This is a genomic window from Dyadobacter sediminis, assembly GCF_005860765.1.
GTDB classification, from domain to species: domain Bacteria; phylum Bacteroidota; class Bacteroidia; order Cytophagales; family Spirosomataceae; genus Dyadobacter; species Dyadobacter sediminis.
On the sequence record NZ_VCEI01000029.1, the window covers coordinates 57,672 to 115,342 of the forward strand.

Annotated in this window: 39 protein-coding genes, 1 tRNA gene and 1 riboswitch (2 of these 41 cut by a window edge); of the genes, 16 read left to right on the forward strand and 24 right to left on the reverse strand. The window is 44.1% G+C overall.

Annotated features, from left to right (window positions below):
- Together FEM55_RS19745 and FEM55_RS19750 are read left to right on the forward strand one after the other, a co-directional pair.
- Window positions 1-175, forward strand: partial view of an NAD(P)H-dependent oxidoreductase gene (locus FEM55_RS19745; RefSeq protein ID WP_138283128.1) — the final stretch only. The gene continues 428 nt to the left of window position 1, outside the view; only the last 175 of its 603 coding nucleotides appear in the window; its start codon lies off the left edge, out of view; the stop codon is at window positions 173-175.
- Between the two features lie 58 nt (window positions 176-233).
- Complete coding sequence (locus FEM55_RS19750) at window positions 234-2,129, forward strand: monovalent cation:proton antiporter-2 (CPA2) family protein (RefSeq protein ID WP_138283129.1); 1,896 nt, start codon at window positions 234-236, stop codon at window positions 2,127-2,129.
- Here FEM55_RS19750 and FEM55_RS19755 read toward each other — a convergent pair.
- From FEM55_RS19755 to rocD, 6 genes are all read right to left on the reverse strand, one after another.
- Window positions 2,118-3,491, reverse strand: coding sequence for a high affinity choline transporter 1 (locus tag FEM55_RS19755; RefSeq protein ID WP_138283130.1), 1,374 nt, complete (start codon window positions 3,489-3,491; stop codon window positions 2,118-2,120). The two genes, FEM55_RS19750 and FEM55_RS19755, sit on opposite strands and share 12 nt — an antisense overlap.
- Window positions 3,492-3,590: 99 nt before the next feature.
- Complete coding sequence (locus FEM55_RS19760; protein WP_138283131.1) at window positions 3,591-6,689, reverse strand: AAA family ATPase; 3,099 nt, start codon at window positions 6,687-6,689, stop codon at window positions 3,591-3,593.
- Window positions 6,690-6,755: 66 nt separating this feature from the next.
- Window positions 6,756-8,276 (reverse strand): GH3 auxin-responsive promoter family protein, encoded by a 1,521-nt coding sequence (locus tag FEM55_RS19765; RefSeq protein WP_138283132.1) that lies wholly within the window; start codon window positions 8,274-8,276, stop codon window positions 6,756-6,758.
- 112 nt (window positions 8,277-8,388) lie between these two features.
- Window positions 8,389-8,643, reverse strand: a complete 255-nt coding sequence (locus tag FEM55_RS19770; protein WP_138283133.1) for a GlsB/YeaQ/YmgE family stress response membrane protein — start codon at window positions 8,641-8,643, stop codon at window positions 8,389-8,391.
- Between the two features lie 71 nt (window positions 8,644-8,714).
- Complete coding sequence (locus FEM55_RS19775; protein WP_138283134.1) at window positions 8,715-10,109, reverse strand: S41 family peptidase; 1,395 nt, start codon at window positions 10,107-10,109, stop codon at window positions 8,715-8,717.
- A 2-nt stretch (window positions 10,110-10,111) separates the two neighbouring features.
- Window positions 10,112-11,368 (reverse strand): ornithine--oxo-acid transaminase, encoded by a 1,257-nt coding sequence (gene rocD, locus FEM55_RS19780; protein WP_138283135.1) that lies wholly within the window; start codon window positions 11,366-11,368, stop codon window positions 10,112-10,114.
- A gap of 286 nt (window positions 11,369-11,654) precedes the next feature.
- A riboswitch (TPP riboswitch) is annotated at window positions 11,655-11,750 on the forward strand.
- 60 nt (window positions 11,751-11,810) lie between these two features.
- Between rocD and FEM55_RS19785 the strand changes: the two genes are divergently transcribed.
- Genes FEM55_RS19785 through FEM55_RS19795 form a run of 3 tightly spaced genes read left to right on the forward strand, consistent with a single transcriptional unit; the run spans window position 11,811 to window position 15,851 of the window.
- A complete protein-coding gene (locus tag FEM55_RS19785; protein WP_138283136.1) occupies window positions 11,811-14,258 on the forward strand; it encodes a TonB-dependent receptor in 2,448 nt (815 codons plus the stop codon).
- Between the two features lie 27 nt (window positions 14,259-14,285).
- Window positions 14,286-15,311 (forward strand): uroporphyrinogen decarboxylase, encoded by a 1,026-nt coding sequence (gene hemE / locus FEM55_RS19790; RefSeq protein ID WP_138283137.1) that lies wholly within the window; start codon window positions 14,286-14,288, stop codon window positions 15,309-15,311.
- Window positions 15,312-15,326: 15 nt separating this feature from the next.
- The gene (locus FEM55_RS19795) at window positions 15,327-15,851 is read left to right on the forward strand and encodes a D-glycero-alpha-D-manno-heptose-1,7-bisphosphate 7-phosphatase (protein ID WP_138283138.1); all 525 of its coding nucleotides are present in this window, start codon (window positions 15,327-15,329) and stop codon (window positions 15,849-15,851) included.
- A gap of 4 nt (window positions 15,852-15,855) precedes the next feature.
- On the opposite strand, the gene FEM55_RS25310 is transcribed toward FEM55_RS19795, so the two are convergent.
- Together FEM55_RS25310 and FEM55_RS19800 are read right to left on the reverse strand one after the other, a co-directional pair.
- Window positions 15,856-15,984 carry a hypothetical protein gene (locus FEM55_RS25310; protein ID WP_262710600.1) on the reverse strand — a complete coding sequence of 43 codons (129 nt, stop codon included), beginning with the start codon at window positions 15,982-15,984 and terminating at the stop codon, window positions 15,856-15,858.
- 107 nt (window positions 15,985-16,091) lie between these two features.
- A complete protein-coding gene (locus FEM55_RS19800; protein ID WP_138283139.1) occupies window positions 16,092-17,573 on the reverse strand; it encodes a type III PLP-dependent enzyme domain-containing protein in 1,482 nt (493 codons plus the stop codon).
- A 602-nt stretch (window positions 17,574-18,175) separates the two neighbouring features.
- Here FEM55_RS19800 and FEM55_RS19805 point away from each other — a divergent pair.
- The 5 genes from FEM55_RS19805 to FEM55_RS19825 all read left to right on the forward strand — a co-directional run bounded on the left by FEM55_RS19805 (window position 18,176) and on the right by FEM55_RS19825 (window position 25,142).
- A complete protein-coding gene (locus tag FEM55_RS19805; RefSeq protein WP_229209347.1) occupies window positions 18,176-18,802 on the forward strand; it encodes a TetR/AcrR family transcriptional regulator in 627 nt (208 codons plus the stop codon).
- Window positions 18,792-20,159 (forward strand): TolC family protein, encoded by a 1,368-nt coding sequence (locus FEM55_RS19810; protein ID WP_229209348.1) that lies wholly within the window; start codon window positions 18,792-18,794, stop codon window positions 20,157-20,159. Before FEM55_RS19805 ends, FEM55_RS19810 begins: the two co-directional genes overlap by 11 nt.
- 48 nt (window positions 20,160-20,207) lie before the next feature.
- Window positions 20,208-21,338: an efflux RND transporter periplasmic adaptor subunit gene (locus FEM55_RS19815; protein ID WP_138283141.1), complete on the forward strand. Its 1,131-nt coding sequence runs from the start codon at window positions 20,208-20,210 to the stop codon at window positions 21,336-21,338.
- Between the two features lie 100 nt (window positions 21,339-21,438).
- On the forward strand, window positions 21,439-24,876 hold the full coding sequence (locus tag FEM55_RS19820; RefSeq protein ID WP_138283142.1) for an efflux RND transporter permease subunit: 3,438 nt from the start codon (window positions 21,439-21,441) through the stop codon (window positions 24,874-24,876).
- Between the two features lie 192 nt (window positions 24,877-25,068).
- Window positions 25,069-25,142, forward strand: a tRNA-Pro gene (locus FEM55_RS19825).
- 66 nt (window positions 25,143-25,208) lie between these two features.
- Here FEM55_RS19825 and FEM55_RS19830 read toward each other — a convergent pair.
- On the reverse strand, window positions 25,209-26,798 hold the full coding sequence (locus tag FEM55_RS19830) for a hypothetical protein (RefSeq protein WP_138283143.1): 1,590 nt from the start codon (window positions 26,796-26,798) through the stop codon (window positions 25,209-25,211).
- Between the two features lie 104 nt (window positions 26,799-26,902).
- Window positions 26,903-27,763, reverse strand: coding sequence for a hypothetical protein (locus FEM55_RS19835; protein WP_138283144.1), 861 nt, complete (start codon window positions 27,761-27,763; stop codon window positions 26,903-26,905).
- Window positions 27,764-28,462: 699 nt separating this feature from the next.
- Between FEM55_RS19835 and FEM55_RS19840 the strand changes: the two genes are divergently transcribed.
- From FEM55_RS19840 to FEM55_RS19850, 3 genes are all read left to right on the forward strand, one after another.
- The gene (locus tag FEM55_RS19840; RefSeq protein WP_138283145.1) at window positions 28,463-29,212 is read left to right on the forward strand and encodes a LytR/AlgR family response regulator transcription factor; all 750 of its coding nucleotides are present in this window, start codon (window positions 28,463-28,465) and stop codon (window positions 29,210-29,212) included.
- Between the two features lie 225 nt (window positions 29,213-29,437).
- Window positions 29,438-29,905, forward strand: coding sequence for a hypothetical protein (locus FEM55_RS19845; protein WP_138283146.1), 468 nt, complete (start codon window positions 29,438-29,440; stop codon window positions 29,903-29,905).
- A gap of 291 nt (window positions 29,906-30,196) precedes the next feature.
- Window positions 30,197-30,805, forward strand: a complete 609-nt coding sequence (locus FEM55_RS19850) for a hypothetical protein (protein ID WP_138283147.1) — start codon at window positions 30,197-30,199, stop codon at window positions 30,803-30,805.
- A gap of 66 nt (window positions 30,806-30,871) precedes the next feature.
- On the opposite strand, the gene FEM55_RS19855 is transcribed toward FEM55_RS19850, so the two are convergent.
- Together FEM55_RS19855 and FEM55_RS19860 are read right to left on the reverse strand one after the other, a co-directional pair.
- Complete coding sequence (locus tag FEM55_RS19855) at window positions 30,872-31,807, reverse strand: sugar phosphate isomerase/epimerase family protein (protein WP_138283148.1); 936 nt, start codon at window positions 31,805-31,807, stop codon at window positions 30,872-30,874.
- A 25-nt stretch (window positions 31,808-31,832) separates the two neighbouring features.
- Window positions 31,833-34,685, reverse strand: coding sequence for a PQQ-dependent sugar dehydrogenase (locus tag FEM55_RS19860; protein ID WP_138283149.1), 2,853 nt, complete (start codon window positions 34,683-34,685; stop codon window positions 31,833-31,835).
- 263 nt (window positions 34,686-34,948) lie between these two features.
- On the opposite strand from FEM55_RS19860, the gene FEM55_RS19865 reads away from it, so the two are divergent.
- Window positions 34,949-35,380 (forward strand): DUF1810 domain-containing protein, encoded by a 432-nt coding sequence (locus FEM55_RS19865; protein ID WP_138283150.1) that lies wholly within the window; start codon window positions 34,949-34,951, stop codon window positions 35,378-35,380.
- A 42-nt stretch (window positions 35,381-35,422) separates the two neighbouring features.
- Here FEM55_RS19865 and FEM55_RS19870 read toward each other — a convergent pair whose 3' ends face one another.
- The 8 genes from FEM55_RS19870 to FEM55_RS19905 form a co-directional block, all read right to left on the reverse strand.
- Window positions 35,423-36,031: a chemotaxis protein CheB gene (locus tag FEM55_RS19870; RefSeq protein WP_138283151.1), complete on the reverse strand. Its 609-nt coding sequence runs from the start codon at window positions 36,029-36,031 to the stop codon at window positions 35,423-35,425.
- 73 nt (window positions 36,032-36,104) lie between these two features.
- The gene (locus tag FEM55_RS19875; protein WP_138283152.1) at window positions 36,105-36,764 is read right to left on the reverse strand and encodes a Rossmann-fold NAD(P)-binding domain-containing protein; all 660 of its coding nucleotides are present in this window, start codon (window positions 36,762-36,764) and stop codon (window positions 36,105-36,107) included.
- A gap of 255 nt (window positions 36,765-37,019) precedes the next feature.
- A complete protein-coding gene (locus FEM55_RS19880; protein ID WP_229209349.1) occupies window positions 37,020-38,402 on the reverse strand; it encodes an alkaline phosphatase family protein in 1,383 nt (460 codons plus the stop codon).
- Between the two features lies 1 nt (window position 38,403).
- A complete protein-coding gene (locus tag FEM55_RS19885; protein WP_138283153.1) occupies window positions 38,404-41,562 on the reverse strand; it encodes a TonB-dependent receptor in 3,159 nt (1,052 codons plus the stop codon).
- A 433-nt stretch (window positions 41,563-41,995) separates the two neighbouring features.
- Window positions 41,996-42,670 carry a hypothetical protein gene (locus tag FEM55_RS19890; RefSeq protein ID WP_138283154.1) on the reverse strand — a complete coding sequence of 225 codons (675 nt, stop codon included), beginning with the start codon at window positions 42,668-42,670 and terminating at the stop codon, window positions 41,996-41,998.
- Window positions 42,671-42,681: 11 nt separating this feature from the next.
- Window positions 42,682-43,062 (reverse strand): GntR family transcriptional regulator, encoded by a 381-nt coding sequence (locus FEM55_RS19895; RefSeq protein ID WP_138283155.1) that lies wholly within the window; start codon window positions 43,060-43,062, stop codon window positions 42,682-42,684.
- 12 nt (window positions 43,063-43,074) lie between these two features.
- Window positions 43,075-43,881: a hypothetical protein gene (locus tag FEM55_RS19900; RefSeq protein ID WP_138283156.1), complete on the reverse strand. Its 807-nt coding sequence runs from the start codon at window positions 43,879-43,881 to the stop codon at window positions 43,075-43,077.
- Between the two features lie 16 nt (window positions 43,882-43,897).
- Window positions 43,898-44,734: an ABC transporter ATP-binding protein gene (locus FEM55_RS19905; protein ID WP_138283157.1), complete on the reverse strand. Its 837-nt coding sequence runs from the start codon at window positions 44,732-44,734 to the stop codon at window positions 43,898-43,900.
- Window positions 44,735-44,894: 160 nt separating this feature from the next.
- Here FEM55_RS19905 and FEM55_RS25035 point away from each other — a divergent pair, with 160 nt between their 5' ends.
- Window positions 44,895-45,125 (forward strand): hypothetical protein, encoded by a 231-nt coding sequence (locus FEM55_RS25035; protein WP_171036616.1) that lies wholly within the window; start codon window positions 44,895-44,897, stop codon window positions 45,123-45,125.
- 434 nt (window positions 45,126-45,559) lie between these two features.
- Here FEM55_RS25035 and FEM55_RS19910 read toward each other — a convergent pair whose 3' ends face one another.
- From FEM55_RS19910 to FEM55_RS19920, 3 genes are all read right to left on the reverse strand, one after another.
- A complete protein-coding gene (locus FEM55_RS19910) occupies window positions 45,560-45,982 on the reverse strand; it encodes a hypothetical protein (RefSeq protein ID WP_138283158.1) in 423 nt (140 codons plus the stop codon).
- Window positions 45,983-46,078: 96 nt separating this feature from the next.
- The gene (locus tag FEM55_RS19915; RefSeq protein ID WP_138283159.1) at window positions 46,079-47,248 is read right to left on the reverse strand and encodes a T9SS type A sorting domain-containing protein; all 1,170 of its coding nucleotides are present in this window, start codon (window positions 47,246-47,248) and stop codon (window positions 46,079-46,081) included.
- Between the two features lie 31 nt (window positions 47,249-47,279).
- Window positions 47,280-49,718 (reverse strand): hypothetical protein, encoded by a 2,439-nt coding sequence (locus FEM55_RS19920; RefSeq protein WP_138283160.1) that lies wholly within the window; start codon window positions 49,716-49,718, stop codon window positions 47,280-47,282.
- A 443-nt stretch (window positions 49,719-50,161) separates the two neighbouring features.
- Here FEM55_RS19920 and FEM55_RS25515 point away from each other — a divergent pair, with 443 nt between their 5' ends.
- Window positions 50,162-53,719 (forward strand): sensor histidine kinase, encoded by a 3,558-nt coding sequence (locus FEM55_RS25515; RefSeq protein ID WP_138283161.1) that lies wholly within the window; start codon window positions 50,162-50,164, stop codon window positions 53,717-53,719.
- Window positions 53,720-53,964: 245 nt separating this feature from the next.
- Here the strand turns inward: FEM55_RS25515 and FEM55_RS19930 are convergent, their stop codons facing one another.
- A protein-coding gene (locus FEM55_RS19930) for an FG-GAP-like repeat-containing protein (protein ID WP_138283162.1) crosses the window boundary here: on the reverse strand, window positions 53,965-57,671 show its 3' portion. 577 nt of this gene lie beyond the right edge of the window; 3,707 of the gene's 4,284 nt are visible here — the last part of the coding sequence; its start codon lies beyond the right edge, outside the window; its stop codon occupies window positions 53,965-53,967.

Sequence of the window (57,671 nt, forward strand, 5' to 3'; positions counted from 1 at the left end):
TCTTCCTCCGTTTGTCGTTCATGAAACTTACACAATGACGCCCGAAGCGCTGGATTTGCACGGCAGGCAATATGCACACGTGCTGAATGCGCTTGCAAGAAACGAAATCAGCCCGGAACATTACAGAAACATTGAATACCTTAATGAACTGGCCGCTATCCATGCCGAGTCCTGAAAAAAACACACTCCGGACTTTTCAACTTGATTCTACTTCCTAATTTCTGTACGATCCAATGCAGCAGACTGTCTTTTTTCAGGCGATGATTTATCTGGCTTCGGCCGTTATGATGGTTCCGGTTGCCAAGCGTTTTGGCCTGGGTTCCGTACTCGGTTATCTGGTTGCAGGAATTGCCATCGGTCCGGCGGGTTTGAAGTTTATCGGCCTGGAAGGCCAGGATATTATGCATTTTGCCGAGTTCGGCGTGGTTATGATGCTCTTTGTGATCGGACTGGAACTGGAACCTTCACGATTGTGGAGAATGCGCAAGGATATTGCCGGACTGGGCGGTCTGCAGGTCGGGGTAACAAGTCTGGTTATTGCCGGAGGAGCCATGCTTTTTGATGTTAGCTGGAAAGAATCAATTGCCCTTGGCATGATCGTCGCCATGTCGTCTACTGCGATTGTCATGCAGACACTGGATGAAAAAGGCTGGCTGAAAACCGTTGCCGGACAAAGTTCTTTTGCCGTTCTGCTGTTTCAGGACATGGCTATTATTCCCATGCTGACGCTTTTTCCGCTGCTTGCAGAACACGAAACGAGTGATGCGGCGCATGGCGCCGAAAGCAGTTCACTTATAAGTGCTTTTCCGGCATGGCAGCAGGCATTGATTGTACTTACCGCCGTGATCACGATTATTATTGTCGGCAAATATCTGCTGCGTCCCGTATTCCGACTCATGGCAAAAACCGGAATGCGTGAAATGTTCACAGCCACCGCATTGCTGCTTGTCGTGGGTATTGCTGTCCTGATGACTTCCATCGGCCTGAGCCCGGCTCTCGGCGCGTTTATCGCCGGCGTTGTACTGGCAAATAGTGAATACCGCCACGAACTGGAAAGTTCCATTGATCCTTTTAAAGGACTTTTGCTTGGCCTGTTCTTTATCTCCGTGGGTTCTTCCATTGATTTCCAACTCATTTTGCTCAAACCTCTGCTCATATTCGGACTTGTAGCGGCATTGATGATTTCCAAAACGGTTATTCTGCTGGTACTGGGCAGAATCTTCAAAGTAAGAATGGCGCAGAACCTTATTTTCAGTTTCGGGCTGAGCCAGATCGGTGAATTTGCTTTTGTATTACTGAGCTTTTCTGTTCAGCAAGGCGTTTTCACACGCGAAATGTCGGACATTATGATGGCCGTTGTTGCGATCAGCATGGCCTTAACGCCTTTGGTTGTCGTGCTGAATGAAAAACTGATCCTGCCTCGTTTTTGTGCCGTACAGGCCGGACTGGAAGTTCAGAAACCAAGCGATGTGGAAGAGCAGGAAAATCCGGTCATTATCGCCGGCTACGGACATTTCGGGAATACGATCGGACGCTTTTTGCGTGCCAACAATGTGGAAGCTACGGTTCTGGACAACGACAGCGACAATGTGGATTTCCTGCGTCGAATGGGGTTGAAAGTTTACTACGGCGATGCGACCCGCTATGAACTGCTGGATATTGCCGGCGCAAACAAAGCGCAGATGATTATTATCGCCATCAGTGATGAAGAAAAAAGGCTTGAACTGATCGAAACAGTCAAGAAGCATTTCCCTAACCTGCATATTCTGGTCAGGTCTACAAACCGCAATGATGCCTATGATCTGATGAACGCCGGAATGATGCACATTTACCGTGAAACTTTTGATACCAGCCTTCGGCTCGGCGTGGATGCGCTGAAATTGCTCGGCCATCGCGCACACGAAGCGACCCGATCAGCAAAAATGTTTTTTGTACACGATGAAAAAACGTTGAAGCATTTATCCAAAATAAGGAATGACGACGAGTATGTTACTGCTGTACGGCAGCATATAGAAGAGCTAGAACTGCTTATGCAGGCGGATCGCGAAGCCATTAACCTGCCTGCGCTGGCCGGCTGGGACCGCAAGGATGAAGGTCTGGAAAGAAAACCGGCAAGATCAGTTGAATGATCTTTTTCTGATTACAATTCCGGCAGCCATTCCTGCTATGCTGGCGAGCAGACCGTAAATTAAAGGAGGATAATCTGTTTTCAGGTACGCACTTGCAAGCCATACAACCAGCCCGGCGATCATGGATATGACACATCCCGCTTCATTGGAGTTTTTCCAGTAAATGCCTGCCGCCAGCGGAACAAAAAGCGATACAAGACTGAAAGCGGAAGATTCGGCCACCAGATCAAAAATGCTTTCGCGGGTAACTGCCAGCAGTATGCAGACTGCCGTAATGACCACAATTCCGATCCGGATAATTTTGAGCAACTCCTTGTCTGTCAGTTCAGGTTTGAAAAACTTGAAAACGTTTTCTCCCAAAACGGCCGCAGGCGCCATGATGGCACTGCTCGTTGTACTCAGAATAGCCGAAACAAGCGCCCCGAAAAAGATAATCTGAAGCGGCAGCCCCATATGCTGCAAAATCATATTCGGAATGATCATTTGTCCGTCGCCGCGGGAAGCAGGATAAAGGTAATGCCCGCAAAGTGCGATGAACAGCGGCAGCAAGGCAATGGTAAGGTACATCAATGAAGATAACAAAGTTGCTTTCACAGAAACGGACGCGGATTTGGCGGACATTACTCTCTGAAAAACATCCTGCTGCGGAATGGAACCCAGGCCGATTGTAATCCATGCAGCAAAATATTCGACGGATGCCTTAAAAGTGAATTCAGGATAAAAACGGAAAAAACCTTTCGGAGCAGCGTTGATCAACGGCTGAAAACCGCCTACTTTCTCATACAAAACGGAGGAAACGATGATCAGACCTGCAATAATCATGATGGTCTGGAGAAAATCGGTAACCGAAATGGACCACATGCCGCCCCAGATCGTGTAAACAATGACAATCGCCGAACTGAACAAAATACATCCGGGAAGCGGCCAGCCGAGCACGATTTTGAGTACAATTCCCATTGCAAGCAATTGCGCTGCAATCCAGCTGAAATAGGACGGAATGATCAGAATGGCAGAAAGAAGTTCTGCGTAACGGCCGTACCTGATCCTGAAAAAATCGCAGAATGTAATGATGTTCATGCTGTAAAACCGGCGCGCAAAAAAAATCCCGACGAGGAATAAACAAAGCGCGGCGCCAAACGGATCTTCAATAATTCCCAAAACGCCGTTCTCCAGAAACTCCGTCGGAGCGCCCATAATGGTTTCCGAACCAAACCATGTGGCAAATGTAGCCGAAGCAGCCAGTATCAAAGGAAGTCTTCTGCCGGCAAGGACAAAATCGTTGGTCGTCTGAATCTTTCGGGAAGCCCAAAGCCCGATAGCAAGGTTAAGCACCAAATACCCGAGAATCGCAAATGCCAGCATTGATATAGAACAGGAGGTTTGTATGATTTTACAAACAAAAGGCCGGCGAATTTATATTACAAGCATTTTAAAATAAAAAGGCATAAAAGTCCTTTGAACCTACCGCCAGCTGGCCACAATCCGGCTTCCGTCCTCACTTCCCGTAATGCTCAGATAGGTATTGATCTCCTGCTGCAGATCCTCTACATGGCTGATAATGCCGACAATCCGGTTTTCTTTCCGCAGCGATTTCAATGTTTCAAAAACAGTCTGCAGCGCATTTTTATCCAGCGAACCGAAACCTTCATCCAGAAAAAAGAAATTATGCCTCGACTCGTTGCGCACATGAATATGATCCGCAAGCGCAAGTGCGAGCGATAACGCAGCCTGAAATTTCTGACCGCCCGAAAGTGTCTTGAGCAAACGCATATGACCGCCGTTCAGCAGATCCCGAACCCAGAAGCTGTTTCCTTCTCCCAGTTCAAGATGCAGCTGCTGATGCGTCATCTGATGAAAACGACTATTGGCTGCCTGAATCAGGTTCTGAAGATAAATACTGGAAGCATAATCCACAAAACCGCTCGACCTGAAAAGCCGCGCAAGATCATCCAGATGTTCTTTTCGCAGCAGAAGACGGCTTTTTTCTTTTTCCAGCGTCACTTTACGCGACAGATCCGCATCCATTTTACGGATCAGACCGTCAAGGCTGCCTTCTTCTTTCCTTTGATAATGCAGACTTTCTGCAAGCTGTTCTTTCGCATAGGTGACGGCTTTATGCTTTTCTGCATCGTACAGCGAATCCTGATTTTCCGCCATCATATTCTGAAGATCTCTTCCCGTTGTTTCAAGCGAAAACTTGTAGTCCTGAATCACCTTTCTTTCGGTTTCCGTCTGAATGGCCTGCTGCAGAATTTCCCTTACCTTACCTTCCGACTCAAATACATGCAGTTTCAGTTCTCCATCAATGTGCTTCTGAATATCAGTTACTTTAAGCTCGTCCGTTTCCAATGCATTCTTTAGAGTCGTCTGGCTCCCGGACAGCATATTTTTCTCCTTTTCCAGCGTATCGACGTTCTTTTCGGCTTGTTCGTACAGATGGATGATTTCCTTGTAACCGGATTTCAAACCGGAAATCTTTTCAGAAATGGCCGATTTTTCCTGCCCTTCAAAATCAGCAGGATTTACTTTTTTAAGCTGGCTTGTTAATGTTGCAGCTGTATTGTCAAGTTTAAGGATTTCGTTACGCAGGTTTTGCAGCGGCTTTTCAATCTTTTCCTCTTTTTCAATCAACGCCGTTTCAAGCTGGGCTGACAAGCTTTTCAGTTCCGTTTCCGCTTCTCTGATCCTGCTCTGGTTTTTACTTACTTTTTGAAAATAGTTCTGAAAACCATCGCGGTCATTTTTATCAAACCGGCTCCATGTAAATTCCTTGTCATGCAGTTCCATGCGGTTTTTGGCTTCCAGCCAGCGTTGCTTGATAGCCGCTTTCTGTTTTTCAAGATTTTCGATCTGGTTAAACATACGCTCAACCGGCGATTGTACGCGCTGCAGGGATTTCTCCTTTTCATTCCATGCTGCACTGCGTTTCTCAATGTCCTTTATTTCTTCCGAAAGGGAAAAATCAGCGTGCAGAACCGCGGGATGATGGCCGGAACCGCAAAGCGGACAAGGCTCGCCATCCGTCAGGCTGCCTGCAAACTGCTGCAAAGCCAGTTTGGTATTGGCCTGAAGCAACTGATCATGAAGTAATTTCTTTTTGTTTTCAATATCAGCAAGACATTCCTGCACTGCATTTTGAAACGACTCTATCGAAAAATCATTTAAACGATTCAGAGAAAAAGTCTGCGTAATTTCCTCTAACTTAAGTTTCAGTTCTTCCTGCTGCGTACTGATTGCAGCCTGTAATCCTTCGGCTTCTTTCTTGATGGAAATCCGGTCTTCATTAAGTGTGTCCAGCTTGTCAAACCACGATTTTGCAAGGCTTATTTCCTGAATATCTGCATACTGGCTTTTACGCTGTTCGTTTTCTGCTTCCTTTTCCAGCTTTTGATTTCTGAGCAGATCAATGGCAATTTCCTTTTGTTTCAGCTGCTCTTCTCCTCTTGCAAGCGCACCTTTCTTTTTTTCTGCCGATAAAGTGTTTTCAAGAATCAGTATGACCTTTTCCAGCTCCTCAGCCGTATCCAGCAATTCTTCTTTTTTCTCGTATTGCGGCTTTAATCTAAAAAGGACTTCATTTTCTTTTGCTGTAAGAACCGTCAGTTCAGAAATTCTTTGCTGATTTTTATCATACGTTTGCTGCGCTTTTGAAATGGCCGCGTTCAGGTTTGATTTCTGATCCAGAAACGATCTGAAATGCAGTGAGCAGATTTCAAAATCCCTCAGCATTTCCTCCCGCTGCTGCATGGCGGCACGTTTTGCTTCCAGCTGCGACAACTGGTTTTTTAACAACTGAATTTTCTCGCCTGCCAGTTTTTGCTTCTGAAGACTGCTTTCCAGCTCTGTTTGTACCAGAAGCAAATCTTCCAGTTCCCTGATTTTTAATCTTACCCCTTCCCTTTTCTCCTTTTCTGCATCTATCTTTTCCCGCGCTATTTCCTGCAAACCGAGCAACTGGCCTTCAAAATGAGACAAATTCATGTCATTTGCTTTGGAAAGCGACCCGACATTCCGGCTCAGGTCATACTTTTCCAGCTGGAAAAGCTCTTTCATCATCTTTGTGCGTTCGCTGTCTTTCAGCTCAATAAATTCCTGAAAACGGCCTTGCGGAATGATGATCGTGCGCCGGAAATTGTCATAGCTCAGCCCGACGATGTTTTCCGTCGTTTCATTTTCGGAAAGCGGCAGCCAGCTTTCGTCATGCCGGATGTAGGCTTTGCGTTCAAAGGTTTTAACGTCCTTGAAGTTTTTGCTGTTCCGTTTTCCTTTTACGGTAAAGCGGTAATGTCCTGCTTTCTTGCCGGCAATGCATTCAAAATCAATCAACAAATCGTCCGAGCGGAGATTCATCATATTATAGGTACGATCGTCGCCCGACTTGTTCAGCCGCTCGGTATCCCCGTACAATGCAAACGTAATGGCTTCGAGAATGGAAGATTTTCCGCTTCCTACCGAACCGAAAATCCCGAAAAGCGACGCATTGGTCAAAGCATCAAAATGGATTTCCTGCTCGGTCTGGTAAGAATATAAACCTTTTATTTTTAGATATTTGGGTATCATTGATGCGGTTGCTTTTGGCCGCCGGCTGTCAAAAGCATGCGGCTTTAAATGCAGAGAATAAAAAGGTCAGCCGGTGATGTCTTCCAGCAGATCGTCCAGATATTCCCGGCTGTTGCTGAGCCTCGGAACCTTGTTCTGGCCGCCAAGTTTATGCCGTTTTCCCATCCATGCGTAAAAAGTGCCTGCAGGGACAAAATGGACAAGCGGAGGTAAAAGGGCCATGTCTTTGTACCGCTTGGCATCGTAATCGGAATTTACTTTCCTTAATGCCGCATCGAGGATATTTACAAATTCATTCCTGTCTTCAGGTTCTGTTGTAAATTCGATAATCCATTCGTGCCGGCCGCGGGAACCGTCGCCCATATAAATGGGACCGGCGGTGTAATTAACAACCAGCGAACTGGTTTGCTGTGTAGCTGCCTTGATGGCATAATCTGCATTTTCCACGATTACTTCCTCTCCGAATGCATTGATAAAATGCTTTGTACGCCCGCTTACTTTCAGTCTGAACGGATACTTTGACGTAAATTTGACGGTATCACCGATCAGATAACGCCATAACCCTGCATTGGTGGATATGACAAGCGCATAATTTTTCCCGACTTCCACTTCATCCAGCAGCAAAGCCTTCGGATGTTTCTTGCCCACTTCATCCATCGGAATGAATTCATAGAAAATACCATAATCCAGCATCAGCAGCATTTCCCCTACTCTGCTGACATCGTCCTGAATGGCGAAAAATCCTTCCGATGCACTGTAAGTTTCCAGATACATGACCTGATCCGAAGGAAAATACTTGCTCATGAACAAATCCCGGTAAGGCTCAAAGGAAACGGCTCCGTGGATAAAAGCTTCAAAATCCGGCCATACTTCCAGCATGTTCTTTTTGCCTGTCAGTTCCAGAATTTGATCCATCAATACAATGGTCCACGTCGGGACGCCCAGAATACTGGTTACGTTTTCCTGCGAACAAATGGAAGCCATTTTTTCCAGCTTGCTTTCCCAGTGATCCATAAGCGCCACATCCAGTGGCGGCGTGCGCATGAATTCAGCCCAGGACGGAAGATTCTGCATGATAACAGCCGATACGTCACCAACCTGAGTATAATCATCAAACGGGTTGGCATGCAAGGTTCCGCCGATAGACAAACCTTTGCCGTCAAAAACGTTTGTATCCGGACGGTTGTTGATGAGCAGCGTCATCATATCCTTTCCGCCTTCGTAATGACATTCTTCAAGTGCTTCGGGCGAAACGGGCAAAAATTTACTTCTTGCATTCGTCGTTCCGGACGACTTTGAAAACCATTCTATCTGCGAAGGCCACATGACATTCGGTTCGCCTTTCAGCACGCGTTCAATATATGGATAAAGCTCCTCGTAAGTAGAGACCGGCACCTGATCCTGAAATTCCTTTATGGATTTGATCTGGCCGTAATTGTATCGGCTGCCCCATTCTGTATAGCGGGCAGTTTCTATCAACTCGGAAAAAATGCGCTGCTGGGTTTCAATCGGGTATTTCATAAACTGTTCAATCCTTTCAAAGCGGCGCTTTAAAAACCAGACAGTCATATTATTAACCAGCTTCATATCATTTCAGTAGTTAGGAATTCTCAATTGCAACATTGTAAAATTAGCAATAAAAATGGTGAGAGTACAGTTTTGAACTGTTTCCCTCACCATACCTTACAAGTGAAATCCTTTATGACCTGGTACTAAGTTTCCTGTAAACAAAAAGAAGGATGACAGCACCCAGAACTGCAATAAAAAGACTGCTGATGTTGAATCCGTCAACGGTACCGTAACCCAATGCAGAAGATATCCAGCCGCCGATTACAGCACCTACAATACCGATCAGGATCGTTACGATAAAGCCGCCCGGATCTTTTCCCGGGTGAATTGCTTTGGCAATAGCGCCGGCCACAAGACCGACAATAATCCATGTTAAAATTCCCATGATGCTTAGTTTAGATTAATTATTGTGAACGTTTGTCAATAATAATATAAAAACTATGCCGGTACGGTTACTTATTTATCATGGAACATATTACTTCCGCCTGCTTTTTTCTCAATCGTTGATTTAAGTTCTTCTCCGGCATTTTCCTGCACAGTCCTTGTAGTTGCAGCCTGCCGTGCCAGATGCATTCCGGTGATCTGAAACAATGCTTCGCCGAGCAAAGGGTCTTTCGGGTTGCCATAAGGATAAAGCGTAATGCCTTCCTTGACTTCCACATCCGGCTTAAAACCTGTGTAATAATCCGACTGGCGCAGGCTGTTCAGCGATTTGGACACAATGGGCTGCATTCCCCATTTTATACCTTTATCAGCACCGCTGATCGTTATGGAACCTACATTTTTGCCGTACGTTTTGTCCCCGACGAGCGTCACTTTCATAAACGGCTTCAATCCGTTGATCAGCAGTTCGCTGGCCGAGGCAGAACGGGACGAAGTAAGCAAAACAAGATCATTGAGGCTGGATCCGATGTTCTGGCTTTTACTCAGAAATTTGTCGTAAAAGAAAGTTTCCCCGTACTTTTTGCGATTTATCTCTGTAATCTGCGGATTGTATTCTTTATAGTAAAATACATCATTGGAAGTTGCTTTTGCGATCAGGCTCGCCAGGTTTGTGGCCGAAGAAACATAGCCGCCCGGATTGTAACGGAGGTCAACAATAAGCGCATTTACATTTTTTTCCTTGAAAGAACCGAATATTTCATCGAGTTTCTTGTCATACTGCTTGCTGTCTGCATTACTGTTTGGCCCGGGGATAAACTGATGATAAACGACATAGCCTATCCTTTTATCACCGTAAGTAAACAAAGTATCAAAATATACCGGATCTTCCTGAAATACGATCGGCGTTACTTCACGGATTACAGTTCCTTCTTCCAGTGCTCCGTCCTTGCTGATTTTTGCCAGCGTATACGTACGCTTGTCTTCGGTATTCAGTAACTGGCTGTAATTGGAGCCGGTCAATCTCTGGCCGTTTACGCTGCTGAAAATGTCGCCTCTTGCAAATCCTGCCTTTGCAGCAGGAGAACCCGGCAATACATAGAACACAACTCCGATTACATTGGTAGTCCCGGACGGATAATAATTCAGCTTGTATTCCATTCCTGTCGTTTTTGACTCGCCGTTCAGGGAAGCAACCAATTCGTCCGCACTTTCGCGGATGACAGAAAAACGATCTCCCTGCGGACGCAGCGTTGCATCGTATTTGTATAAAAGCGATTCAAAAAGGCTCTTGATATCTTTGGTGTAATCCGGCTGCGCGGTGATCTGGTCATTCCAGTAATACCAGCTTTTCATCTGGTCGTAAACCCATTGCTTGGTCTGGGTATCGGAGGCAGGTTCAACGGTTTTGTCACAGGCAGCGAGCAAGGCGGCAAGCACAACAATCGGCAGGAACAGTTTCAATTTCATAGTTATGTGTTGATTTCCAGAAATGCTTCTTCAATGATATTGCATGCGCTGTTCATTTGTTCTTCACTGATTGTCAGTGGCGGCGCAAAGCGGATTTTGTTTCCGTGTGTAGGCTTGCAAAGCAGCCCTTTGTCCATCATTTTGTAACAAAGCTTCATGGCTGTATCGCTTTCTTCCGAGCCACTGATTACAATGGCATTCAATAGGCCTTTGCCTCTTATTGTTTCAATCAGATCACACCGTTTCTGCAGATCAGCCATTCTGTTTCTGAACAGCCGGCCCATTTCTTCCGCGTTTTCGGCAAGATTTTCATTTTGTACTACTTCCAGCGCAGCAATCGTAACGGCGCAGGCCAGCGGGTTTCCGCCGTAAGTGGAGCCGTGTTCGCCGGGTGCAATCGTCAGCATGATTTCATCGTTTGCAAAGGCAGCGGAAACGGGCATCGTACCGCCAGACAATGCTTTTCCCAGCACCAGAATATCGGGTTTTACATTTTCCCAGTCGCATGCCAATCGTTTTCCGGTGCGTCCGATGCCGGTCTGCACTTCGTCAGCAATAAAAAGCACGTTATATTTTGTACACAATTCCCGTACGCCTTTTAGGTATCCGTCTTCCGGAACCACTACGCCGGCTTCGCCCTGAATCGGTTCCACCATAAAACCGGCAACATTCGGATCCCGGCTCAGAACTTCTTCCAGTGCGTTTAGATCATCGTAAGGAATAATCTGAAAGCCCGGCAGGAACGGGCCGTAATCATTTGTACTCGACGGGTCCGTTGAAGCAGAAATGGCCGCCAGCGTTCTTCCCCAGAAATTGCCGGATGCAAAGAGCATTCTCGCCTTATCCGGTTCAATACCCTTTACTTTATACGCCCATTTTCTGGTCAGCTTCAAAGCCGTTTCACCGCCTTCCACACCGGAATTCATCATCAGAACCTTGTCGTAGCCAAAATACTCACAAAGAAACTTCTCGCATTCGCCAAGCCTGTCGTTATAAAAGGCGCGGGATGTCAAAGTCAGTTTTTGAGCCTGTTCGATCAATGCATTGACAATATGCGGGTGACAGTGGCCCTGGCTTACAGCGCTGTATGCAGATAAAAAATCGAAATACTGCTTTCCTTCCGCATCCCATACATAAACGCCCTGACCTTTCGTCAGCACTACGGGCATCGGTTTGTAATTATGTGCTCCGAACCGGTATTCCAGCTCTATTGCTTGCTGTGTAACACGATGTTCCAGTGTATCTGCGTAGACGTCCATTGCTATTTCGGCGAGTAAACTTGTATAATTCTATTTAGGTAGCTGTCAGCAATCAGCTTTTGGCTTTTGACTTTTGGCTTTTGGCTTTTGGCTTTTGGGCAAACAAATAACTGATATAAAGCAGTTTGTAAAAAAACTTAATCCGAACTGATTTTAATTCATTATTTATGTAAAAATAGTCAAAAGCCTGATATAAAACGGGCTGTTCACCACTTAGTGAACGGTTGTTTTTTATTTAAATCCGGTTTATGTTGAATCATCGGTTGATGTGCATTAGCTTTGCACCGTAATCTCAAAGGGGTGCCCTACCAAACGGGCTGAGATCATACCCATAATACCTGATCCGGGTAATGCCGGCGTAGGAAGAGAAAATTTCATTTAACAATTTATTTACCTTAAGGATAGGTGGCCCCTTGCCTGTTCGTGACTTATTCTTATCGCAATGCGAAACGTTACGACCTGTCTGCTCACGCTGTTGACCAGCTTCTTTTTTATTTCCTCTTTTGCACAAACCACTTTGTCCGGACAAGTAAGCGACGGCGAAGATGGAAAACCATTGCCAGGAGCTACTGTAAAAGCAGGAGAAATCCGCGGCGTTACTACCGACAAAGACGGCAAATTCACACTCAGGAACATTTCCGAAAATATTGCAGTACTGGAAGTTTCCTACATTGGTTATCAGTCTATAAAAATTCCTGTCAGCAATGCCGGCTCTATGGATATCAGGCTGAACAAAAGCACTTATCAGGCCGATGAAGTTATTATCAATGCAACGCGCGTGAACGACAAATCCGGCATGGCTTACACGAACGTGAATGCAGAAGCCATTGACAAGCAGAACCTTGGCCAGGATTTGCCCGTTCTGCTCAACTTTACGCCTTCGCTTGTCAGCACAAGTGATGCTGGTGGCGGCGTGGGATACACGGGAATCCGGATACGCGGTTCGGATGCCACGCGCATTAACGTAACGGTGAATGGCATTCCGTACAACGATGCAGAAAGTCAGGGTGTTTTCTGGGTCAATATGCCGGATTTTGCTTCTTCGGTCAGCAGCATCCAGATCCAGCGCGGCGTAGGAACTTCCACGAACGGCGCGGGTTCTTTCGGAGCAACGGTCAACATCAGTACCAACGCTTTCCGGCAGGAAGCCTATGCAGAACTGAACAATTCCTTTGGCTCTTTCAATACGTTTAAAAATACGCTTAAACTCGGTTCCGGTTTAATCAAAGACAAATTTACTTTTGATGCCCGGCTCTCGCGCGTTTCCTCCGACGGCTACGTGGACCGCGCTTCTTCCGAGCTGCATTCGTATTATTTGTCCGGCGGTTATTTTGGTAAGAAAAGTTTTGTAAGGGTCAATGTATTTTCAGGGAATGAAAAAACGTATCAATCGTGGAACGGCGTTCCCGAGGCAAAATTACGCGGCGACCGGCAGGGAATTCTGGATTACATCAGCCGGAACGGCCTGAGCGAAAAAGATGCAGAAAACCTGCTGACTTCGGATGACCGTACGTACAATTCCTATACGTACAAAAACGAAACGGACAATTACCGTCAGGATCATTATCAAATTGTTTCTTCGCATAACCTCAGCGACAAATGGATTTTTAACCTGAACGCATTTCTGGTACGCGGCCTTGGCTATTACGAACAATACCGCACGCAGGACAAATACAGCAATTACAATTTGCCGAATCCGGTAATCGGCGGCGATACGCTCACGCGAACCGATCTGATTCGGCGTCGCTGGCTGGATAATTACTTTTACGGAAGCACTTTTTCACTCGATTACAACAGCTTCAAGAAACTGACGGCGAGTATTGGCGGCGGCTGGAACAAGTACGACGGCGATCATTACGGCCGCATTATATGGGCGCGCAATGCAGGCTCCATTGAAAATGAACATCTGTATTATTACAGCAAAGGCATCAAAAAGGATTTCAATCTTTACGGAAAATTGTATTATCAGTTTACCGAAAAACTGAATGCATTTGCCGATATGCAGTTCCGGAACGTAAGCCACAACATTAGCGGAATGGACAACGACCTTGTCGGGCTTGCATTTGACGAATCGTATAACTTCCTGAATCCAAAAGCCGGCCTGACGTACAAAATGGCAGAACAAAGCTCGGTTTATGCTTCTTACAGCATCGGAAACCGCGAACCGAACCGGGACGATTTTACATCTTCAACAGCGGGACTTTTTCCGAAAAGTGAACAAATGCAGAATGTAGAAGCAGGTTTCCGGACGCAAAGCGGGAAATGGGCTTTTGCTGCAAATTATTACCTGATGCATTACAAAAACCAGCTTGTACTCACCGGACAAATCAACGACGTCGGCAACTCGATACGCGTGAATGTTCCGAAAAGTTATCGGACAGGCATCGAACTGGAAGGAGCCATAGCTTTCAACCGATTTTTGAAATGGAATGTAAACGCCACGTTCAGCCAGAACAAGATCAACAACTTTACCGAGTACATTGTAAATTATGATACCGGCGGCTACAATACCGTAAATCACGGGAAATCGGATATTTCCTTTTCGCCCAATGTCATTGCCGGAAGCCAGTTTACTTACATGTTCCGTAAAAATGTTGAACTCGCGCTGCTTACAAAGTATGTAGGAAAGCAATATCTGGACAATACTTCCACGGAAACCCGAAAACTGGATGCCTATTTTACCAACGACATTCGTCTTTCGTGGACTGTGAAACCGAGATGGACAAGAGAGATTTCCTTTAATCTGCTGGTGAATAATATCCTGAACGAGCGCTATGAATCAAATGGTTATACGTACGGCTATTTTGCCGGCGGCGCACTGACGCAGGAAAACTTTTACTTTCCGCAGGCAGGAAGAAACTTTCTGGCCGGGGTGAATTTTAGATTTTGATATGCACTTTCTGCCTAACTTTGCCCCATGGAATTGAAAAATGATCTTTTGCTGAGGGCAGCACGCGGAGAAAAAACGGAACGCACGCCGGTTTGGATGATGCGCCAGGCCGGACGGATTCTGGCTGAATACAGAGCAGTACGCGAAAAAGCAGGAAGTTTTATAGCACTGGCGACAACGCCGGAACTGGCCGCAGAGGTTACTCTGCAGCCAGTGAATTTGCTGGGCGTAGATGCCGCCATTATATTCTCGGATATTCTGGTGATTCCCGAAGCCATGGGTTTGCCTTATGAAATGATCGAGCAGCGCGGACCGGTTTTTCCCGCAACGGTACATACCGTTGATGATCTGAAAAAACTGCATGTCGCCGAGCCGGAAACGGATCTGAAATACGTGCTGGATGCCATTAAGCTGACAAAAACCGGTTTGGAAAACAGGGTTCCGCTGATCGGATTTGCGGGAGCGCCTTTTACCATTTTCTGTTATATGACGGAAGGAAAAGGTTCGAAAACATTTTCGGTAGCTAAAAAGCACCTTTATGCCGATCCTGAATTTTCGCATTTGCTGCTTCAGAAAATAACAGACAGTACGATTGCATATCTGAAAGCGCAGATAGAAGCCGGTGCTGATCTTGTACAGATATTTGATTCATGGGCCGGGATTCTTTCCCCGGAACAGTACCGGACATTTTCGCTGCCTTATATCGAGCAGATCTGCAATGCAATTACCGAAGTTCCCGTAACTGTTTTTGCAAAAGGCGCTTTTTTTGCCCGCAAAGAAATCAGTGAATTGCGCTGCTCGGTCGTAGGACTCGACTGGAACATGGACCCGGCGGAATCGCGAGAAATCATTCCGAACAAAACCCTGCAGGGAAATCTGGATCCGTGCGTACTTTATTCTTCTTATGATCAGATCAGAAAAGAAGTTAAAAACATGCTGAATCAGTTCGGGACGCAGCGCTACATTGCCAATTTGGGCCATGGCGTTTATCCGGATACCGATCCCGACAAAGTACGTTGCTTTATTGAATCCGTTAAAGAATATTCCTGCTGATCCGTTCCCGAATTTATGTCTCTTGTCAAAACAAAATGCATTTTTCTGGATCGCGACGGCGTATTAAATGTAGATCGTCCGAATTATGTTTATAACCCGGACGATCTTGTTATTCCCAAAGGCGTTGCCGAAGCACTTCAGTTGCTAAAAAAAGCAGGTTATCTTTTGATTGTCATTACCAATCAGGCCGGAATTGCAAAAGGATTGTACACTGCAGAAAATGTGCTGGAAATTCACAGGCAGATGCAACTCATTTCCGGAAATGCACTTGACGATATTTATTACTGCCCTTTTCATCCTGATTTTACAGGAAATTCACTTTCCAGAAAACCGGATTCGCTGATGCTCGAAAAAGCAATGGCAAAATATGATATTGATCCGGAACAATCCTGGATGATCGGCGACCATCACCGCGACATGCAGGCCGGACAAAAAGCGGGTGTTAAAACAATACAGGTTACTTCCGGAAGCAAAGCTCTGGAAGCAGATTATGCGGCTGCCGATTTACTGCAGGCAGCTCATATCATTCTTGATAACTGAGAAATCAGGCTTTTTCCGAAACGGAAGGCTGAACAATTTTTTGAGTTGATCCGTAAGCGGGGCAGGCATGTTTGGTGCAGGAAGCAGCAGCCAAAGTTCCGCAGACGGCAAGTAGCATAATCACTTTTTTCATTTTTCCTGTTTGTATAGTTTTCGTTGCAAAATTATAAAATAAACTTCTTTGAATAAGCTTTTACTATTGCTAATAACGTACTCACCCAAAGAAGTTTATATCAATTATCATATTTTTGTTTCGGCCAGTTCACTTTCCACTTCCACAGGCTGGCTTTCATGTTCATTTTTAACTTCCGGTGAAGTATAGGATTCATCCTTGAAACCCAGAATCCGGAGCATGGAATCGCTGTTCTGTTCCTGTGCAAAAACGCGTGTCGTCAGCTTTCCGTCTTCATTTCTTTCAACAAGCACGTGCTTCGGAGCGGGAATCAGGCAGTGCTGGATACCGCCGTACCCGCCCAGCGATTCCTGATACGCACCGGTATGGAAAAAGCCGATGTACTGCTTTTCATTTTCTTCTTCAAAAATAGGCATGTACAAGTCTGCGCTGTGCATTTCACTGTTGTAAAAATCCTGTGAATCGCACGTCAGTCCGCCGAGATTTACCTTTTGATAAGGATTGTCCCAGTTGTTGATCGGCAGCATAATGTATTTCTGGTTCATGCCCCACGAATCCGGAAGCTGCGTAATAAATGATCCGTTGATCATGTACCAGAGCTCTTTGTCATTCTGAAGTTTCTTGTCAATGATTTCGTAAATAACCGCTCCGCTTTCGCCGACTGTGTAACTCCCGAATTCTGTAAAAATATGCGGCACAGGAACATTGTTCTTGTTGCAGATCCATTGTATGTTTTCAATGATTTCATCAATCATCTGCTGGTAATCGTATCCCGACTGCAAGGAAGTCTGGATCGGAAGCCCGCCGCCGATGTCGATGGAATCCAGTTCAGGACAGATTTTCTGCATTTCGCAGTATTTGAACATAAACCGGGTCAGTTCACTCCAGTAATAGGCGCTGTCTTTTATACCTGTATTGATGAAGAAATGCAGCATTTTCAGCTTGAACCTCGGATTCGGTTCAATTTTCTCCTTGTATAACTGCTGCACATCGTTGTAACGGATACCCAGCCGGGAAGTATAAAATGCAAAGTTCGGTTCTTCGTCCGTCGCGATCCGCATTCCGAAATTGACCGTATCCGCAGTAACCTGCTGTTCGTACGACTCAATTTCTTTCAGGTTATCCAGAATCGGAACAACGTTAAACCCTTCGTTGATCAGTTCGCTGAGGTACTGCGTATAACGTGGAAGCTTGTAACCGTTTGCAAGGATGTAAGTTGATTTAGTAACTTTTCCCCGGCGGTAAAGCTCACGGATGATCGGGATATCAAAAGACGAAGAAGTTTCAAGGTGTATGTTATGCTTCAATGCCTCTTCCAGCACAAAACTGAAGTGGGAAGATTTTGTACAGTAACAGTATGTGTAGCTTCCTTTGTAATTATGCCTTTTGAACGCATTCCGGAAAAACATATTTGCGTTTTCGATATGCTCACCGATCTTGGGCAGGTAATTTATTTTTAACGGCGTACCATGTTCTTTAATGATATCCATCAGTGGTACATTGTTGAACAGCAACTCATTATTATCAACATTAAATTCCATTGTAGGAAATTCAAAAGTCTGCTGAATCAGGTCAATGTAGCTTTTCATTGATTTGTTTGTAGCGATAGCAATTAGTGAATTGTAAGTTAATAATAGGAACCCGGTATTCGATTCTTCGAACTTCTTAACAGCGCCCGGCTTTCTGCAAAAGCATTGACAGATAACTGAACAAACAAGCTAAAAGGCCCGAAATTTGATCAGAATATGTGTTATTTCCAAACATTGATTCCCACTAAATCATTCCCGTTATTAAACAATTTATCGGGGTATTTACCGGGTTTATACTACAAATAACGACGTCCATAAATTTTAAGTTGACGTACATGCCTATGCGCCGGTATTTTCACATCATCAAATAAACATACAGCCAAATGCCGGTTACTTGACGCTTGTCCGATTCCGGATTCCATCTGTTGTTTCTGACATTATAATTTAACAAATATTTAATTTTCAAGGAAAGCGGCATTCTGAAAGTCCGGCTGTGTTTCACACTGTTTCATGAACATTTTACTATGCAGTCCATTGTCCGAGTCCGGCTATCCAGCCACACCTGAATGTATTTTCCAACAGTAATAACCGTTCATCAGAAAACTTTGAACATTTATAAAGTTTTCTTAGTTTTAATCTGCCGAAAATGACAAATTTGCCTTGTGAAAGAACGAATACTAAAATCAGCCCTCAATCTTTTCTGGCGCTACGGGATCAAGAGCGTGACCATGGATGATATCGCCCGGGATCTCGGCATTTCGAAAAGAACCATTTATCAGCACTTTTCTGATAAGGAAGCTATTCTTGCACAGGTTATTGAAGAAGAAATTACTTCACAGAAATGTGAAATGCAGAAACTGGATGAAATAGCAGCCAACCCGATTGAACAGATTATCTATGCTTCCGGCCAGATGAGAGATACACTTGCCAACATGAACCCGACCTTGCTTTATGACCTTAAAAAATATTATCCGAAAGCATGGGAGCTGTTTCAGACATATAAAAAGGAACATCTGATCAAAAACATTCAGGACAATCTTACGGAAGGAATAAAACAAGGATTTTACCGCCCGGATATTGATGTGGAAATTTTCTCACTGCTCCGCATCGAACAGACCGTCATGGCCTTTGACCCGACGATTTTTCCGGTCCGGAATTTCAACATGATGCACATTCAGATGCAGTTCCTGCTGCATTTTCTAAGGGGAATTTTATCAGAAAAAGGATTTGAATATTACAACACCATAAAAGACAAATCAGCAATTGAAATCAATATCCATGAAAAATAAACAGATTCTGCGCCGCAGCCTGATGTTGTTGGCGATTTTACTCAGCTATGTTCCGCTTCATGCGCAGGAAGCAAATTTCTCGCTTGAAGAGGCTGTGGATTATGCAATCAAGCACAATCTGAACATAAAAAATGCGCAGCTGGATGCCCTTTCTGCCGAAGCACGCATTGGAGAAATCAGAGCGGCCGGTTTGCCGCAGTTGAACGCGGGTGTTTCACTGACCAACAACATTATCATTCCAAGGTTTTTCCTTCCGGGCGGCAGTCTGGACCCGAATACGCCGCCGGATGCACCGCCGGCTGCGCTTGAATTCGGGATTCCGTGGCAGGGCGCGGCATCTGCCAATCTGAATCAGCTCGTTTTCAATGGCTCGTACTTTATCGGCTTGAAAGCAGCCGCAACTTACCGGGAACTGGCACAAAAAAGCACGACGTCGTCAAAGGTATCCGTAGCAGAGGCAGTTACAAAAGCCTACTATTCAGCGCAGGTTGCCGAAGAACGTGCAAAATTGCTCGATCTGAACATAAGCCGCGTCGATTCTCTTATGCGAGAAACAAAAGCAATGAATGAAAGCGGATTTGTGGAACTGCTGGATGTAAACCGGCTGGAAGTCCAGATCAACAATCTGCAGACCGAACGGCAAAAGGTGCAGAACCTCATCGAGTTGAGCTATGCCTTGCTGAAATTTCAGATGGGAATGCCGGCTAACGAGGCGATCAAACTGACGGACGATATCAATGCAGTGAATGTAGATGCGCTCAGAGCTGCTTCTGCAAGCGCCGACCTCAGCTACGATAACCGCATTGAATACTCGCTGCTGAATACGCAGGAAAAACTGGCGGGCCTCGACCTGCGCAATGTCAGAAGCGGTTATCTGCCCAGCGTATCTGCTTCGCTCGGTTACGGGTACAATGCGGGTGCCGACAAGTTTTCCCAGTTATTCACCAACAACTGGTATCCGAACATGGTTTTAACGGTTAATCTCAATATTCCGATCTTCGACGGTTTTTCCAAAAAATACCAGATTAACCAGAAAAAGATTGCGATTGATAAAGTCAAGAACAGCCAGAACTTGCTGAAACAGTCGATTGATCTGGAAAATAATCAGGCAAGCATCAGCATCAAAAATGCATTCGCCACATTGGAAACACAGAAGCGCAACCTGACGCTGGCAGAAGAAATTGTGCGGGTTTCCAAAATCAAATACAAAGAAGGCGTAGGCTCGAACATCGAAGTGATCAATGCGGAATCTTCGCTGAAAGAAGCACAGACCAACTATTTCACAGCACTTTATGACCTGATGATCGCCAAAGTGGATCTGAGCAGGGCAAGAGGAGAACTTTATACAGAAAAATAAAACGGAATTTAACCACAGAAAAATTTGAAACTGCTACTTACCAATACCATGAAAAGACATATTCTCATCATTACGGCCGTCACGATGCTGCTTGCATCGTGTTCAGAAAAAAAAGAAGGGGTTGAAGGAAAAAAAGAGGAGCTTGCCGAGCTGAAAGCAGAAAGAGCCGAAAACGAAAAGAAGATCAAGGCGCTGGAAATAGAGATTGCAAAACTGGACCCTAAAAAATCCGTTGAGGCCAAAGTGAAGCCGGTTTCCATTGACACGCTGGACGCCGCGGTATTCCGTCATTATGTAGAACTTCAGGGAACAGTAGACGCCAAAAACAACGTCCTGGTGACGCCCAAATCGGGAGGTGTCGTAGTTGCCATGCATGTAAAGGAAGGCGATTACGTAAAGGCGGGAAGCATTATCGGCAGAATTGACAACAGCATCCTTTCGGAATCCATTGAAGAACTGAAAACGCAAATGACACTGGCCAATACGCTTTATGAAAAACAGAAAAACCTCTGGGATCAGCGGATAGGAACCGAACTGCAGTTTCTTCAGGCCAAAAACAACAAGGAATCGCTGGAAAGAAGACTGAGCACGCTGAACACGCAGCTTGCACAAACCAGCATCGTATCGCCAATGTCCGGCGTTGTGGATATGGTGAATGTAAAAGTGGGCGAAATGGCTTCTCCGGGTATGGGCGTTGTTCGCGTTGTTAACCTCAGCAACCTGAAAGTAATGGCCAAGGTTTCGGATACGTATGCGGCAAGCGTTAAAAAAGGCGATGAAGTGATTGTCAAATTCCCGGATCTGAATAAAGAGTACAAGGCGAAAGTTTCCTTTGTAAGCACCGCTGTTGACCCGCTTTCAAGAACATTCACGATTGAAGCCAATCTGCCGTCCGATAAAGGCATCAAACCGAATATGATGGCGCAGGTGCAGATCAATGACGCCACTAGCAAAAATGCGCTTGCCATTGACCAGAACTATGTCCAGAGTACGGAAAAAGGAAATGTGGTGTATGTAGCCGTAACGGAAGGAAACAAAAAGATAGCACGGGCAAAAGAAGTGAAAACAGGCCTGAGCTATAACGGCAAAGTGGAAATACTTTCCGGGCTGGCTGCGGGCGACCATTTGATTACGCTTGGTTATCAGGAAGTTTCAGACGGGCAGCCGATTGTTTATTAAGCATTGCATGTTGGCCGGTTAAAAAATTAATTGCCATGAATGTCAATTTACCAGACTGCTGTTCACGCATGCTGTCATTCACTCATTCAATACTACCATTATGAAATTTCACGAATATAAAACCTTGGGCTTCACCAACTGGTGCGTAGAGAACCGGACGACGATCTACATCTTTACGTTCATCATCACGCTGGCCGGTTTCATGGTTTACAATAATCTGCCCAAGGAACAGTTTCCGGACATCAAGATTCCGCAGATTTACATCAATACCGTTTACTTCGGAACAGCGCCGGCCGATATTGAGAATACAATCAACAAACCGATTGAAAAACAGCTTAAATCGCTGAACGGCGTCAAGAAGATCAAGTCCAATGCGCTTCAGGATGTTTCCGTAATCCTTGTCGAGTTTACGCCGGATGTCGCCGTTGAAGTGGCGCTTCAGCGCGTTCGCGATGCCGTGGATAAAGCGAAGACGGACTTGCCGCAAAATCTGGATTCCGGCCCTACGGCGCAGGATGTCAACTTTTCGGAATTTCCGATCATGAACGTAAACATTGCGGGTAATTATTCTTTGAAACAGTTAAAGCAGTACGCTGAAGATCTGCAGGACGGAATTGAAGCATTGCCGGAGATTACTCGTGTAGATATTCTGGGCGCGCTCAACAGGGAAATCCAGATCAATGTAAACCTGGACCGGATGAAATCCACCGGTCTGACTTTCTTTGATGTGCAATCCGCCTTGCAGGGTGAAAACATCAACATTTCCGGCGGTGAACTGAATGTGGAAGGCGTTCGCAGAACTTTGCGAGTAAAAGGAGAATATACCAATGTGGCCGACATGGCAAATATCCGTATTCGTACGGCAACGGGCGCAACCGTGCGTCTGGGCGATGTAGCGGAAGTGTCAGACAATTTCGAAGAACAACAGGATTTTGCCCGTCTTGCCAATAAATCAGTAATTACCCTGAACGTGATCAAGCGTTCCGGCGAGAACCTTGTGGACGCTGCGGACAAAATTGAAAACGTCATTGCCGATTACAAACAGGATCGCTTTCCCGCAGGACTGGATGTAAAAATTACCGCCGACCAATCCATACAAACCCGGGCCGATCTGCACGACCTGATCAATACCGTTGTGCTGGGTTTTATCTTCGTGGTCATGGTGCTTATGTTTTTCATGGGCGTGCGTGATGCCATATTTGTCGGCCTTTCCGTTCCGCTTTCTGCACTTGTCGCTTTTGTCATGATGCCGATTATCGGCCCAATGGTCGGAACGGAATTTACGCTCAACACCATTGTACTTTTTGCGTTTCTGCTCGGGATCGGTCTCGTTGTGGACGATGCCATTGTAGTCATTGAAAATACGCACCGGCTTTTTAACCAGCACAAAGACTGGACGATTCAGCAGGCGGTGAAAGCTGCGGCGGGGGAAGTTTTCATTCCTGTACTTTCGGGAACGCTTACAACCATTGCACCGTTTTTCCCGTTGCTTTTCTGGACCGGGATTGTCGGCGAGTTCATGAAGTTTATGCCGCTGACATTGATTATTACGCTGGGCGCTTCCCTTTTTGTGGCATACGTGATGAACCCGGTTTTTGCAGTTTCGTTTATGGGACGGCATGACGACGAAAAAGAAGCGCATGACACCAGTTTCAAATCCATCCGCCGGCCTTTGATTATCATCGGAGTTGCCGCTTTGGCCGGTTACCTGATCGATCGCGGACTTGGCAATTTCTTTATTTTCATTCTGGCACTTTATATTTTCAATCATTACGTACTTACGCCCCGGATTCTGGTTCCTTTTCAGGACCGTTTGCTGCCTGCCTTGAAAAATAATTACCGTAAGCTGATCGACTGGCTTTTGCGCGGATGGCGGCCTGTGGGTGCCATCGCCCTGATGATTGTCCTACTGGTTTTCACTTTCGTTCTGACCGGCATTGTGCAGCCAAAAGTACTTTTCTTTCCAAGCGGCGATCCGGATTATGTGTATGTGTATAACAAACTTCCGATCGGTACGGATGCACGCGTTACGGATTCCGTTACCAAAATCATTGAAAAAAGAGTTTTTGATGTGCTGGAAAAAGAAAAGGCGATGGATATGGTGAATTCCGTTATTGCCAACGTTGGTAAAAATGCCGGAGACCCGTTTAATCCTGACCGTGCCGCAACCCCGCACAAATCCAAAATAACGGTTGCTTTTGTTTACGGAACGGAAAGAGGAGGACGTTCATCGGAAGCTATTCTGCGCAAGATACGCGATGCCGTTGCGGGAATTCCGGGAGCGGAAATATCCGTGGAAAGAGAAGCCGTAGGCCCTCCTACCGGAAAGCCGATCTCGATTGAAATTTCAGGTGACGACTTTACAATTCTTCAAAATCTGGAAAAAACAGTATTGAAAAGAGTTCAGGATTCCGGCATCGAAGGAATTGATCAGCTGCGCTCCGATCTGGTTACGAACAAGCCGGAAATTGTCATTGACATCGACCGTGAAAAAGCCCAGCGCGAAGGCATCAGTTCGCAGCAGATTGCACTTGCCGTAAGAACCGCGCTTTTCGGACTCGAAGTTTCCAAATTCCGCGACGACAAAGATGAATATCCGATTATGGTGAGGCTGGAAAAAAATGACCGCGAGCAAATTGAGAAACTACTGAGCCTCAACGTTGTATACCGCGATATGAATATGGGCGGCGCACTGCGTCAGGTTCCGATTACTTCCGTAGCCAACATTCATTATTCCACGACTTTCAGCCAGATCAACCGTCAGGACCAGCAAAGAATTGTAACGCTCGGCTCGGATGTACTTCCCGGCTATAATGCGAACGAAATTGTAGGTCAGATCCAGAACTTGATCGAGGATATGGAAGTCCCGAACGGCTATACGATCAAAATGGGCGGAGAGCAGGAAGAGCAGAATGAATCCATGGCTTTTCTGGGCACCGCTTTCGGCGCAGCAATCATGCTGATTTATCTGATTCTTGCCACGCAGTTCAACTCCGTCGTGAAGCCGTTTATCATTTTCTTTACCATTATCCTGTCGCTTATCGGCGTGCTTCTGGGCTTTATTATATTCAAAAAAGACTTTTCTGTAATCATGTCCGGCGTCGGTATCATTGCCCTGGCGGGTATAGTGGTAAAAAACGGTATCCTGCTGATCGAGTTCATTGAGGAACTTCGTGGACGCGGGTATCCGATGCGCGAAGCCATTATTGAAGGCGGAACCATTCGTCTTACACCGGTATTGCTTACGGCATCGGCTGCGGTACTTGGTCTGGTACCATTGGCATTAGGTATAACGGTCGACTTTGTAGGGCTTTTTCGTAATCTTGAACCCGATCTGATTGTAGGCGGCCCGAGTTCCGTTTTCTGGAATATTCTAGCGTGGACGATCATTTTCGGATTAACATTCTCGACTGTACTTACGCTTGTAATGGTTCCTTGCATGTATTATGTCAACGAACGCGTACGCGACAAATGGTTCAGAAAAACAGAAAAGCAGGAAGAAGTTGTGAATCCAAACTGGCAAAGTGAGACCATTTAAGGTCCGATTGTTGTTCAACTCTGCTTTTGAAGCAATTTTTAAAGCAGAGTTGAACAACAATTTCAAAAAATTTATACATTTGCACCCTGTAAAATTCAACTGTCCTGACCATTCACAGGCGGTACAATTGGAAAGTAAAATCAAGAAAAGAGGAATTAAAAGGTATTTGCAGGACCTTGACCTGCAATAATTCGGGATGTAGCGCAGCCCGGTAGCGCACTAGCATGGGGTGCTAGGGGTCGCAAGTTCGAATCTTGTCATCCCGACATTGATTATCAGCCACTTACAGCGAAAGTTGTAAGTGGCTTTTTTTATCGAACCGGGCTTGTCCATTAATTTGGAATTTCCTTAAGACGGTAACGGTATAATGTGGCTGTGCTGTTGGAGTATACAATTTCATAATTCTTACAAACGAATGCGTGAATCGGATAAAAGTTTTCCAACCGGCTCTTTTCAGAACCGCCAAACTCTTTTGTACTGGAAATATCCAGAAGCCATTTCGGCCGATTTTGTTTTAAGTCAATAAGGAACCGATCTTTGTAATAGTCACCAATCGGGCCCAAATAACTGGTCTGAAAGTCAAAATGCACATCTCTTGTGCCCATCAAAAGCCTGGCTTCGTGAATATACTGACTTCCCCAGCCCCATACAGCCATCCGGTCCGACGGTTTCCCATAAGCAATCAGGAAATCGAGGATCTCTTTATTTGACACCTGATAATAGCTCCAGCCGATAAAAGCTTTTGATGTTTTATTGATATTGATAAGCAAAAGAGCAAATATGCCTGTTAAGAAGTAAGGAATTACGCTGCTGTTCAATCTTTGGGAATTTAGGGCCACCCAGACAAAACAACTATAGACCGGTACTACCAGCAACAGCCCGTAATGCGGAAAGAACCGGCCGGGTTTTATAACGCAGTAAACAGCAGCCAGTAACACAGAAAGAAATGCTTCCAGGTATAAGTTATTATGCTTGTGAGTATGTTCAATATTTCTTGCGCCCCAGATCATTATGAATAAGACAAATAATAAAAGTGGCAGCAATCCGGTAAAATTGTAATCTACAAACTTCTTTATTTCCGGATGAGAATAATGAGTTGTCGTATACCTCAAGCCGCTACGGATATAAGATTGAAAAAAATCATACAATCCCTGGTAGGATGTTATAATCAGAAATAAAATGAGATTGGTGACAACAAATCCAGCGGCCAGCCAGGCAGCATCTTTCCACTTTCTTTTTTCAAGTACGAGCAGGGCAAAGCATATCAAACACATTAAAAACAAAAGAGGCCCAACCTGCAATTTGGCAAACGGGCCTACTGCACCCACAGCTCCTGTGAAGGCCAGCCGCCATCTCCTTATAGCATCGTAAGCAATGGCAATCACAGAGGTTGCGCATATTGCAGTAAATAACAAGGGTAAATGTTCGCTGGAAGCATGTATGTGATCATAGTAAAAGAAAAGTGCAAAGCATAGCGGCAGCGGTATGATGATTAACCTTGCCTTAAGCGGTCCGGCAACTTTGAACAGGATCTGAAAGAACATGATCAGAACAGGAATCTGAAAGAGAAGCACATACACTAGCCTAAGCTCTCCATAGGATGCATGATCAAATGCCTTCAGAAGCAAAGCAGCTGGCAGCAGGTTGAATGGGCCGGATGTGCTGGGATCAACCGAAACCCAGGCGCGGGGGTCATGGCCAAAAGTCCTGCCCGCTGAAAGCATTACACTTTCGTCGATATTCAGCATTCCGGAACCAAAAAAAGATAATTTATTAATGACCAGGAAAATACAAAGTGCCGTCAGATAGAGGGCGTTACTTACAAACAGTGGATTTTCTTTGTTTCCTGTTTTTTTAAAAAGAGCGATGCCACTGACCAGGCATAATCCCACAGCTCCTATGTAATAGAGGGTAAAATTCATAGATCAGGTTAATTAATTCAAGTTGCCGGTTATTAGGAACCTACTAACAAGGAAAGACCATCCCAAATTGATTTGGGACAGTCTGTTTCATTTGCTCACAACCATTACTTCACAACCGATCCTTCATTGATTTCGTATACATAGGATAGTACCGCACCCGTACTGACGTAGGTTTGGGTGAGCGGTAATCCCTGCGCATTGTACGTATATTTTCTTAACTGGGGTGGATTGCTGTTGAACTGCGCACTCACTACATTATTGCGGCTGCAATGGAGGGCGGGGTCAAACAGATAGGATTTCTGATAAAACGGATTGACCTTATTGTCATATTTATAAGTGATGGTAAACTCTGTCTGGCTCTGAGCATTCACCATCTTTTGCTTGACAACGTTGCCGTTTTCATAGGTATACACAAGTCGCTGGCTGGTTTCAGAACCATACCGGACAATACCTTCCTGAATCTGTTCGATGATCTGGCCCTGCCCGTTTATACGGTAAGTTGTTTTCAGGTTGGGTTCAAGGTAAGGAGGAAGCAGCTGTCCGCTGGCCTGCACCCGTGCATAGGCTTGCACTATTTTGCCGGAGCTACGGGTAAAAGTGCTTTGTACGCCTATAGAACCTTCATTGTTCGGATTTTCATTGAGTACCCGGTAAACACTCAGGCGGCCCTGCTGGTCATAAATGTATTCATAAGTCAGCTTACCTGCCATCGTACTGGTGGGAGCAGTGGCTTTTTCAAGTTGATTGTTCGGGTTATATTTAAAATAGGTAGTCGTAAACATAGGTCCTAAACCTCCGTTGTTCCCGCTGACAAGCATCTGCTTAAGCCGCAGATTTGTTACAGAAACCCGGGCTGTGCCGGAAGACGACGCTTGCTGATCCGGTACAACGGTTTCATTTTCTGTTTGGCAGCCCAATGCCGTTAGCAGCAGAAGGCAACTCAATAGCCGGTAAGTAAACTTCATACAAGAATGGTTTGAATGTTGAGAATTATTGAGCAGGACGATTGTTCCAGAAGATTGATAATCCGGGTTAAATCGCCCTTCATTCCGTTGACAAGATTTAAAGTACCCCGGGTTGCTTCAGTAAAAGAATATTTTATTGCCATCTGATTGCTAACCGGAATCATTGTACTATACTGAATCTGTTACCATCGCAAAGCATACTTGCAGGAGCCTGCGCTAACTTATGAGCACGAAAGCATTTCCAGAAAAGCCATTCAGTTGTTGCCTGCAAGTTTTCAACAGAGGAATGCAGCAATTTTTATTTTGTTGTTCTGCTGGCATCCTTCCACAAGTTTGGTCAAGGAGACATGATTCCACCACTTGAACAATCGCATCAGGTGTATTTTGAATGCTGACCGCCGGACTTACTCCGCATGCCAGATCCTGTTTTCAAGACTTGCACAGCAATCTTTTCAGAGGGGATTGTATACCGGTTTTTGTCAAGCCAGTAAACTGAACATGGTTACAATTCCGGAATTACTCCTCTATAATTCCGAATTTTTAACATAAAATTTTAATAATCTTGCCATTTACCGGCCTTCGTTTTAACCGATAGATAATTAGCAGATACCGCTTGCATAGTATTTAATTTGAAATTTAGCCCAGACGGTAAATTCAAACACTTAATTGAACGTGTTTTCGAACTGGTATAACTTGCATATGATCAAGGTCCTGATAATTGACGAGGAAGTAAAAGCCCGAAATATTCTGAATTACTACATCATTCATTTTTTACCGGTAATTGCCGAAATCAGACAAGCGGCATCGGCAACAGAAGCTCAGAGGATATTGTCAGATTTTCAGCCGGATATTGTTTTTCTGGATATAAGAATGCCGGATCAAGATGGATTTGATTTCCTCGCCGGATTGAATGATTCTACTTTTGAAATCATTTTTACCACTGCCTATAATCATTATGCGATTCAGGCAATCCGGTTCAGCGCACTGGATTACCTTCTGAAACCTGTTGATCCTGACGAACTGATCAAGGTAGTTTTGAAACTGATCGACAAGCAGGATCGTGTCAGGAAAAAACCGCAGCTATATCAGAACCTGATCCATAATATGGAAAAGAAAAACATTGAAGACTTTCGTCTGGCGGTACCTTCCGAAGCAGGTATTTTTTTCTTTCATACTTTTGAAATACTGCATATACAATCCATCGGGAAGTGCTCGCTGATTTATCTGGAAGGTAAAAAATCATTTCTTTCATCCAGATCGCTGGGACATTATGAAGATATGCTGGATCAGTTTAACTTCATCAGAACGCATAAAGCACATTTGATAAATCCTGTCCATATTGCTTCTTTTGGCAAGAACAATGAGTATGTGATCCTTTCCGATGGATCAAAAGCCGAAATTTCAAGAAGAAAGAAAAGGGATTTACAACAATATTACAGGATTGATTAAGAACCCTGAGTTGAAGCTGAATTCACTTTTTTTCCATTTAATATTTCAGACCTGCCATTTGCTCATCCCTTTTATAATCCTTCCCGTTTAATATTAAGTTCGTATCAAATATTCAGATACGGTTGTTATTTAATGACCTTTTCTGGATGATTTTAGCAAGTATAGTAGTAATTAAATAGCGGGACACTAAAGAAACAACAAAAGCAAACCGGGATGAAAAGGATCATGAATAGCTTGGAAAAGTGTTTCAGCTTATATAAAATAAATTATCTGCTATCCGGCACATATGAATACATATTATTAAGGACAGAAAAGAAGAAATCACCGGATTGTTATGAAACCAGCACACCTGAAAAGGATGCGGACAAAAGTAGTCTGGTGTCGTTTTATACAGCAAACAATTGCGCCCGTAAGCTATTTAAAATTGAAATGATTGGAGAATTTCACAATTCTTCACTTGAAGAATATAATCAGCTTCATTCTGCTTACGGAATGTTTGAACTTCCTGTCATTTATATGAATACTTCATTCGGATTTCCGTGGATTGTCTTGGGCAGCTTTAACAGAATTGATGATTTCAACAGGGAATTGTTTTTGAAAACAGATTTACTGGCCCTTTCACCAGTAGGTCAACCTCAGCAAATTACGGCAACGTTGCTTACAGAAAATGATCTGTTGCATGCTTTTAATTAACGGCTTGATTAAGGTAAAAGGTCACTGTCATTTACGTGCTTTTAAATGTAGGTAAATAAATTAAGATAAGGGTTTGTTATCAATTAAGTGCAGGTGCTTCACCTGCTCTTTTTTTATTTTGATCAGGTACAATGCATTGCATATAATTTGTAAATCCTCCTATAAAATTATTTGTAAAATAATTTTAGTTAATTGTTTGAATTCATGAAATACACACACTTTTTTTTAATTGCACTATTGCTGAAAGCAGCTTTGTGCCAGGCACAAAAGCAACCAACCGTTAATGTTGGAATGGATATTGGTGCCGGTTTTGAAAACAGTTCTTTGGCACCCAGTATTTTTTACCACGAGGATTTAAGTGTCAGAGGATTACACTGGCTCCAGTTTGGCGTAGGAATCAGAGCCGCGGGGTATTATACCGGAGCAACGGATCTGCTTTCAACAAACGATGCCATTTCCAGTGATACGCTCAGGTACAACCGCCTTTCCGCCAATACCATCAGCTTTGTGGCCGGAATGAACCTGAGGTTCTGGAAACTGAATCTGGGATTTAATACGGATCTGGTTAATCTTGCTTTCGGAGAGCGGCGAAGCGGATTTTACCTGAAAAGACACTTGCCTGCAGATAGTGTCACGCATTACAACCAGTTTGTTCCCACCATTCCGGCCGTGTTTAATTTCATGCCCGTTGCCACGCCTAATCAGAATGGTATTTCGGAGGTATATGCCAGAGTCTGGCTCTCCAGAAAAATCGGTCTGAAAATGGCGTATCTTTTTGGCCGGCAAACCTATACAACCAGAATCAATAAAAAATCACAGATTGTACTGGATAATGGGCAGAGACGCTTTTCCACCATTTATAAAATGCCTTACCTGGCTATTTGCTTTTCACTTTTATGATTAAGCTGGCGGACTGTCAGCAATCGACTATGTGCCAGGCGCTGACAGCCAACCCGCTAACGGCTCTTAAACTTCCATTTTGATCAGGTTCTGATAACAGGTCCTGACCGTTTCCATCGAAGGTGCAAGGTCGTATTCCACAAAGAAATTCTGTAAACCCGCAATTTGGGCAGCCTCAAAAATCCGCTTGAACTCCACTACGCCGTTACCGACCTCTGTAACTGTCTGCAGATCTTTTTTGATGTCTTTTACATGCCACAAAGGAAAACGTCCTGGATGCTCTTTAAACAAGGCAACCGGATCTTTTCCGGCTTTTGTAGCCCACGCCAGGTCAAGCTCCATTTTTACAAGGTCTTTATCTGTTTGCGAAAGCACCAGTTCATAAGGTGTTTTTCCGCCATCAACCGGATCAAATTCGGTAGCATGATTGTGATATGCAAAGCCAATGCCTGCTTTTTTACATGCTTCGCCCGTTTTCTGAAAAACTTCAATGGAATTTTTGATTTCATCCATTGTGCCAACCGGCGTACTGGCGCAAACCAGATAACTCAGTCCGCCTTCCGCGGCATTATCCACAAGTTGCTGGTAATTGTCCCGCAGGTTTAAAGTCGGCGGAATACTGAACGGTTTTCCGTTTGACCCCGTTGGAAGCTTGGCGCCTGCCGGAATTTTAAACGGTGCGCCAATTGCATGGTGTGCTCGCCACTTCAATCCCATGCCTTCCAGAAGGCTTTTGAATTCTTTCGGCTTGTAGCCATAGTATCCTTCCCGCATGCTGAATGCAGACTCGATTTCCTTATAACCGATCTTTGCAATTTGTTCAAGTGTTTCCTTCGGGTTTTCATTCATTTTTTCAAAAACAGTAAAAAGCTGAATCCCGACAGGTCTTTTGGCCATAAACAATTCATTCAATACGTTACCTTCTGATAAATAAGGCAGCGCCATACCGCCTGCAAGCAATGCACCTGCTTTTTTTATAAAATGTCTTCTGTTATTTTCCATTTCAGTGAGAATTGAATGCGTTTGTTTATTTCTGTGAATCTGATGCCTGAACAAAATTGATTTTGGAGAATGACAGCAACGGCTGAATGGCCCTGGCTTCATCGTTTTTGAAAACAAAATAAAGGTCATGTTTTCCCTTTATATTTTTCAGATCAATGACAACAGGCGGTCTGGCAAACGGATTCCGCTGCTTGGGTGTTTCTCCCGGCTTGGCATTTTTCTTTTCACTTTCCATTTCTGCCATTACTTTGGCTATGTCCACTTCGGGTGCAATTTCCACTTTCTGCTGACCTGCCATTTCACCAGTCGGCGAGTCAAGCCTTATTTCAATGGTTCCGCCCACACTTCCTTCGCGTTTCTGAGCAGAGGCGTTGAGTGAAAGCTGACTTATGTTCGTCAGGTCAATGTTTTTGAAACCCAGATAACTGTTATCAAATGCAACTACGCTGAAGCCCAGTCCGGCAACACCCAGCGCCTTTAATTCAGCTCCTTTTACAACCGGTGCTTCGGCAGCATTCATTTCAGGGCTTCGCAAAACGATCATTTCTTCGGAAGTCTGTGCCGGAATGGCCTTTGATCCATTTGTTGCACGGTCCGTATAAGCCGCCCGGATCAGAACCGAGCCGTTTCCGTTATCGCCATTCGGGATTTTAGGTGTAAATTCTCCTTTCACAGGCAAGGTGCTCAGCGTTTTGTCCGTACTGCTCAGAATGTATTTGACAATTACTTCCGCATCCGCAACAGGCAGTGCAGGATGTGCCGGCATGGCCACTTCGCCCCAAACGCCTGCTCCGCCTTTCAGCACTTTTCCCACAAGGTAATCCATTGAGCCGGGCTGACTTTTGTATTTATTCGAAACATCCGCAAAAGCAGGCCCAACCGATTTGGTATTGAGCTGATGACAAACCTTGCAGTCACTTTTGTTGATCAATGCCTGCGCAACGGCGAATTGCGTCGAGGCATCCACGCTTCGCTGCCCCTGGATTACTTCTGCATAATCGAATCCATCGGACGTATAATCAATACTGACTGCGATCTGCTCCGGTTTTATCTTTCCATCGGCAAGGCTTCCGTCTTCTTTGTCGCTGACATTAACGGCATACTGGATGGGCTTGCCCGGAAAGAAAAACGTCCGGTTATCCGAAAGGTCCACAGTAACCTGTGGCGGTTCGTTGCCGGCAACTATTTTAAGAGACTGGCTGTTGCTTGCCCCTTTGGCATCGGTAACGTGTAGCGTGGCCGTGTAAACGCCGGGTTTGTCAAAAGTAACGCTTGGATTTGCTGTATTATATGATTTGGTGACATTGCCCGGGCCTGTCACTTTCCAGTTGTATCTGAGCACATCTCCGTCATAATCCTTGGTTCCATCAGATGATAATTTAGCCTGAAAAGGAACAGTCCCTCCTTTTTTGTCCGTAGATACCTGCACAACGGGCTTTCTGTTTCCGCCATTGTATTCAATCCGGACGAGACGGGAATTGTCGCTTTTGCGGAACCAGTTGCTGCCGTATTCCAGAATATAAAGATCACCGTCGGGGCCGAACTTGATATCAATCGGCTGCACCGGATGATATGCTGGCATTACGCGCTCCATGGATTCATAATCCCCGTTTTCCTTCATGGAAACAGCCATAATCCAGCCGCGTGAAAAATCGGCCGTTATCCATTTATTTTCATAATAAGCCGGCCATGGACGTTTCGGGTTTTTGAAATCGGATTTATGAAAAACAGGTCCGCCCGTAGCACTGCGCGATCCGGAACCCACCAGCGGAAATTTCTCGGAAACGCCGTATGGGTAATAAATAAAGGTCGGCTCCGTCGGCGGAAGTTCCCGTAAGCCGGTATTGTTTGGTGAGGTATTGACAAGATTTTTAGGGTCTTTTTTAGCCAGCGGCTTGTTGGCGGCATAATCATAAACCGGAAAGGCCTGATCGTCGGCGACAAACCACGGCCAGCCAAAGTTCCCGGGTTTTCTGGCCTGATTCATTTCATCGTATCCGCGCGGACCGATTTCCGAATCTTCACCGGCATCCGGACCGACTTCTCCCCAGTAAACAAATCCCGTTTTGCTGTCAATGGCAATGCGCCAGGGATTTCTGTGGCCCATGGAATAAATTTCCGGACGTGTTTTTGCAGTTCCTTTCGGGAAAAGATTGCCTTCCGGAATAGTATATGTGCCATTCGGCTCCGGGTGGATTCTCAGGATTTTTCCTCTCAGATCATTCGTGTTTCCGGCATGGCCCTGATCGTCCCAGCTGCTGCGGCCTTCACGTTCATCCGTTTGTGCCGCTTTCTGGTTTCCGGTGTTGTTACCAACGGTAAGATAAAGATTTCCCGCTTTGTCCCAAGTCATCCCTCCGCCGGTATGGCAGCATACTTCACGTTGTGTTTCCACTTCGATCACAGTCTTTTTGGACGCTTCAACCAATTGGTCGTCTTTTAGTTCCCAGCGCCCGAGCACGTGCTTTTTCTCGGTCGGATGCGCATAGTAAAGGTAAATCCAGTGATTGGTTTCGTAATTCGGGTCCAGCGTAAGCCCCATCAGCCCTTCTTCGGCTTCTCTTACAACACCTTCTGCGCTTGTATATTTCGTATTGACCGGGATTTCGGCAATCAGATCAGTGGCTTTGGTAACCGGATTGTATTTTTTGAGCGCTCCTTTTCTTTCAATGATCAAAGCGGAACCATCTTTAAGAACTTCGAAAACCATGGGTTCGTCCAGGTTTTCAGCAATAACAACAGGCGTGAACCTGCTTTCGTCGGGCTTGGGCGTAGTGTCCTGCAAAGTAAATGACATCAGAAATGGAACAGTCAGGATGTTCACTGCGCATTTGAAAGTCAGAAGGATTTTTTGTCGGAAAGTATAAGTATTTATCATTAGCAACGATTTATTGTATATAACAAATAATAATATTAAAAGAAAAAATTGATAATAGAAAAGATTGAACAGCCAAAATGACCAGTTATGTTATTTTCATGTATTAGTACCAAAATTCACAGAATAGTGAAATGTTGAAAGTATTTCCGGCAGAAGATTTACTTTGCCGCTTGTAAAGGTCTTAGGACATATGGTGTTCGGGAATAAATAATCAGAACAGCTATTTCATCAACCTTGTTTTTACAACTTCAAACCGGATCAAAATGAAAACAGAGCGTAACCTGAACAGGTTTTTGGAAGCACAGAACCGGGATTATTCCCAGGCACTGAGTGAGATGAAAAGCGGGAGAAAGCGAAGTCACTGGATCTGGTATATTTTCCCTCAGATACATGGACTGGGTTTCAGTTCTACGTCGGAATTTTATGCCATTACAGATCTGAATGAAGCAAACGATTACCTGCAGCATCCGGTTCTGGGAAGCAGGCTGATCGAAATTACAAAGGCAGTACTTGCACACAATGGCAAAACCGCCAATCAGATCATGGGAAGTCCCGATGACCTGAAACTGAAATCCTGTATGACTTTATTCGGTTTACTGGAAAATACAAATCCGGTGTTTCAGCAAGTTCTGGACAAATATTTCAACGGCATGCAGGACCAAAAAACACTTGCCATAATAAAAAGCGGAAATTAGGGCGCTGCTGAATTGCAGCGTTTCAAAAACAAAATGCTGTGTTCAGACGGCTTCTGCTGCTTGCAGCAGGTTGTTTTGCTCGCTCAGAAACTTCATTAAAGCAGCTGCCAGCTCTTTTGGCGAAAGAATATGTGTGGGGTGATCCATCAGAATAGCGCTCTTCGGCATGCCTGTAAACTCGGCTGTACTCGGGTCCTGAACCATCACCATGCCATCCTGCTGATGCATATGCATGGCGCCTTTTGCACCGTCCGATCCTGCTCCGGATAGGATAATACCGATCCCCATTGCCTTGACGTGATCCGCCATGGAATGAAAAAAGATGTTAACGGCCCAGTTGCTTTTATCAAGCGGATCTCGTTTGTAAACTTCCAGAAACCCGTTTTTGATGGTCATAAAACTGTTGATCGGAAGCATATAGATATGGTTCGGTTCAACCAGTTCATGGTTTGTTGCCCAGCTGACAGGAATTTCTGTATGTTTCGCAAGCATTTTATCCCGAATGCTGGCGTAATCCCTTGCAAGATGCTGAATGATAACAAACGCTACATTGGGCAAGGCCGGAATACACGAAAAGAAATCATGAAGATCTTCTGTTCCGCCGGAAGAAAAACCGATCGCTACAATATAGAATTCTGACTTCTCTTTCATAGCTTTCAGATATAGATGGATGACGAAATTACAACCCGCAACTGCTGGTATTGACTTTCTGTCTAGCTGCAAGTCAGGAATTTGCCAGCGCCACAATGTCTTTTACTTCCAGTACTTTTTTGGAATAACCTTTTCCTGCCGCTTTGATCATAGCTTTTCCTACTTCCTGCAAAGTACAAAAGCCGGATGGGAACAGTGCGCGTCCGACAGGATAAAACCAGAAAATAAGCTTGTAGTAAGATTTGATATTTTTTTGTCCCGGCATTGCTTTCATGAAGCCGGGACGGAACATGTATGCATTTTCAAAGAATTGTATCAGTGCATTTTCGGTAGCGCCTTTTACACGCGCCCACGCGATTTTTCCCTGCTCACTGCTGTCGGTACCCGCTCCTGTAACGTAACAGAAAGTCATTTCCGGATTAAGTCTGGCCAGTACTTGCCCAACGTTTAAAGTGAGATCGTAAGTAATGCGTTTGTATTCTTCTTTGCTTATGCCGACGGACGATATTCCCAGACAAAAAAAGCAGGCATTGTACCCGGCAAGCTGCGTTTCGACAGGAGCAAGATTGAAAAAATCGGAATGAATGATTTCTTTCAGCTTCGGATGCGATATGCCGCCGGGCTTTCGGTTGATAACCAGAACTTTTTCCACATCCGGATGATTCAGGCATTCCAGCAAAACGCCTTCGCCGACCATTCCTGTTGCTCCTGTAATTATTGCCTTGATTTTCATAGAAAATAGTGTTGAGTGCCTGCGTCCGGCATTTGCAATGTCTGAACTTCAAATAAGCAGGAACCGACATGTATGTCAGGCCATTTAACCTCCATATGCCTGTAAGGTATTAAATATTCCGGCCATTTTAAAAAAGTTGGATTCTTGTAAATGTTATTTGTTTTCAGACTGGTGCCATGTTGATTCAGGTTTGGATGTAAATGGCAAAAGCAGGACATATGCCCTGCTTTTGAAGTTAATTGATCAGTACGGTTGTTATTTGTCAGCAGTCAGCAATCCGGGATAAAGTGTTCCCTCGGCCGATGGAAACGGCATGTTCAGCAATTTTGCAACAAGCGGAGCAATATCCTGCAGACCCATTTCCGGAATTACGGTGCCTTGCCGGATGCCTTTGCCAAACACGACAAAACCCGTTTGTATTTCCTTGAAGTCTGGAAAAAATCCGTGTGTGCCGCCGCTTGCCGAACGTACAAGCTCGCCAGTCGCAACGCTGCTGATCGTGAAGCCTTGCTTCGGGGCAAGTGCAAGTGCGGCAGCCGGGTCGGCTCCGATCATGTCCAGCGCAGTCCGGTCTTTCACATCAAACATGCTTTTTTCCGAAACAGGAAGTTTGGCCAATGCAGCTTTCACTTTTTCCAGCGTTTGCATGTCGTTTTTGTCCTTCAGATGCAGGAACGCGGCACCGCCTGAACCATGAAAGTAAGCTTTCCAGCCTGCTTTGTTTGCCGGATCATACAAGCCTTCTTTTGCAAGGAGCACGTTAGGCGCAATAGCCGAATGAATATCCACAAAACCATGGTCACCAGTAACGATTACCGTCGTATTTTCCTTGATACCCGCCTTTTCAATTGCTTCGAGGATCGTCTTCACACCGCCATCCACGCTGCTCAATGCCGCCCGCACCTTGTCTCCGTCGCGTCCCTGTTCATGCTCGAAATGGTCCAGCGCAACAAGGTGAACAGCCAGAAAGGCCGGTTTGTACTTGCGGATAATGTAGCCGCTCATGCGTGCCAGATTGGCGTCAATACCGAGATAATCCCCGTCAAAGTCGATTTCTTCCAGCTGGCCGGTTGCCTGTTGCTGTACTTCCTTAAAAAAGCCTTTTGGCGAAGCATTTTCCGAAAGTGCATGCATCATATCACGCTTGCCACCCTTTGTTTTGGGCAAATACCAGTATTCCGGAATATTATAATCCGCCGGGCTGCCTACCGAAACGGGCCAGAATACGGATGCTGTTTTTAATCCCTGTGCCTTTGCAGCACTGAAAATAGTGGGAACCTTGATCGTCTTGTAATCCCATATCCATTTTCCGGTAACTTCCAGCGGCTCCGGCGGCGTATTGTAATGTACGCCGTGCCTGGCAGGTTTTACGCCGGTGATCATGGTTGTATGCGACGGATAAGTGACGGTCGGGAACACGCCGGTTACGCCGTCTGCATAAGCGCCCGTTTGCATCGCCTGCCGCAGATTTACCATGGACCACGAAGGATCTTTGTAAAATTCGGGCCGGAGTCCGTCGATGCTGATCAGGATCACATGCCTTTCCTGCGCCAGCAGCTGTGCGCCGGAAAGTGCCATGAACAGCCATGGAAGAATGCTTTTGCGCATGCCCGTCCACTGGTCTCGTTTCTGTATCATCTTAAAAGGCATATCGGAGGCCAAGCTGTACCTGATAAGGATTTCCGTTCAGGCTGGATACGCCCGCACCTTTATTTACATTATATACAAATCCTTCTTTGGTCTTGTCGAAACTGCGGATCGTCAGAAGATTCTGCTTGCCAAGGTTATTTCCCACACCCCAGTCTTTGTTAAGCATGTTGGCAACATTGAAAATATCAACGGATGCTTCTATGCCATGATTTTTGTAAATTCTGAAACGTTTTGCAAGCCGCAGATCGAACACACCGTAAAAGTCGTTGACACCGCCGTTACGCTCCGCCACTTTGCCGGCATTTTCACGGATGTAACGCTTGATGCTTTCTTCTGCTTCCGGATTGTCCAGAATAGCCTGGATTCCCGTACGCAGATATTCCGGTGTGGCGGTATTCGCAGGATTATACACGAAAGCAAGGTCATTGGACGATACAAAATCTCCGTTCATGTTTCCGCTTACTGCCAGCGTGTAGCGCGTTCCGCCAATTCCCGAGTAACGAAGCCCTACTGTTATGCCCCAGAAACTTGGCGCCGTTCCATAGAATACCACTTTCTGTCGGAACTGATTGTTTGCATACGACATTTTGCTCAGGTCGCGCGGATCGTCCACAACCATCTGGTCGAGGGTAGCCGTGTTGGCCACGTTACCGTTATACGAAGTGTTGTCTTTGGAGTCGTTCCACGTATAGGAAGCAGTGATTTGTCCGTCACGGAAATAGCGGTAAGTCCCGTCAATCACAACGGCATACTGGTTTTTCTTGCCTTCGCTCACCAGTTCCAGCACGCGGCCGACCTGATTTGTTTTACGGCCGCTCAGCCAGTTTGTAGCACCGTTGGTGGCATTGATGCTTGCAGCCGGAACGTACACGCCGCGGTTTGCTTCTGCTTCAATCCGGAAGAACGGTTCATCCACCATATTGCGGTCCAGATACATGTAATTGTTACGTGCCCATGATGCATATCCGCTTACCCCGATGCGCAGACGATCGCTGAAAAAGTGATTGTAAGAAAAGTTAGTCTTATAAACCACCGGTACTTTTGCATCCGGACTGTTGGTATTGATCGTGATCAGCCGCTCAATGCCCGGTATGTTAAACAGTTCCGCACCCGGCGCGGTAGAAGGATCATTGCGGTAGCTCGGGAAATTCGGTGTGGGTACAAGATCACCCTGAATTTCTACGGAAGCTACTTTGGAGCCGTCAAAAAGCATATTGTTTACCATCGAGTACGGGTTCAGTGCCGAGCCGAACACACCCGCACCAAAACGGATCACGTCCTTGCTCTGATCATTGACATCCCATGTAAACTGCACACGCGGCTGCAATTGCAAAGTATTGATTTTATTATCCGTGCGAATTTTGAGCTGATCGTAAACGACCTGGCTGAAATTGGCGCGGTTCAGGTAAGTCGTATGATCCAGGCGAAGACCGGCTGTCATTTCAAGTCCCAAACCGAGGCGGGTTTCCATTTGTGCATACAAGCCCGAGCTTAAAGAACGTACTTTCTGGCTTTCGTCCTCCGACATGTAGATTTCGCGTGCATACCGGTATGGTTTCAGGTTATTGAAGTTTTCAAGACCGGTAAAGTAAAAACGGCCGTTCATTTCGCTTCCGTAACGTGAATGCATCTGGTTGTACATCAGGTCAACGCCGAAAGTAAAGTTGATTTTTCCGGTGTTGTAGTAAAAATTATCGACAAGCTGAAGAACGTTTCCTTTAAACCATTCCGGTGAAAAACGTTGTCCGCCGATCTGAATGGAGTTGAAATAAGTGTTTGTTCCTGAAACGGATTCAACGTTCTCGACAATGGCGCGCGGAATGCCTTGTGCCGGCAGCTCATCGCTTGGAATTACAGCCACATCTTCATAAAAATGCTGCAATTTGACTTCATTCGTGATTTTCGGACTCAGGATCGTACGTAACGATGCCATGATGCTGTTGTCAAACTTTTTACGGTTGATATAGGATTCATAGAAGTTGATACCCGAATTGTCACCTTCCGAAAGCTTGTCGTCTTCACGTACAAAGTTATTGCGCAGCGTAAGCAGGTTTTTGGAGTTCAGCTGCCAGTCAATACGTGCAAATACAGCATCCGTACCTTTTCTCTTGTCAAATGCGCCGTACTGAGGTGCATCCGACATGCCGTACTTGCTGCGTGCAATGGCGCTGAATTCTTCCAGTGTTTCAGTCGTGACGCGGTTGGCCGCTACATCGGCCGGCGAGAGGTTGTTGGCAATGTAAAGCGGACGCGAGTCGGCCTGATGGTCCCATGCAACGAAGAAATGCGCCTTGTCGCGGATAATCGGCCCGCCCAGGGAGAATCCGTACTGATAAGTAGAAAACTGCTGTGTTCTTTTGTTACCGCGAAGGTCGTAAGGGCTGGAAAGCCAGTCGGTTCTGCCGAATGTGAATGCACTTCCCGAAAGCTGGTTTGTTCCTGATTTTGTTACCGTACTGATCGTACCGCCACCGGCCCGGCCCATGGTTACGTCATATTCGTTGGTTACAACTTTAAATTCGCGGATTGCTTCCATGGAAATGGAATAGGCACTCTGTGTGCTTCCGCCCGCAATAGTACCGCGGGAAGTCATGCCGTCAATCGTGTAATTGGTGGATGATGCCAGCTGGCCGCCCAGGCTGCTTCCGTTGCTAAGCGGTGACAAGTCGATGAGAGAAGTAAAATTCCGGCCGTTTACGGGTAATCTTCCGATGTCTCTTGCCGAGATCGGTGTGGAAGAGCCGAGCGTCATGACGGTATTTTTAAGAGAACTGGCTTTGATATCAACGGCCTGCAGTTCGGTAGCGTCTGTTTCCAGTGCAAAGTTGAGCCGCAACTGATCGCCCTGGTTCAATGCATAGCCGCTCTTTTTCTGCTCTCCGTATCCCACATATGAAACGCTGACGGAATAGGGCGAACCAAGCGGAAGCTGCTTGATGATGTAGTCACCGTTGATGTCCGTTACCGTACCCGCCTGAAAACCGGTGGATTCATTGCGGACAATAACCGTAGCGCCGACAATGCCCCCGGCCTTCGATTCTGATACTTTTCCTGTGATCGTCGCTTCATTGCCCTGCCCGTAAGTGCGCGGTGGAGCTGTGCATAATAAAATGCAGAGCGCAAAAAATGCGGTAATTAATCTGATCATGTTTTGTTCGTTTTTAAAAGGGATTGTAATTGGAGTGCGAAAGTAGGCACCTGATATTACCAGGACGTTAAGCGAGGGTTAATGCTGGATTAAATCGACAGAAGGGTAAAATGTGAGATGCAGCATGCGAGATATGAGAAACAAAATGTAAAAAGTGAAGTAAACGAGGAGTTGAAACAGGGTTAAAAAGAAAAGCCCGTTCCGGGGGGAACGGGCTTTTGAATGCAGACTATCTGGATTGACGGTTTATCAACTGTTGAAAAGCGGATCAGTATGGATTTGCTTCTCCGCAGAAATTTCTCTATGCTTGTTTTTATGCCCGGATGTGCCTATTCCATTTTACAGACCAACTCATGCAATTTCACAATTCCTCTGGCCATAGAAACGAAAATGCCGGTGACGTGTGCTATTGTATTTATGGTTTCCTCCGGAATTAAGGTAGTTTATGCAACAAATCTCCCGGAAGGCTTATGTGAGCCGTGCTATCCACTTTTATGTCCAATGTCCGAAATATATTTTTTTCCACAATCAATGTGCTGTTGTCCCTGACCTTGAAGCTGGCTTTTCCAAAAGAATTTCCACCATCTATTTTGCTGAGCACATCTGTATTCAAGTGGAGTTTCAAGTCTTCTATTTTGTTTTTTGAAAATTCAACGGCACCTCCGTTCATAACAATTTCCATATTTTTATTCTTCCAGCCGTTGACTTTCAAAATGGCATCGTTGGAAACAATGCGGGTCACGGATGGCGCTATAATGTAAAACGTAGGCGTTGCCCGAAGCTCGTAATCTTTCTCCGCTCCGTTTTTCTCCCAGTCTCTCAGATAAGTGAATTGTAATGTATCTCCGGTTACTTTCCATCTAAAATATTTCGGATCGGCAATTATACGCAGTTCATGGGCATTTCCCTGCTGAATCTGCGTTACCCCGAAGGTCTTTCCATTCAGTTTCAGATAGTGAAATGCTGGCAACGCTGTTTTTGAATAGCTTGCCAGAGGGTCCTTTTTGTCTATCTTGTCATATTCGGCTTTCAGGATCAGGTTGGCGCCGACGGTGATTATCAATATCAGTGCGAATAGCACCGAAAGCACAAGATTGCTGCGTTTCATAGTTAAAGGATTTAAGTTGTGACCGGGAAAGTTTCTGCAATGAACTTTGTATACAGTGAACTGAATTCTTCCATGCTGATATCAAGCAAATAGAGCGTCCGGAAAACATCGGGCAATTCAGTCTCGAGAAAACGTTCTTTACGGTAAACAAGGATTTTACCTGCGGCATTTTCATCTGCCGAATAGCCGATTCCTCTTTTATTGAATATGATTTCCTTGTTCTGAAGAAATTCGTAAGTCCGCATAACAGTATTGGGGTTAACTTCCATCATGGCTGCGAGATCCCGGATAGAAGGAATCCGTTCTCCAGGCGGCCATTTTCCGAGTAATATCTGTTCACAGATATAGTCTGCTATCTGAAGATATATCGACTGTTTATCTTTAAATTCCATTTCTGACTTTTTTTAGATCTCCTTTTCTCTCAGCCGGAGATAAGTGGCAAACCATAATACAAGTACAATCCATGCGGGAAACAACTGAATGAATGTATATACATTCTCCGGCAACTTTACCTGATAAAATTCAGTAACCCTGCGGCCTGCATCAGCGTCAGGATAAAGCCAGATGCTCCATCCTGTAATAGGAAATGCAACCAGTTTGGAAGGGAACGATGTAAGATAATAACCCAGGCCAATGTGCAGCAGACCAATTGCCAGAAAACTTCCGATGACAATCGCTGCCGTTTTCAGGTAAGATGCTTTGGTAAAATAAAGCGAACCCAGGAATACAAATGCGTGAATCAGGAAATAATACTGAAAGGCATATTGCAGAACAAACTCCGGAATCCTGTTGAATTTAGGTCCGCCCGCGGGTAAATGCGCATTGGCATACGCGATCGTTCCGTAATGCAACTTCCAGAAAATAATCACAAAAGGAATGATGAAAACAAGGTTAAGCAATAATGCGGACAAGAATTTCTCGATTCTTGAAGCAGGAACCATAATGGCAGCAATTCCGGTTGATGGCGCTGCATATTGGGTAAAAGCGCTGCTGGTGTACAGACTGGTACCAAAAAGTACAATCATGAATAACGCCAGAATGTGAAGTAGTTCCTTCATATTGTTGTACTGCGTCGATAAACCTACCGGCAGCATGAGCAAAACCAGCAGAGCCAGCAAGAGAGCAGCTGTGAAAAGATACGTTTTCCCTTTTTCGGCAACATCGAACCGCAGCATCAATGTAAACCGGTGAATGTTAAATGTCTGGTTCATCCTATTAACTTTCTGACTAATCATTAAATAGTTTCTGAATACGCGCGGGGTTCTCCATAACAGCATTAAACAGTTGTTCCAGATCAATACGGCTTTCCACTTGTTCCGAATTTTCAAAAACAGCTTTATAGCCGCGAATGGAAGGTTCTGAGTACAAAACCCGTTTATCCAGTTCCACATGGCTTAGGTTGCCAAAACACAAACGTTCCGTTACAGTATCCAGACTATGGCGAAGCAATATCCTGCTGTTTTCCAGAATGATGACTGCATCGATCAAGTTATCCAGATCCCGGACCTGATGCGTTGAAATGAGGATCAGCCTGTTTTTGTCCAGAGCCGAGGATACCAGTTTCCTGAACTGGCTTTTGGAAGGAATATCCAGCCCGTTGGTTGGCTCATCCATAATCAAAACCTTTGTATTGGCAGCCAGCGCAAAGGCAATCAGAAACTTCTTCTTCTGACCGAATGAAATGTTGGTTAGTTTGTTACTTTCCGGAATGTCCAGTTCGGTAATATCCTGCCTGAATTGCTGTTCATCGAATTTCGGATAAAAAGGAGCAAGCATTTCCAGGTATTTGTCAATAGTCACAGACGGAAGATAGATTTCTTCGGGAATAAAGAATACATCCTGCAAGAAGTCGGGTTGACGTTTGCCCGGTACTTTTCCACCAACATGGATATTGCCATCCAGTGGAAACAGCAATCCGGCCATGATCCTCAATAAGCTGGATTTCCCTGCACCATTTTTCCCCAGAAGCCCATAGATATGGCCCGGCTCCAGATGCAGTGTCAGATTCTCAAACAGTTTTTTTTGCTTGCTGTATCCAAAAGATACCTGGTCAAAATAAATCATAAATCCCGAAATTTAGTGTTCTAGTTAAATAGTACACTGTAAACATACTGATTTATTACTTTAAATCCATTTTTCTCCACAAATTTTAACTTTATATGTTTTTTCCATTGAGCGGCTGAAAAAGCAGCCACTAGCATTTGTGGAGAAGACTGGATTGCGGATGGAAAGAGAAGAAAGTCACTGGATCAACCCGTCCGGCCATGCAGTTATCGGATTTACGATAACCTGTAATGCTGGCGTACCAAGTGGAACGACATGCAATATTACAGCATCAATTACTCCGAATTCCGGTGGTGATATAAACTTTGTAGCAGATCAGCTCTTTGACAACAGAAAAATTCAGATCCTACCTGTGGCAATCCGCCGTACAATCGATAGTTTTAGCCGGTAATTCCCGGCAATTCACGCTAGACAGTTACTAAAAAGATAAGACGTAGTAGCTGTGGTGAATAAGCTAAAAGCAGTAAGTTCAGCAGTGCTCAATCGGATTCATCAAGGCGGCTTGGCAGTGGATAATGGCAGTAAATTTAATTTCCAAAAATTTGGATAAATTATACGATGATGACCAAGTTACGCTAGACTTTTCCAGACCTGAGAAACCTACTGGTAAACCCATTCATAAAATCTTTAAACAGCAAATTATGATCTGCCCTGTTGCAGACGAGCCACTGAAAAATAGAATTTTTCAGTGGCTCGTTTAGTCGTTAAGGTCAAAGGTCAACAGCCATGATAAAATATTTGCAACCGATTTGGGCACGGATTCCAAAATACAAGTAAGGCCAAAGCAAACTGTACTTGCCTTGGCCTTACTGAACTATAAACCTTTTACTTTTTTCGGGTAAGTATGAGTTTATCAATTCCTTCCATGTCAAAGACTACTTTTTCACAGGTATTGGTTAATACGGGAAATGTATAGCTCCCTGCTGTCTGATTGTTGTATTTGCTTGTTAAAAAGATAGAATCATTTTGTATTTTCCAAGCATTAACAGGTGAATTATCAGTTCCGAAAAGCAATCCGTTGCTTTCCGTATACGATCCGTCACTTTTAAATTCCAGCACATACTTGGTTCCTTCATCGGACATCAATAATGCATCCCACAATCCAATCAGGTTTTTTTCAACTGAAGGTGCTACACAAACAGCGTCCTTATCCTTTTTGTCACAAGCTACGAACAATGCGGATAAAAGCAGTGCGAAGAAAAGAAGATGCGGCCTTCTTACTTCCTGCCGTTTTAAGTTTTTCTTCATATCATTATTTATGGCCAGAAGAGCAACAGGGATTCGTTTTCAATGCCTGTTGCTCTAATATATTATTACCTAATTGCTTGATATTCTTGGTAGTTGTTATTTTGCCAGTACAATTTTATAACTATTTGTGACCTGACTTTTCTCAGTAACTTTTACAATGTACGTTCCGGCAGCAAAATGCTTTGTATTGATTGTTTGAACAGGCGCGGCACCGGAACTGTACACTTCCAGTCCATTCGCGTTCAGGATTTGAACTCCTGTAACCTTATTCCAGTTTGACGACAGGATATTGAGCTGATCGGAAACAGGATTCGGATATACGGAAACATTTGGCCTGATATCAAAGTTTAAGCTTTGAATTTTACTGAATGCACTGCTTCCGTCTTTATCAATCATATGAAGGCGGTATAAATTCAATCCATTAACCGGCTCGTTGTCTCTGGCTTCATAATGCACCGATTCTTTACTTTCTCCTTTCGCTGTTACCGTTGCTATGGTTTTCCATATTTCTCCATTTGTACTATGCTGAACATCAAACTTTTCACTATTGACTTCTTCAGTTGTCACCCAGGTTAACAAAGCAGACTTTTCTTCTTTCACAGCATCAAAAGAAACAAGTTGTACAGGAAGTGGAACATTCAGGTTATCTGTTCCAACAATGTTCTGACTGTTACCGCTCAAATCTCCCCACTTTGATCCGCTCAGACCCGTTCCAAAACCTGATTCCTGACATCTGAGCTGGATTTTAGCGCCATTTGCAACGGTACCAATAACTACGTTAGGGCCAAAAGTTGCCTTAACCGAAGCAACTTTTACAGGTTCCACGGTCAATGGCGCATTATCTTTTGTACGTGTGAAAGTGTACTTAAACTTGGCATCATAGCCAGCTGGCAAATTTCCTTGCACATTCAATTGTGCCTGGACAGTTTGAATCTGATCACTTTCTTTTACCCCTGAATTAGTTATTGTCGGAACCGGACCTGTGGTTCCGTCAGTTCCAAAATCAACATCCCAGGCGACATCTACACTTTGTAAGCCAAATTCAGTACCATTGGCAGCCAAGTAATCTACATAGGCCTGACTTACGGACATATAAATATCAAAGCTTACGGATGGTATAACATCGGTGCTTGTAACAACATTCTTTGCATTAAAGAATAGATGAGGCCCGGGAGCCAGGTTGTCAATCGGTGTTTTTTGTGCAAGGCATAAGCTTGTCACAAACAGGAAATACAAGCTTGTAACTGTTCTAAAAGTCCTTCTCATAGTATTAAGATCTAGATGTATATAGTGTGGATTAGTAGTTTAATATTGTAGAATACGGTGAAATACCGTTGTTAAAAAACAGAATATTCAGGTCTGTGACATCTATACCGCCGTCCATGTTGAGGTCTTCCCGGATGTAGACATCAAAGGGAGCACTGGTATTACTAAAAAATAGGGTATTATAATCCGTTGCATCTATCCCCATATCAAGTACGTCATTCACATCACCGGCCCACATACACCAGACTCCATTTACTTGAATCATCTGTGCCGGATCATTCCCTGTATTGCTTGCCTGAAGCAGGGACGTAGTAAAATCATAGGCTACAGACTTATTAGTAAAGTTGAGCGCATTGCTCATGACCGGTACGTGATTTCTATGCTTTACAACTACCCTTACAGGTATGGACTGAAAAGAAAAAATCGGCTCTCTTCCTTCCATATCAACGATCTTTCCATTTGTTTTCAACAACAAGTTTTTTGCTTCCAACAGGAAATGTGGGTCCAGTCCATTGCGAATTTCTACACGAACCCAATCCACAACTGTTCCTGCTACACCCTGTACATTGTAAATATCATCGTAGGTACTGCTTCCATCATATGGATCTGAAACAGGCAATAATCCTGTACCATCCGGAAAGTAAGTCTGAAGCTGATTATGCATGGTATCAGCCTGCATTGCGCCTTGTAAAAACACCTTTGCATTTAAAGTGATTTGTGTAGGAGCAATATCACATCTTGACAGTTGTACATCCAGCTTGGAAGTAGATGTCACTGTTTGAAAGCAGCTTGTATTTGTGTTAAAGAAAAAAGGATAGTAAGATCCATTGGTACTGACCGCCGCCGGATTCTTAACCTGTGCTCCGCTGTGTGCGTTATTTTGGTACCATACTACTTTCCAGTCAGCGGGAACCGTACTTGCTATTGACTTTGTAAGGTCCACTGCCGTACTTGGACATTCATTATTAATTGTAACCGAATTCAATTGTACTTGCGCTTCGGGCACTATGCCCACACTGACAGTAAAACCGGATTGTACCGTTTTGTAACATTGATTTACAACATCGTATAAAAATGGATAATAGTTACCGGCTCCAACTGCGGTTGGATCAGTAACAGATGTTCCCTGATGATCCTTGTTTGTAAACCAGCGTACTTCAGTTCCAGCAGGTATGGTGCCATCGATCATTCCAGTCAGGTTTGCTTTTTCAGTTGGGCACAGTTTAGTTATTGTGCTGCCTTTTAATGCTACTTGCTCCTGAATCGGTATGTTTACTACTACTTTCGATGTGGAATTGTTAGTAAAAAAACAGCCATTATCCGGATCTTTGAAAAAAGCGTAATATGTGCCTGCACCAACAGATTCCGGATTGCTAATCTGAGTACCTACATGTCCCGGGGTCTTGTACCACACTACGGGATAAGTACTGGTATGGGTTGTATTAAGATCAGCAGTAGTGCCTGCACACTTGTTTACAATGGAAGATAAAGTTATATCAACTTGTTGTTCAGGTTTAAAAGTCACTGTTATCCCGGCAGTAGAATTGTCAGTATTGTAACACCCTGCGACAGAGTCGTAAAAGAAGTAATAATATTTTCCACTTTTAGATACCGTTTTTACCTGATTTCCGGTGTGGTTGGGATTATCAAAGATTCTGACTTCAAAGCCCGGAAGTGGATTTTTTGGAGTTCCCTGAGGAATAGCATTCAAATACTTAATATCCGTAAGATCTAAGGTCGATCCAAAGCATGGTTCAACAGCTAGTGTTGATAAGGAAATTTGTTTCTTAGTGGCACTACATACCGGTTCGATACCTACAACATCCAGATTTACAACTCCGGGAGAATCAGTAACTCCAACACCTGAAATAGTAAAACTTGCAGAATCAGAATTTGCTGTAAATGTAAGACTATCCGGAATCCACTCATCTGCATTTGTACCTCCTCCGAAATAATAATTTTTGAAAACAGAACCAGTCTGAGCAAGAGGCTGATCAGATGGCCGGGCTTCAACCTTGGCACTTTGCACATACCATGATAAATCCATTTTATAATTTCCGATACCGTAATATTGAAAGTTATACTGGACCTTGGCAGCACTTATATAATATTCAATCTTGTAAGAGTGATTGCTTACTAAGCCTTTAATCATTGTCTTTGATGTGGCCGGAGAAAAATTGGTTGTGTTGTTATCAATGGACATGAAATTGGTATGCCCGGATGGAGATGTAGGTAATTGAGGAATGAAATTGTAATAGTACCACTCATTTGCAGAAGGGTGAATACCCTTTCCATAAACAAACTTGTTAGATACATTGTGTCCTTTTTTCGTTCCGTAAAGCCCAGTCCAGCCGGGAGGAAGACACTCGGTACAATTATCAATTGTATGGGTTCCCGGTAAAGTTTGCGCCTGAAGTATGCCGAGACTAAACAACAGCAACGTAAGTGTGTATAGAAACTGTATTTTCATAGTGTAAATTTTGGTAAATAGTTATTCATCAAATTGATGGTCAGAGGCTGTGTTTAAATGTTGCTTTACTGCTTTTGTTTCATCGTACATGTTGATTTGAATGTGATAATAAAGTTCATGGATAATAGATGACAAAGTGCCACTAAGCATTTATACGATGCTAAAAGTGCAGCTTAATCATATATTTTAAAATAAAGAATGACCCAGTGACATCTTCGGGTTACCGAACGGTAAATAGAAAATTCGACATGTGACTTTTTTGAAAGTCTCCGTCAAAAGGAGGCAAATGTGAAATACATTGTTTGGAAAAGCAGTACGAAACTATTGAATGACAATCCTTTAAATAACCTGAAAACACCTTTTAATAAGTAATTCCTTGCTAATATTTATTTATTTGAGAATTATATCCCAGGTTTTCTATACTGGTTTAATCTCAACGAATAATGATACGCAAGGCTCTTATATACTTACTGTTGCTTCTTTCATTTACAAGCACTTCTGCACAATTTGTTTTTCAGAACATACGTGAGGAAGACGGGCTCAGTGCAAAGGAAGTCCGCAGCCTGTACAGTGATAAAGACGGTTTTTTGTGGATTGGAACAACAAATGGCCTGAATCGCTTTGACGGTGCATCAGTAAAGCAGTATATGGGGTTCAGAAATGAAAAAAATATTTTCATTACCTCCATCCTGCCGCTATCCAGTAACAAAGAACTTATGCTTGGAACAAATAATGGAATTGCAATTTTCAATAAACTAACCGGAGAATTTTACAGAAATAAAAACTTTACAAACATCGAAAATGAAATAATATTAGCCATCAGGACAGATCACAAAAACAGAACATGGATTTTAACAAGCAAAGCGGTTTTTTTATATGCAAACAGCAAATTGAATGAAGCAAAAGCAGTAATACCTTCTGCCAGGGTTATCCGGAACAGACAATTTTCATCACTGGCCTTTATCTGGGACCCGCATCGGAAAGGGTTCTGGCTTGGAGGTTCCAACACTTATTTTATAGATTGTGCCAAAGACATTGTGTTTAGCAAAGAGTATAATCCCTCGGAAATTCCTGTTCTGAAGCAGTCTGAAGTCTTTGCTATTGCCGTTGATAAACGCGCTGATGTATGGTACGGAAGTGACAAAGAATCATCTCTAAGCTTTTGGAATCATAAAACAAATCAGGTTACAACTTATTACGAACTGGATGGCATTAACTTAAATGGATTTAACAACATTTTCATTGACAGTAAAGAGCGAATCTGGGTTTCAACTTATCTGTTTGCCGGCTTTCTTAAAGTTCCGGGACAGCCATTCAGGAAAATTCCTTACAGTCAAAACCAGAAGTATTCAGTTGGCTACGGCTTTTTCAACGAAGCTATTGAAGACCCCGAAGGAAATGTATGGCTTGGAACCATCAATGGGGTAAGCAAAAATCCTGTTATTGCTCCTTTGCAGGCTATTTATGAACTGCCAAGTTTCAAAAGTTTTTTAGAAACCGGTTTTTCGCATGCTAATTCCATTGTTATAGATGGTCAGTATTTAATTGCATGCAAGGCAGATGGAATCATCAAGTATAATATGGTCACACGTAAACATGAAAGGTATGCCGTAACGAAGAAAAAGAAATTAATCCGGAATCTGTTCGATAAAGCCGTTAAATTAAATGAAACATGGTGGTTTGCTGGATATGATGGCATTTACACTCTTCATGAAAAATCCCTGAAAAGACTGAAAGAAGTAAAACAGGCACCGGCTTCTTTTATTTTTACAGACAATGAAGGAAATATGTGGTTTCAGATATGGAACGATGCTATATACAGGTATAATCCTAAAACTAAAAAATACATCCGTTTTGATGGCAAAAATCCCAGATACGGACTTTTCAATTATGATAACGCAACAGGTTATCTGGTTACGAAAAAGGGTGACGTTCTTTTTGCTATGAAGGGAGTTGGAATTCTAAAATTTCATAATGCTACCGAACAATTGTTTGTCAATAAAATAGTAAATGCAAATGATTTTGAAATTTTATCTAGTTCTATGTTAGAAGACGAAACAGGTAATATATGGCTAGGTATCAAAGACAGAGGAATTATCAAAATCAATCAACAGGGTGTACTTCTTGACAGTATAAATACCCGTAACGGGTTGCCATCGGATAATGTAAATAGCATTACCATGGATGGAAGAGGTTTTATATGGGCTGCAACTCGTGAAGGATTGGTGTTTTTTAATCCTGTCACGAAAGAAGTAACCAACGTTGATATTGATTTTGGAAAAACCTTACAGAATTACTGGAACTATGTAACATTCTCCAATGGTAAAATTTATCTGGTCATGCTGGATCAGGTTGTGGCGATCAATCCGTATCTGTTCTCCAGAATTTCAGTTAAAAAGCCTCCGCATATTACTTCTGTCCGGATATTTGAAAAAGAGCACATATTCAACCCAAAAGAAGTTCTTCAGCTGGAACCGGAACAGAACTATATCCGATTTCAGTATTCATCGCTCAATCACAGGGATATCCCTTCTCTTCAGTATAGTTACCAATTAAAAGGAATTGACAAAAAATGGATCAATTCCGGCAGGTCTTTAGTTGCGGCATACAACAGCATCCCTCCTGGTAAGTATATTTTTAAAGTTCGCAGTACAGATGCAAATGGTAAATGGATGAAAACAGCAACTACATTGCAAGTTACTATATTACCCCACTGGTGGCAGACATGGTGGTTCCTGGCCATATTGGCTGTTCTTGTTGCCATTTCGCTAGGCGTATGGTACCGGCATTATTTACGTAACAGGCAAAAACAGATTATTGATAGTACCATCAATTATTTTATTGATTCTATTTATGGTGGAAATACAGTGAATGAAATTTGCTGGGATATAGCACGAACATGTACTACCGAATTCTACTTTGAAGACTGCTCAGTATTCTTGTTTAACAGGAAAAAAAATTTAATCGTACAGAATTCATTTTATGGATTAAACAATACAAAAGTCCAGGAACTGACAAACCCTCTTGAATTTAAAACAGGTCAAGGAATTGTAGGAACGGTAGCGGAAGAAAAGAAACCGATTGTTGTTCCGGATACTTCCAAAGACGAGCGCTACATTGCTGTCGATCGATCAAAAAGATCTGAAATATGTATTCCTATTTTACATGAGGGAAAACTGTTAGGCGTAATTGATTCGGAGCACAGCCATAAAAATTTCTTTAACAAAGAACATGTTCGTGCCCTTGTAGCTATTGCTTCTATCAGCGCCAGTAAAATTGCCGAAGCACAGATTCGGGAAGAGGCACTGGATAAGGAAAGAATGCTATCGGAGATTAATAGAATGCTGGCTGACAGCCAGTTGATGGCCCTAAGAGCACAAATGAACCCACACTTTGTATTTAACTGCCTGAACAGTATTCAGGAATGCATTATTACCGAAAAGTACCCTGAAGCAAGCCGATACCTGAACAAATTCTCCAAATTATTCCGGATGGTGCTGAGTAATTCAGACAAAAACCTGATTACGATTAAAGAGGAAGAAGATGTGCTGCATCTTTATCTGCAACTGGAACAAATGCGTTTTGATAACAGCTTCTCTTACGAGATTTTAGTTGATGATGAACTGGAAACTGAAGATATTGTCCTTCCTTCCATGCTTTTGCAGCCTTATGTCGAAAATGCTTTATGGCACGGTCTGATGCATAAAAACGGAGACAGGAAGCTAACCATTTCATTTACCAAAATCAATGAAGAAATATTTGAATGCAGAATTGAAGACAACGGAATTGGAAGAAAGAAATCTTTTGAAATAAAAGAATATGTAAGCAAAGCAAAACGTCATAAATCAAAAGGACTGCAGATTTCAAAGGACCGGCTTGACATTTTACAAAAACAAGGCCAGCATGCTGCTCTTCACATTGTGGATAAGTATGATGATGAAGGAAATGCACTCGGTACTTTAATCATTATTGAGCTTTCTACACTAATGGAAGATATATGAGATCACTCAATGCTGGCAATTCCTTCTTTCGTTATTGATTCTTTCAATTTACCGGATTTAAAAAAGCGATTTTCTGAAAATATCTAATTACGTATATTGCTAATAGTAAGTCTGAAATTCTGATAAGTATAAGTTTCCCGCAATGGCTGTTACGGGAAACCTATACTTATAAAGCCACTTAGTTCAATCTAAGTAAATAAATGCCTACGCTGTAAAATTGCGAAGGCAAAATCCTGTAATAAAGATTATCTTTTTACAATCAGCTTGTGCGTGCTTTTTCTCCCATTTCGGTCAGTAGTAATCAGTATATACAATCCCGGTTGCAGCTGTTTTACATCAATTTGCTTAACAGCTTCCCCGGACTGAAAAGCTGTTTTACCATTCTCAGAAATCAGCTGAACCTGCTGAACATCGTCTTCTCCATTATACTCGATATGTACTTTGTCTGAAACTGGATTCGGGTATAATGTGACAAGTATTTCAGCAGATTGCAGGTTAACGGTTTGAATACGGCCATATGTATACGTTCCATCCTGATCTATCATTTTCAAGCGGTAATAATATTTACCGGAAAGTACGGAACGATCCGTAAAAGAGTAGAAACTGATGGATTTCGTATTGACATTTGCCGGAACGCTGCCTGTTTGTGTCCAGTCATGTGCATTTTTACAACGTTCAATTTCAAAGCTTTTGCTGTTGACTTCGGAAGCAGTTGTCCAATGTAATTCCACTGATCTTTCAAGCGTATCTGCAGTAAAACTGATCAGCTCAACCGGCAAAGGCGTACTTGCATTGTAGCTACTTCCAGAGGTATAAGCCGATACGTATTTCCACGGGCCATATACCTGTCCTGTGAGTGCCAGCACAGGATCATATTTAACCCGAACCCTGATTTTGGTCGCATTGGAATTTTTATTTACTACATTTTTCAGCTCTGCTCCGGTTCGTCCAAGACTGATAAAAGCACCTTGCTTGTCAGTAAATTGTGTACTGTTGGTTATGGGAGATTCTGAAAAACCTTCTCCTTCTTTTCTGGTTTCCCAGACAAGTTTGCCTTTACCTCTGCCCAGAAAAGATTTAGCAAAAAGACCTACTCCAAAATCATGCTCCTGAATCTGGCTTTTATTGATGTTGGTAGCCAGATCAGAGTTGTATAAGCGAACATTATTTTTAAGGTTACTGCCTCCGTTATTTCCCGGATAAACAAATACTGCACCGGCATCAGCCTGATCGTTGGTGTTGTCATAGAACTTTGAACCTGTAATGACTTCACTGTATCCATCGCCGTTTACATCGCCGGTACCCGCAACAGAAAATATATTGGCATCGGCCTGATTACTTTCCAGTAAGGCTGAATAAGCAGTACTAACACCATCCGGAGAACCATGAAACACAAATGCAGCGCCTTCATTACTTTGTCCCTTATCGTACCAAAGTGACCCTATAATTACATCACTATATCCGTCGCCATTCACATCGCCGGCACCTGCTACGGAAGAACCCATTAAAGATCCGGCTTGTGAGTTTTCCAGCGTTGCTGCACTTGTACTGTTTATTCCGTCAGAAGAACCATGAAACACAAATGCAGCGCCTTGTCCGGCATTGTGATTAATTGCGCCCACAACTACATCGCTGAACCCATCGCCGTTTACATCACCCGCGCCCGATACGGAAGAACCCATTGCAGCCCCAACCTGATCGCTTGGCAATGAAACATTAAATTCAGGATTAATCCCTGCTTTTGAGCCATGGTAAACAAATGCAGCTCCCTCATTGTAATTTCTGGCCCCTACAATAACATCTCCAAATGCATCTCCGTTTACATCACCGGCCGGGGCTACTGAAAGATCGGTAAATGAATTGGGAAGGTCACTTTTCAAAACCGTAGTAAATGTTGTTTTGATGCCTGACGAAGAGCCATGATAAACAAACGCTGCACCCTCATTATCCGGACTATTGTCAAAACCCGGCGCGGCTGCAATGATGTCGCTGTAACCGTCGCCATTTACATCCCCGGCGCCCGCTACGGAACTTCCGAAAGAAGCATTCAGCTGATTGCCATACAGCATTGTTTTGGTGGCAGCATTAAGCCCGGACGGAGAGCCATACAATATGATAATTGCACCTTCATCTGCCAAAGTTTGATCATAAAGACGTGAGCCAACGACAACATCGCCATATCCGTCGCCGTTTACATCGCCTGCACCCGAAACTGAATTACCTAACAAAGCAAAAGCCTGATCGCCTTTTAAAGTAAATGCTGGCGTAGAACCAATTCCCGTTGCTGAGCCCTGATACACGAATATGGCACCGGCATTTACCAATCCTGCATTTTCGTATGACGGCGCTCCGACAATAATATCACTGTAACCATCACCATTTACATCACCTGCATTTGCAACCGAGGAGCCCACTTGGGCATTGGCCTGATCTCCTTCACGTTTCGCTGTTGCCTGCAAGCTTGTACTGGCTGCCGAGCCATGATAAATGAACGCGGCACCTTCATCATTGTTTCCATTATCGTAAAGATAGGCACCTACAATAATATCGCTTAATCCATCGCCATTTACATCGCCTGCGCTGGCTACTGATGTGCCTATTCCTGCATCAAGCTTGTTACCTTCAAGTATTGATATTGCAGTAGAATTAAGCCCTGAAGCAGATCCTTTAAAAATAAAGACCATACCTTCATCCTCCTGATTTATTTCTGATTCCTGGTAAGGCGCTCCAATAATAATATCTCCATAACCATCACCATTTACATCACCGGCACTTGTTCCGGAATATGCAGTTTTGGTAAATATTGGATTACTTGCATTGGCACCCGCTGCAGATCCGGCAATAACGATTACAATTCCGTTATTATTATTACTAAACTGGCTCGAAATAATGACATCACTGTAACCATCACCATTCACATCGCCTGCACTAGCAACTGAGGCCGCCAGTTGTTGAAGTGATACATTACTTTCAATTGTAGTTGTTACAATAATCTGAATACCTGTTTCTGAGCCATAATATATAATGGCTGCACCTTCGCCAATCTGCACATTAGTATAAGCTGGTATCCCAACAATTACATCACTATATCCATCGCCATTTACATCTCCTGCTCCCGCTACTGAATATCCCATTTGAGCTTCTGCCTGATCTTTTTGTAAAGTTTGATCCGCAATGATATCGACACCTGTGGCAGAGCCATGATATACAAACGCAACTCCTTCATCAACCTGATCAATATCATAGTAGAAAGCACCTACAACCACATCACTGAATCCATCGTCGTTTACATCTCCTGCACCGGCGACGGAGTTGCCAAGTCCTGCCTCAATCTGATTCCCTTCCAGCGTAGTTGCGGGAATGTTGCTAAGTCCGGTTGCTGAGCCGAGGTAAATAAATGCAGCCCCTTCTTCATGCTGAACAGGATCACTTTCATACCATGGAGCGCCGACAATCACATCGCTAAATCCGTCTCCATTTACATCGCCTGCGCTGGCAACAGAAATACCCATTAAAGATTCAGCCTGATTACAGGATAATGTAACAAATCCGGTTGTAACAGTTCCCGAAGAAGAACCATAATATACAAATGCCGCGCCTGCGTTCATAATCCCGTTGATGTCAAAATATGGTGCTCCCACAATCACATCACTGTATCCGTCACCGTTCACATCGCCTGCACTCGCTACGGAAGCTCCCATTCCTGCTTCATCCTGATTAACTTCCAGTGTTGCATTTGCATTACTTGGGTCACCATTTGCAATAATGGGATCAATGGTAACCGGGTAAACTGCATTTTGTACATCCACTGAAATCACAATGTCTTCATTGGCAACTGCCAGCGTAGCATCCAGCGCATTGCCTTTTGCATCCCAGCATTTAAGGTCATCATAGATTAAATGTTCTTTGTTGTCTCCTGCTATGCCCTTGCGGAAAAAATGCAGTTCATTAG

Excerpts from the sequence above, each read along its gene's own strand:
- FEM55_RS19895 (WP_138283155.1), bottom strand. The coding sequence starts at position 43,062 with ATGGAATTTAAAGATAAACAGTCGATATATCTTCAGATAGCAGACTAT.
- FEM55_RS19765 (WP_138283132.1), bottom strand. The coding sequence starts at position 8,276 with ATGAAGCTGGTTAATAATATGACTGTCTGGTTTTTAAAGCGCCGCTTT.
- FEM55_RS25035 (WP_171036616.1), top strand. The coding sequence starts at position 44,895 with ATGGAAAGAGAAGAAAGTCACTGGATCAACCCGTCCGGCCATGCAGTT.
- FEM55_RS19840 (WP_138283145.1), top strand. The coding sequence starts at position 28,463 with ATGATCAAGGTCCTGATAATTGACGAGGAAGTAAAAGCCCGAAATATT.
- FEM55_RS19755 (WP_138283130.1), bottom strand. The coding sequence starts at position 3,491 with ATGCTGGCATTTGCGATTCTCGGGTATTTGGTGCTTAACCTTGCTATC.
- FEM55_RS19775 (WP_138283134.1), bottom strand. The coding sequence starts at position 10,109 with ATGAAATTGAAACTGTTCCTGCCGATTGTTGTGCTTGCCGCCTTGCTC.
- FEM55_RS19785 (WP_138283136.1), top strand. The coding sequence starts at position 11,811 with ATGCGAAACGTTACGACCTGTCTGCTCACGCTGTTGACCAGCTTCTTT.
- FEM55_RS19885 (WP_138283153.1), bottom strand. The coding sequence starts at position 41,562 with ATGATCAGATTAATTACCGCATTTTTTGCGCTCTGCATTTTATTATGC.
- FEM55_RS19845 (WP_138283146.1), top strand. The coding sequence starts at position 29,438 with ATGAATAGCTTGGAAAAGTGTTTCAGCTTATATAAAATAAATTATCTG.
- FEM55_RS25310 (WP_262710600.1), bottom strand. The coding sequence starts at position 15,984 with ATGAAAAAAGTGATTATGCTACTTGCCGTCTGCGGAACTTTGGCTGCT.
- FEM55_RS19905 (WP_138283157.1), bottom strand. The coding sequence starts at position 44,734 with ATGATTTATTTTGACCAGGTATCTTTTGGATACAGCAAGCAAAAAAAA.
- FEM55_RS19830 (WP_138283143.1), bottom strand. The coding sequence starts at position 26,798 with ATGAATTTTACCCTCTATTACATAGGAGCTGTGGGATTATGCCTGGTC.
- FEM55_RS19920 (WP_138283160.1), bottom strand. The coding sequence starts at position 49,718 with ATGAAAATACAGTTTCTATACACACTTACGTTGCTGTTGTTTAGTCTC.
- FEM55_RS25515 (WP_138283161.1), top strand. The coding sequence starts at position 50,162 with ATGATACGCAAGGCTCTTATATACTTACTGTTGCTTCTTTCATTTACA.
- FEM55_RS19770 (WP_138283133.1), bottom strand. The coding sequence starts at position 8,643 with ATGGGAATTTTAACATGGATTATTGTCGGTCTTGTGGCCGGCGCTATT.
- FEM55_RS19860 (WP_138283149.1), bottom strand. The coding sequence starts at position 34,685 with ATGATAAATACTTATACTTTCCGACAAAAAATCCTTCTGACTTTCAAA.
- FEM55_RS19915 (WP_138283159.1), bottom strand. The coding sequence starts at position 47,248 with ATGAGAAGGACTTTTAGAACAGTTACAAGCTTGTATTTCCTGTTTGTG.
- FEM55_RS19875 (WP_138283152.1), bottom strand. The coding sequence starts at position 36,764 with ATGAAAATCAAGGCAATAATTACAGGAGCAACAGGAATGGTCGGCGAA.
- FEM55_RS19890 (WP_138283154.1), bottom strand. The coding sequence starts at position 42,670 with ATGAAACGCAGCAATCTTGTGCTTTCGGTGCTATTCGCACTGATATTG.
- FEM55_RS19855 (WP_138283148.1), bottom strand. The coding sequence starts at position 31,807 with ATGGAAAATAACAGAAGACATTTTATAAAAAAAGCAGGTGCATTGCTT.
- rocD (WP_138283135.1), bottom strand. The coding sequence starts at position 11,368 with ATGGACGTCTACGCAGATACACTGGAACATCGTGTTACACAGCAAGCA.
- FEM55_RS19815 (WP_138283141.1), top strand. The coding sequence starts at position 20,208 with ATGAAAAGACATATTCTCATCATTACGGCCGTCACGATGCTGCTTGCA.
- FEM55_RS19750 (WP_138283129.1), top strand. The coding sequence starts at position 234 with ATGCAGCAGACTGTCTTTTTTCAGGCGATGATTTATCTGGCTTCGGCC.
- FEM55_RS19880 (WP_229209349.1), bottom strand. The coding sequence starts at position 38,402 with ATGATACAGAAACGAGACCAGTGGACGGGCATGCGCAAAAGCATTCTT.
- FEM55_RS19800 (WP_138283139.1), bottom strand. The coding sequence starts at position 17,573 with ATGAAAAGCTACATTGACCTGATTCAGCAGACTTTTGAATTTCCTACA.
- FEM55_RS19760 (WP_138283131.1), bottom strand. The coding sequence starts at position 6,689 with ATGATACCCAAATATCTAAAAATAAAAGGTTTATATTCTTACCAGACC.
- FEM55_RS19865 (WP_138283150.1), top strand. The coding sequence starts at position 34,949 with ATGAAAACAGAGCGTAACCTGAACAGGTTTTTGGAAGCACAGAACCGG.
- FEM55_RS19835 (WP_138283144.1), bottom strand. The coding sequence starts at position 27,763 with ATGAAGTTTACTTACCGGCTATTGAGTTGCCTTCTGCTGCTAACGGCA.
- FEM55_RS19820 (WP_138283142.1), top strand. The coding sequence starts at position 21,439 with ATGAAATTTCACGAATATAAAACCTTGGGCTTCACCAACTGGTGCGTA.
- hemE (WP_138283137.1), top strand. The coding sequence starts at position 14,286 with ATGGAATTGAAAAATGATCTTTTGCTGAGGGCAGCACGCGGAGAAAAA.
- FEM55_RS19910 (WP_138283158.1), bottom strand. The coding sequence starts at position 45,982 with ATGAAGAAAAACTTAAAACGGCAGGAAGTAAGAAGGCCGCATCTTCTT.
- FEM55_RS19810 (WP_229209348.1), top strand. The coding sequence starts at position 18,792 with ATGAAAAATAAACAGATTCTGCGCCGCAGCCTGATGTTGTTGGCGATT.
- FEM55_RS19870 (WP_138283151.1), bottom strand. The coding sequence starts at position 36,031 with ATGAAAGAGAAGTCAGAATTCTATATTGTAGCGATCGGTTTTTCTTCC.
- FEM55_RS19795 (WP_138283138.1), top strand. The coding sequence starts at position 15,327 with ATGTCTCTTGTCAAAACAAAATGCATTTTTCTGGATCGCGACGGCGTA.
- FEM55_RS19850 (WP_138283147.1), top strand. The coding sequence starts at position 30,197 with ATGGATATTGGTGCCGGTTTTGAAAACAGTTCTTTGGCACCCAGTATT.
- FEM55_RS19900 (WP_138283156.1), bottom strand. The coding sequence starts at position 43,881 with ATGAACCAGACATTTAACATTCACCGGTTTACATTGATGCTGCGGTTC.